This window comes from Actinomadura sp. NPDC023710, from assembly GCF_040639875.1.
In the GTDB taxonomy this organism is placed as follows: Bacteria; Actinomycetota; Actinomycetes; order Streptosporangiales; family Streptosporangiaceae; genus Spirillospora; species Spirillospora citrea.
In genome coordinates, this window is the sequence record NZ_JBFAGB010000011.1 from 111605 (window position 1) to 167392 (window position 55788).

52 protein-coding genes and 4 tRNA genes (2 of these 56 only partly in view) are annotated in these 55788 nt (G+C 73.2%); 31 read left to right on the forward strand and 25 right to left on the reverse strand.

Annotated elements, in window-relative coordinates; genetic code table 11:
• A protein-coding gene (locus AB0H37_RS15015) for a polynucleotide kinase-phosphatase (protein WP_360613093.1) crosses the window boundary here: on the forward strand, positions 1–2108 show its 3' portion. The gene continues 448 nt to the left of window position 1, outside the view; 2108 of the gene's 2556 nt are visible here — the last part of the coding sequence; its start codon lies off the left edge, out of view; it ends in the stop codon at positions 2106–2108.
• 54 nt (positions 2109–2162) lie between these two features.
• On the opposite strand, the gene AB0H37_RS15020 is transcribed toward AB0H37_RS15015, so the two are convergent.
• The 4 genes from AB0H37_RS15020 to AB0H37_RS15035 all read right to left on the reverse strand — a co-directional run bounded on the left by AB0H37_RS15020 (position 2163) and on the right by AB0H37_RS15035 (position 5699).
• A complete protein-coding gene (locus AB0H37_RS15020) occupies positions 2163–2429 on the reverse strand; it encodes a zf-TFIIB domain-containing protein (RefSeq protein ID WP_179836353.1) in 267 nt (88 codons plus the stop codon).
• 67 nt (positions 2430–2496) lie between these two features.
• Positions 2497–3396 (reverse strand): aminoglycoside phosphotransferase family protein, encoded by a 900-nt coding sequence (locus AB0H37_RS15025; RefSeq protein ID WP_360613095.1) that lies wholly within the window; start codon positions 3394–3396, stop codon positions 2497–2499.
• A gap of 8 nt (positions 3397–3404) precedes the next feature.
• Positions 3405–5138, reverse strand: coding sequence for an AMP-binding protein (locus tag AB0H37_RS15030; RefSeq protein ID WP_329087941.1), 1734 nt, complete (start codon positions 5136–5138; stop codon positions 3405–3407).
• 81 nt (positions 5139–5219) lie between these two features.
• Positions 5220–5699: an Lrp/AsnC family transcriptional regulator gene (locus AB0H37_RS15035; protein ID WP_360613098.1), complete on the reverse strand. Its 480-nt coding sequence runs from the start codon at positions 5697–5699 to the stop codon at positions 5220–5222.
• Positions 5700–5804: 105 nt separating this feature from the next.
• Here AB0H37_RS15035 and AB0H37_RS15040 point away from each other — a divergent pair, with 105 nt between their 5' ends.
• The 4 genes from AB0H37_RS15040 (at position 5805) to AB0H37_RS15055 (ending at position 9770) form a co-directional block, all read left to right on the forward strand.
• Positions 5805–7001, forward strand: coding sequence for an MFS transporter (locus tag AB0H37_RS15040; RefSeq protein WP_329087943.1), 1197 nt, complete (start codon positions 5805–5807; stop codon positions 6999–7001).
• A 388-nt stretch (positions 7002–7389) separates the two neighbouring features.
• Positions 7390–8517, forward strand: coding sequence for a mannose-6-phosphate isomerase, class I (gene manA, locus AB0H37_RS15045; RefSeq protein ID WP_360613099.1), 1128 nt, complete (start codon positions 7390–7392; stop codon positions 8515–8517).
• Entirely contained in the window at positions 8514–9431 is a 918-nt protein-coding gene (locus AB0H37_RS15050; RefSeq protein ID WP_360613101.1) for an ROK family protein, read from the forward strand. The genes manA and AB0H37_RS15050 overlap by 4 nt, the downstream gene beginning before the upstream one ends.
• 75 nt (positions 9432–9506) lie before the next feature.
• Positions 9507–9770: a sigma factor-like helix-turn-helix DNA-binding protein gene (locus AB0H37_RS15055; protein ID WP_229810124.1), complete on the forward strand. Its 264-nt coding sequence runs from the start codon at positions 9507–9509 to the stop codon at positions 9768–9770.
• Here AB0H37_RS15055 and AB0H37_RS15060 read toward each other — a convergent pair.
• The gene (locus AB0H37_RS15060) at positions 9713–10642 is read right to left on the reverse strand and encodes a LysR family transcriptional regulator (protein WP_360613103.1); all 930 of its coding nucleotides are present in this window, start codon (positions 10640–10642) and stop codon (positions 9713–9715) included. The two genes, AB0H37_RS15055 and AB0H37_RS15060, sit on opposite strands and share 58 nt — an antisense overlap.
• An 82-nt stretch (positions 10643–10724) precedes the next feature.
• Between AB0H37_RS15060 and AB0H37_RS15065 the strand changes: the two genes are divergently transcribed.
• The 6 genes from AB0H37_RS15065 (at position 10725) to AB0H37_RS15090 (ending at position 14040) form a co-directional block, all read left to right on the forward strand.
• Positions 10725–11573, forward strand: coding sequence for an oxidoreductase (locus AB0H37_RS15065; protein ID WP_329087950.1), 849 nt, complete (start codon positions 10725–10727; stop codon positions 11571–11573).
• Positions 11574–11782: 209 nt separating this feature from the next.
• A tRNA-Ser gene (locus AB0H37_RS15070) sits at positions 11783–11867 on the forward strand.
• Between the two features lies 1 nt (position 11868).
• A tRNA-Met gene (locus AB0H37_RS15075) sits at positions 11869–11941 on the forward strand.
• 11 nt (positions 11942–11952) lie between these two features.
• Positions 11953–12025, forward strand: a tRNA-Arg gene (locus tag AB0H37_RS15080).
• A gap of 2 nt (positions 12026–12027) precedes the next feature.
• Positions 12028–12099: transfer RNA gene (locus tag AB0H37_RS15085), tRNA-His, on the forward strand.
• Positions 12100–12192: 93 nt separating this feature from the next.
• On the forward strand, positions 12193–14040 hold the full coding sequence (locus AB0H37_RS15090) for a glycoside hydrolase family 3 protein (protein ID WP_360613105.1): 1848 nt from the start codon (positions 12193–12195) through the stop codon (positions 14038–14040).
• A gap of 19 nt (positions 14041–14059) precedes the next feature.
• Here the strand turns inward: AB0H37_RS15090 and AB0H37_RS15095 are convergent, their stop codons facing one another.
• The gene (locus AB0H37_RS15095; RefSeq protein WP_360613107.1) at positions 14060–15340 is read right to left on the reverse strand and encodes an ABC transporter substrate-binding protein; all 1281 of its coding nucleotides are present in this window, start codon (positions 15338–15340) and stop codon (positions 14060–14062) included.
• The gene (locus tag AB0H37_RS15100) at positions 15337–16632 is read right to left on the reverse strand and encodes a Gfo/Idh/MocA family oxidoreductase (RefSeq protein ID WP_360613110.1); all 1296 of its coding nucleotides are present in this window, start codon (positions 16630–16632) and stop codon (positions 15337–15339) included. Before AB0H37_RS15100 ends, AB0H37_RS15095 begins: the two co-directional genes overlap by 4 nt.
• A gap of 124 nt (positions 16633–16756) precedes the next feature.
• Here AB0H37_RS15100 and AB0H37_RS15105 point away from each other — a divergent pair, with 124 nt between their 5' ends.
• The 3 genes from AB0H37_RS15105 to AB0H37_RS15115 all read left to right on the forward strand — a co-directional run bounded on the left by AB0H37_RS15105 (position 16757) and on the right by AB0H37_RS15115 (position 18778).
• Complete coding sequence (locus AB0H37_RS15105) at positions 16757–17956, forward strand: ROK family transcriptional regulator (protein WP_360613112.1); 1200 nt, start codon at positions 16757–16759, stop codon at positions 17954–17956.
• A 232-nt stretch (positions 17957–18188) separates the two neighbouring features.
• Positions 18189–18494, forward strand: coding sequence for a hypothetical protein (locus AB0H37_RS15110; protein WP_179836340.1), 306 nt, complete (start codon positions 18189–18191; stop codon positions 18492–18494).
• Positions 18491–18778: a hypothetical protein gene (locus AB0H37_RS15115; protein ID WP_360613113.1), complete on the forward strand. Its 288-nt coding sequence runs from the start codon at positions 18491–18493 to the stop codon at positions 18776–18778. Before AB0H37_RS15110 ends, AB0H37_RS15115 begins: the two co-directional genes overlap by 4 nt.
• 15 nt (positions 18779–18793) lie before the next feature.
• Here AB0H37_RS15115 and AB0H37_RS15120 read toward each other — a convergent pair whose 3' ends face one another.
• The 7 genes from AB0H37_RS15120 to AB0H37_RS15150 all read right to left on the reverse strand — a co-directional run bounded on the left by AB0H37_RS15120 (position 18794) and on the right by AB0H37_RS15150 (position 26215).
• Complete coding sequence (locus tag AB0H37_RS15120) at positions 18794–19903, reverse strand: AAA family ATPase (RefSeq protein ID WP_360613115.1); 1110 nt, start codon at positions 19901–19903, stop codon at positions 18794–18796.
• Complete coding sequence (gene pnuC, locus AB0H37_RS15125; protein ID WP_329087966.1) at positions 19900–20547, reverse strand: nicotinamide riboside transporter PnuC; 648 nt, start codon at positions 20545–20547, stop codon at positions 19900–19902. The genes AB0H37_RS15120 and pnuC overlap by 4 nt, the downstream gene beginning before the upstream one ends.
• Positions 20548–20588: 41 nt before the next feature.
• Positions 20589–21320 carry an anti-sigma factor gene (locus tag AB0H37_RS15130; protein ID WP_329087967.1) on the reverse strand — a complete coding sequence of 244 codons (732 nt, stop codon included), beginning with the start codon at positions 21318–21320 and terminating at the stop codon, positions 20589–20591.
• Entirely contained in the window at positions 21317–21904 is a 588-nt protein-coding gene (gene sigK, locus AB0H37_RS15135) for an ECF RNA polymerase sigma factor SigK (RefSeq protein WP_179836335.1), read from the reverse strand. The genes AB0H37_RS15130 and sigK overlap by 4 nt, the downstream gene beginning before the upstream one ends.
• Positions 21905–21969: 65 nt before the next feature.
• On the reverse strand, positions 21970–23346 hold the full coding sequence (locus AB0H37_RS15140; RefSeq protein WP_360613118.1) for a High-affinity nickel-transporter: 1377 nt from the start codon (positions 23344–23346) through the stop codon (positions 21970–21972).
• Positions 23343–24653 carry a hypothetical protein gene (locus AB0H37_RS15145; protein WP_360613119.1) on the reverse strand — a complete coding sequence of 437 codons (1311 nt, stop codon included), beginning with the start codon at positions 24651–24653 and terminating at the stop codon, positions 23343–23345. Before AB0H37_RS15145 ends, AB0H37_RS15140 begins: the two co-directional genes overlap by 4 nt.
• Positions 24653–26215: a DUF4331 domain-containing protein gene (locus AB0H37_RS15150; RefSeq protein ID WP_360613121.1), complete on the reverse strand. Its 1563-nt coding sequence runs from the start codon at positions 26213–26215 to the stop codon at positions 24653–24655. Before AB0H37_RS15150 ends, AB0H37_RS15145 begins: the two co-directional genes overlap by 1 nt.
• A gap of 249 nt (positions 26216–26464) precedes the next feature.
• Here AB0H37_RS15150 and AB0H37_RS15155 point away from each other — a divergent pair, with 249 nt between their 5' ends.
• On the forward strand, positions 26465–27250 hold the full coding sequence (locus AB0H37_RS15155; protein WP_360613123.1) for an SDR family NAD(P)-dependent oxidoreductase: 786 nt from the start codon (positions 26465–26467) through the stop codon (positions 27248–27250).
• A gap of 80 nt (positions 27251–27330) precedes the next feature.
• On the opposite strand, the gene AB0H37_RS15160 is transcribed toward AB0H37_RS15155, so the two are convergent.
• Genes AB0H37_RS15160 through pdhA form a run of 3 tightly spaced genes read right to left on the reverse strand, consistent with a single transcriptional unit; the run spans position 27331 to position 30830 of the window.
• A complete protein-coding gene (locus AB0H37_RS15160) occupies positions 27331–28659 on the reverse strand; it encodes a dihydrolipoamide acetyltransferase family protein (RefSeq protein ID WP_360613125.1) in 1329 nt (442 codons plus the stop codon).
• Entirely contained in the window at positions 28656–29705 is a 1050-nt protein-coding gene (locus tag AB0H37_RS15165) for an alpha-ketoacid dehydrogenase subunit beta (protein ID WP_329087980.1), read from the reverse strand. Before AB0H37_RS15165 ends, AB0H37_RS15160 begins: the two co-directional genes overlap by 4 nt.
• Before the next feature lie 9 nt (positions 29706–29714).
• On the reverse strand, positions 29715–30830 hold the full coding sequence (gene pdhA / locus AB0H37_RS15170; protein ID WP_179836329.1) for a pyruvate dehydrogenase (acetyl-transferring) E1 component subunit alpha: 1116 nt from the start codon (positions 30828–30830) through the stop codon (positions 29715–29717).
• Between the two features lie 149 nt (positions 30831–30979).
• Between pdhA and AB0H37_RS15175 the strand changes: the two genes are divergently transcribed.
• Positions 30980–31606: a GntR family transcriptional regulator gene (locus AB0H37_RS15175; protein ID WP_229810123.1), complete on the forward strand. Its 627-nt coding sequence runs from the start codon at positions 30980–30982 to the stop codon at positions 31604–31606.
• Between the two features lie 10 nt (positions 31607–31616).
• On the opposite strand, the gene AB0H37_RS15180 is transcribed toward AB0H37_RS15175, so the two are convergent.
• Positions 31617–32321, reverse strand: coding sequence for a GntR family transcriptional regulator (locus tag AB0H37_RS15180; protein ID WP_329087984.1), 705 nt, complete (start codon positions 32319–32321; stop codon positions 31617–31619).
• 231 nt (positions 32322–32552) lie between these two features.
• On the opposite strand from AB0H37_RS15180, the gene AB0H37_RS15185 reads away from it, so the two are divergent.
• The 12 genes from AB0H37_RS15185 to AB0H37_RS15240 all read left to right on the forward strand — a co-directional run bounded on the left by AB0H37_RS15185 (position 32553) and on the right by AB0H37_RS15240 (position 48446).
• Positions 32553–33707: an NRAMP family divalent metal transporter gene (locus AB0H37_RS15185; protein WP_360613236.1), complete on the forward strand. Its 1155-nt coding sequence runs from the start codon at positions 32553–32555 to the stop codon at positions 33705–33707.
• Between the two features lie 7 nt (positions 33708–33714).
• Complete coding sequence (locus tag AB0H37_RS15190) at positions 33715–34323, forward strand: allophanate hydrolase subunit 1 (protein ID WP_360613127.1); 609 nt, start codon at positions 33715–33717, stop codon at positions 34321–34323.
• A complete protein-coding gene (locus AB0H37_RS15195) occupies positions 34320–35210 on the forward strand; it encodes a biotin-dependent carboxyltransferase family protein (RefSeq protein ID WP_360613129.1) in 891 nt (296 codons plus the stop codon). The genes AB0H37_RS15190 and AB0H37_RS15195 overlap by 4 nt, the downstream gene beginning before the upstream one ends.
• The gene (locus AB0H37_RS15200) at positions 35207–35998 is read left to right on the forward strand and encodes a putative hydro-lyase (RefSeq protein WP_360613131.1); all 792 of its coding nucleotides are present in this window, start codon (positions 35207–35209) and stop codon (positions 35996–35998) included. The genes AB0H37_RS15195 and AB0H37_RS15200 overlap by 4 nt, the downstream gene beginning before the upstream one ends.
• 20 nt (positions 35999–36018) lie before the next feature.
• Positions 36019–37380, forward strand: a complete 1362-nt coding sequence (locus AB0H37_RS15205; protein WP_360613132.1) for a cellulose binding domain-containing protein — start codon at positions 36019–36021, stop codon at positions 37378–37380.
• Between the two features lie 160 nt (positions 37381–37540).
• Complete coding sequence (locus tag AB0H37_RS15210) at positions 37541–38824, forward strand: extracellular solute-binding protein (protein ID WP_329087994.1); 1284 nt, start codon at positions 37541–37543, stop codon at positions 38822–38824.
• Positions 38821–39735: a sugar ABC transporter permease gene (locus AB0H37_RS15215; RefSeq protein ID WP_360613135.1), complete on the forward strand. Its 915-nt coding sequence runs from the start codon at positions 38821–38823 to the stop codon at positions 39733–39735. Before AB0H37_RS15210 ends, AB0H37_RS15215 begins: the two co-directional genes overlap by 4 nt.
• Positions 39732–40625 carry a carbohydrate ABC transporter permease gene (locus tag AB0H37_RS15220; RefSeq protein ID WP_360613137.1) on the forward strand — a complete coding sequence of 298 codons (894 nt, stop codon included), beginning with the start codon at positions 39732–39734 and terminating at the stop codon, positions 40623–40625. The genes AB0H37_RS15215 and AB0H37_RS15220 overlap by 4 nt, the downstream gene beginning before the upstream one ends.
• Positions 40625–42916, forward strand: coding sequence for an alpha-xylosidase (yicI, locus tag AB0H37_RS15225; protein WP_360613138.1), 2292 nt, complete (start codon positions 40625–40627; stop codon positions 42914–42916). Before AB0H37_RS15220 ends, yicI begins: the two co-directional genes overlap by 1 nt.
• Positions 42916–44280: a GH1 family beta-glucosidase gene (locus AB0H37_RS15230; protein ID WP_360613140.1), complete on the forward strand. Its 1365-nt coding sequence runs from the start codon at positions 42916–42918 to the stop codon at positions 44278–44280. Before yicI ends, AB0H37_RS15230 begins: the two co-directional genes overlap by 1 nt.
• 81 nt (positions 44281–44361) lie before the next feature.
• Positions 44362–45351, forward strand: coding sequence for a LacI family DNA-binding transcriptional regulator (locus AB0H37_RS15235; RefSeq protein ID WP_329088004.1), 990 nt, complete (start codon positions 44362–44364; stop codon positions 45349–45351).
• A gap of 107 nt (positions 45352–45458) precedes the next feature.
• Positions 45459–48446, forward strand: coding sequence for a glycoside hydrolase family 3 C-terminal domain-containing protein (locus AB0H37_RS15240; protein ID WP_360613143.1), 2988 nt, complete (start codon positions 45459–45461; stop codon positions 48444–48446).
• A 24-nt stretch (positions 48447–48470) separates the two neighbouring features.
• Here the strand turns inward: AB0H37_RS15240 and AB0H37_RS15245 are convergent, their stop codons facing one another.
• Positions 48471–49301, reverse strand: coding sequence for a helix-turn-helix transcriptional regulator (locus AB0H37_RS15245; protein ID WP_360613145.1), 831 nt, complete (start codon positions 49299–49301; stop codon positions 48471–48473).
• A gap of 104 nt (positions 49302–49405) precedes the next feature.
• On the opposite strand from AB0H37_RS15245, the gene AB0H37_RS15250 reads away from it, so the two are divergent.
• Positions 49406–50131, forward strand: coding sequence for an SDR family NAD(P)-dependent oxidoreductase (locus AB0H37_RS15250; RefSeq protein ID WP_329088009.1), 726 nt, complete (start codon positions 49406–49408; stop codon positions 50129–50131).
• On the opposite strand, the gene AB0H37_RS15255 is transcribed toward AB0H37_RS15250, so the two are convergent.
• On the reverse strand, positions 50119–50598 hold the full coding sequence (locus tag AB0H37_RS15255) for a nuclear transport factor 2 family protein (protein WP_360613147.1): 480 nt from the start codon (positions 50596–50598) through the stop codon (positions 50119–50121). The genes AB0H37_RS15250 and AB0H37_RS15255 overlap by 13 nt on opposite strands.
• A gap of 280 nt (positions 50599–50878) precedes the next feature.
• Between AB0H37_RS15255 and AB0H37_RS15260 the strand changes: the two genes are divergently transcribed.
• Positions 50879–51271, forward strand: coding sequence for an SSI family serine proteinase inhibitor (locus AB0H37_RS15260; protein WP_360613149.1), 393 nt, complete (start codon positions 50879–50881; stop codon positions 51269–51271).
• A 70-nt stretch (positions 51272–51341) separates the two neighbouring features.
• The gene (locus AB0H37_RS15265) at positions 51342–51665 is read left to right on the forward strand and encodes a protealysin inhibitor emfourin (RefSeq protein WP_179836312.1); all 324 of its coding nucleotides are present in this window, start codon (positions 51342–51344) and stop codon (positions 51663–51665) included.
• Between the two features lie 18 nt (positions 51666–51683).
• Here AB0H37_RS15265 and AB0H37_RS15270 read toward each other — a convergent pair whose 3' ends face one another.
• The 5 genes in view from AB0H37_RS15270 to AB0H37_RS15290 are tightly spaced (at most 53 nt apart) and all read right to left on the reverse strand, a layout consistent with a single transcriptional unit that may run on beyond the window.
• On the reverse strand, positions 51684–52166 hold the full coding sequence (locus tag AB0H37_RS15270; protein WP_360613151.1) for a nucleoside deaminase: 483 nt from the start codon (positions 52164–52166) through the stop codon (positions 51684–51686).
• A gap of 53 nt (positions 52167–52219) precedes the next feature.
• Entirely contained in the window at positions 52220–53230 is a 1011-nt protein-coding gene (locus AB0H37_RS15275) for a LacI family DNA-binding transcriptional regulator (RefSeq protein ID WP_329088018.1), read from the reverse strand.
• 34 nt (positions 53231–53264) lie between these two features.
• Complete coding sequence (locus AB0H37_RS15280; RefSeq protein WP_179836309.1) at positions 53265–54689, reverse strand: GH1 family beta-glucosidase; 1425 nt, start codon at positions 54687–54689, stop codon at positions 53265–53267.
• Positions 54686–55588: a carbohydrate ABC transporter permease gene (locus AB0H37_RS15285; protein WP_229810120.1), complete on the reverse strand. Its 903-nt coding sequence runs from the start codon at positions 55586–55588 to the stop codon at positions 54686–54688. Before AB0H37_RS15285 ends, AB0H37_RS15280 begins: the two co-directional genes overlap by 4 nt.
• Positions 55585–55788, reverse strand: partial view of a sugar ABC transporter permease gene (locus tag AB0H37_RS15290; RefSeq protein WP_229810162.1) — the 3' end only. The gene runs 693 nt beyond the window's last position; only the last 204 of its 897 coding nucleotides appear in the window; the start codon falls outside the window, past its right edge — the gene reads right to left on this strand; it ends in the stop codon at positions 55585–55587. The genes AB0H37_RS15285 and AB0H37_RS15290 overlap by 4 nt, the downstream gene beginning before the upstream one ends.

Below are 55788 nucleotides of genomic sequence, written 5' to 3' on the forward strand. Positions count from 1 at the left end.
GGCGCGTCCACGTCCTGACCGGTCCCGACGAGATCGACGCCGCGACGATCCGGTACGAGAAGGCGTGGAACGACAGGCGCGAGCTGACCGGCCCGTTCGACGTCATCGGCGACGTGCACGGCTGCCGCGCGGAGCTGGAGGACCTCCTCGCCGACCTCGGCTACGAGATCCTCCGGGACGCGCGGGGACGCGCCGTCGGCGCGAACCACCCCGGCGGGCGGTCCGCCGTCTTCGTCGGCGACCTGGTCGACCGCGGGCCCGACTCGCCGGGCGTGCTGCGCCTGGTGATGGGGATGGTGGCCGCCGGCGACGCCCTGTGCGTCTCGGGCAACCACGAGGCCAAGCTCGTCCGCGCCCTGCGCGGGGGCAAGGTGCGCCTGGCGCACGGGCTCGCCGAGTCGATGGAGCAGCTCGCCGCCGAGGACGAGGGCTTCCGCGACGGCGCGCTGCGGTTCATGGACGGCCTCATCAGCCACTACGTCCTGGACGGCGGACGCCTGGTCGTGGCCCACGCCGGACTCAAGGAGGACTACCACGGCCGCGCGTCCGGACGGGTCCGCTCGTTCGCGCTCTACGGCGACACGACCGGGGAGACCGACGAGTACGGCCTGCCGGTGCGTTACCCGTGGGCGCGCGACTACCGGGGCAAGGCGATGGTCGTGTACGGCCACACGCCCGTCCCGGAGGCGGAATGGGTGAACAACACCATCTGCCTGGACACCGGCGCGGTGTTCGGCGGGAAGCTGACGGCGCTGCGGTATCCGGAGCGCGAGCTGGTGTCGGTTCCGGCGCGGCAGGTCTGGTACGAGCCGACGCGTCCGCTGGAGGCGCCGGCCGGGGGGAGCGCGGGCGGCCGCCGGGAGAACGACGTCCTCAACATCGGGGACGTCCTCGGGAACCAGGGCGTCGAGACCCGCCTGATGGGCCGCGTCTCGGTCCGGGAGGAGAACGCGCTGGCCGCGCTGGAGGTGATGAGCCGGTTCGCCGTGGACCCGCGCTGGCTCGTCTACCTGCCGCCCACCATGGCCCCCGCCGAGACGTCGTCCCTGCCGGGGTACCTGGAGCATCCGGCCGAGGCCCTCGCCGCGTACCGGGGCAAGGGCGTCCTGCGCGCGGTGTGCGAGGAGAAGCACATGGGCTCGCGCGCCGTGGCGGTCGTGTGCCGCGACGCCTCGGTGGCCGTGGAGCGCTTCGGCGTGGACGACGGGACGACCGGCGCCGTCTACACGCGCACCGGGCGCTCCTTCTTCCGCGACCCGTCCCGCACGGCCGAGGTCCTGGACCGGCTGCGCGCCGCCATCGGCGCGGCGGGACTCTGGGACGAACTGGACACCGGATGGCTCGTCCTCGACGGCGAGCTGCTGCCGTGGTCGGCGAAGGCGATGGACCTCATCCGCACCCAGTACGCGGCGACCGGCGCGGCGGCCCGCGCCGCCCTGCCCGTGGCGGCCGACGTGCTCGCGCGGGCGGACGGGCGGGGGCTCGACCTCGGCGGCCTGCGCGAGCGCATCGACCGGCGGGCCGCGAACGCGTTCCGCTTCCGCGACGCGTACGCGCGCTACTGCTGGACGGTGGACGGGCTGACCGGCGTGCGCTTCGCGCCGTTCCAGGTCCTCGCCGGGGAAGGGCGCTCCTGGGCGACCCTGCGCGACCACGAGTGGCACATGTCCGTGGCCGAGCGGCTCGCGGAGGGCGACGCGAGCGGGCTCGTCCAGCGGACGGGGTCGATGACCGTCGACCTGGGGTCGCCGGAGTCGGAGGCCGCGGCCACCGAGTGGTGGGAGAAGCTCACCGCGGCGGGCGGCGAAGGCATGGTCGTCAAGCCGCTGGGGCCGCTTCCGGAGGACGCCAAGGTCCAGCCCGGGATCAAGTGCCGCGGACCGGAATACCTGCGCATCATCTACGGGCCCGACTACCGCGAGCCGGAGCACCTCGACCGGCTGCGCCGCAGGTCGCTCGGGCGCAAGCGGTCCCTGGCGATGCGGGAGCACGCGCTCGGCACCGAGGCCCTCGACCGGCTCGCGGGCCGGGAGCCGCTGTGGCGCGTCCACCAGGCGGTCTTCGCCGTCCTGGCGCTGGAGTCCGAGCCGGTGGACCCGCGCCTCTGATCGGCCGCGCGCGCCACGGCCCGCCTCTCTCGGGGGCGGGCCGTGACCGCTCGGTCAGGTTGAGAAGAGCATGTGGAACACGCCGCCGCCGTGGTGCGGGCGGTGGTGACCGTGGTGATGGTGGTGGACCGACGCCCCCGGTGCTCCCCAGCCGGGCGCCGCGGCGGGCGGGGGCGCCGCCCGGTACTGCGACTCCATCTGGCCCAGGGCCTCAAGCTCGCCGTAGTCGAGGAAGATGCCCCGGCAGCTGTCACATTGCTCGATGTGGACGCCGCTGCGGGTGTAGGTCCGCATCACGCCACGACACTTAGGGCAGTGCATCGCCTTGTCGTCCTTCCGGTATGGATCCCCAGATAGAGGCTAAATGTAGGACAGGTTCGGCGCCACGTCATGCCGCGTTCCCCGCCGCGGATATTCTCACGCAGGCGTCGACCATCGCCTGCTCCGCACCGTCGAGTGGCCGATCCTTCCTCCCGGCGGATATGACGCACGTGGCCGCGATCTGGATCGCAAGACTTCGGGCGGGAACGTCCAGGGCCGTCCAGGGGTCGTCCTGCGCGGGCACGGCCGGGCCGCCGGCCTCCCTGTACGCGCCCAGGAAACGCTCCCAGTCCCGCGGTGGGAGGACCCCGGCGGAGTAGAGCGCCGCAGGCCGCGCGAGGTCCCATGCGGGGTCGCCCCTGCCGAGGTCCTCGATGTCGATGAGCCGCCATCGCCCGCCCGGCGCGCGGACCATCTGCCCCAGATGCCAGTCGCCGTGGATGAGGCGGCGGCTGCGTCCCGCGGGTTCGTCCTCCTCTCCGCGAATCCAGGCCGGGAGAGTGGTGAACGCGCGCCGCACCGCGTCCTCGGCGGGGCCGTCCTCCAAGCGGGAGACCAGGCGCGCCACCCGTGCCGGACGTCCCCACGACGGTGCGTCGGCCGGGACGGGTGCCGAGTGCAGGGCGGCCAGAAGCCGGGCGCCCTCCTCCCAGGGGAGTTCCTGGGCCGGATCCACGGGCTCACCGAACGTCGCGAGCGTGACCGTACGGCCGTCCACGGTGAGCGGGGGCCCCAGGGCGCCGATGACCAGATCGGGCAGCGCGCCCGCCAGCCGTATCCGTTCGAGGAAGGGGGCTCCGTGCTCCCGGTCTGCCTGGTGCGCCTTCACGACCACGTCGCCGACGCGGACGACGAGCACGCCGTGCCGGTCGTACAGGGTCTCAGGCGGTCCGTCCTGCGTGGCCCTTTGACGCCCGATCTGCGCGAGCCGCGTGAAGAGCCCTGGCTGGACGGTCTCGGTGTGCACCCGACCAGTCAACCACTCCGTGCCGGGCCCATCCGCTCCGCGGCCGAGGCGGCGAACTCGTCACGCAGCCGCTGCCGGAGGACTTTGCCCAGCATGTTCCGGGGCAGCTCCGTCCGGGGCAGGAACTCGGAGGGCACCTTGTAGTGCGACAGATAGCGTTCGCAGTGCCGGCGCAGCTCTTCCGCCGAGAACGGGTAGGCGGGATGTTCCACCACGTGGGCGATGATGCGCTCGCCGCGCCGGGCGTCGGGCACGCCGACCACGGCGCAGTCGTGCACGGCGGAATGGCGGCGCAGCACCTTCTCCACCTCGGACGGGGACACGGTGAAGCCGCTCACTTTGATCATGTCTCGCTGGCGGTCCACGATGGTGATGAAACCCTTCTCGTCCATCACCCCTATGTCCCCGGTGCGAAGCCATCCCTTCGACAGGGTCTGCGCGGTGGCGAGCGGCGCGTTCCAGTAGCCCGCGAACACCTGCGGCCCGCGCACGACGACCTCCCCCGTCCCGCCCGGCGGCAGGACCTTCGTCGGCTCGTCCTGGTCGACGATGACGGCGTCGGTCATGGGCAGCGGCAGCCCGACCGTCAGGTTCCGCGCCCCGCCGCCCAGCGGGTTCGCGGTGACGGCCGGGGACGCCTCGGTCAGCCCGTAGCAGTTGATCAGCCCCCTGGCCCCGACCTTGGCGAGCCGGTCGATCGTGCTCTGCGACAACCCCATCGCCCCGGAGATGAAGATGCGCAGCGAGCGCAGGTCGTCCGGCCGGAAGCGCGGGCTGTCGAGCACCTGCTCGTACAGTGTCGACACCCCGGGGAAGATGGTCGGCCGGTACTTGCGGATCGCGCGGACCACGCGGTCGCCGTCGTAGCGGGGGAGCAGGACCACCGCCCCGGCCGTCAGCACGGGCGCGACCAGGCAGCTCATCAGGCCGAACGAGTGGAACAGCGGCAGGACCGCCAGCGTCACCTCTTCGCCGGGGCGCCCGTCGAGGTCCCACGCCTGCTGCTGGTAGGCGTTCGCGACGAGATTGCGGTGCGTCAGCATCGCGCCCTTGGGACGTCCCTCCGTCCCGCCGGTGTACACGATGGCCGCCAGATGCCTCGACGGGTCCAGGGGCAGTTGGCTCACGCGCTGCCTGGGCGCCTTCTGCAACTCCTTGAACGGGACGACGCCGGGGTCGTGCGGCACGTCCGCGGTGATGGCGGCGCGCCGCCGCTGCATCTGCACGAGCGGGAGCCGCAGGGCGATCCGCCTGGTGGCCGGGAGGAAGTCGGCCAGGGACGTCACGATGACGTGCTCCAGCCCCAGCCGGGCCCGCAGGGCCTTCACCGTCTTGTAGGAACGATCCAGCACGACGGCCACGCGCGCGCCGCAGTCAGCGAGCTGCCGGTGCATCTCCTCCTCGGTGTAGAGGGGGTTGTGCTGGACCGCGATCGCGCCCCTGCGCAGCACGCCGAAGAACGCGATGACCTGCTGCGGGCAGTTCGGGAGGATCAGCGCCACCCGGTCGCCGGGCTGCACTCCCAGCCGGTGCAGGCCGTCGGCGAACCGGTCCACGGCCTCGCGCAGGTCGCGATAGCAGATCCGCCGGCCGAAGAAGATCAGCGCATGGTTGCGCGGGTACCGGTCCGCGGCGTCGTCGAGCAGGCGCGTGACGGGGACGTCCGGGATGTCGAGCTCCCGGGGAACGCCCGGCTGATACCACTGCCGCCCGGACGAGGAGCGCAGTGACGAGTGCCACATAACGCCCGATTGAATCATCTCCGGCACCTTCGCGCGGCGCGAAGAAACGCGAATCCGCACGGGCGCCCGGGTCCGGGCGGCTCAGCGCGTCCAGCCCTCCGAGCGCGTGACCGTGCGGGTCCCGGGGGCGGGCGGCTCCACCGCGCGGCCCTCGTAGGCGGTCGACAGGACGATGTGCGAGTTCATCTCGCCGTGCTCCCCGAGGCGTTCCAGGAGTCCCTCCAGATGCGGCATCGAGGCGACCCGCACCTTCAGCATCGAGCACCAGTTGCCGCTCAGCTTGTGGACCTCGGTGACCTCGGGCAGGTCCTCGGCGGTGGACGTCTTGAGCAGGCAGCGGCCGAGGGCGCACCGCATCTGCACGAAGGCCGTCAGCGGCTGGCCGACCCTGGCCGGATCGACGCGCGCCTGGTAGCCGGTGATCACACCGGACTCCTCGAGGCGCCGCACCCGCTCGGCGATCGCCGGGGGCGACAGGTTCACCAGGGCCGCGAGCCGGTTGAACGACAGGCGGCCGTCCCGCTGGAGCTCGGTGAGGATGCTCCAGTCCGTCTGATCCATCTGGAAAGTCCTTTCGCGATCCCGCTTTGCAAACTATAAGCGGAAAGGGGTGGATGCCAGGGATCATCCATTCCGATCGAGAATCGACGTTTCTAGCGTTAAGGCATGGAGAAACGATCCCGGCCGATGGCGGCCCTCTGCTCGGGCGTCGCCCTGATGAACGCGTCCATGGCGGTGGCGAGCGCGACCGCGACCCTCGTCGCCGCGGACCGGCTCGGCGCCGCGTGGGGAGGCGTGCCGAACACCGCCGGAATCGTCGGGACCGGCGCCGGCGCCCTGGCGCTGACCCGGTTCGTGCGGACGAGCCGGCGCCGCGCCTTCGCCCTCGGCTACACCGCCGCGGCGGCCGGCGCCTGTCTGGCCGCCCTGGCGGTCGCGAACGGCGACGTCGCGGGGCTGTGCCTCGGGATGCTGCTGCTCGGCCTCGGCAACGCGGGGGCCCAGCTCTCGCGGTACGCGGCGGCCGACCTGCACCCGGCGGGACGGCGCGGCTTCGCCATCGGCCTCGTGGTGTGGTGCGCGGCGGCCGGTGCGGTCGGCGGGCCGCTGCTGCTCGACCCGTCCGGCGCGGCGGCCGCGGACGCCGGCCTCCCCGCGTTCACCGGCCCGTTCCTGCTGGCCGTCCTGACCTGCGCGGTCGCCGCCGGCGCCGCGACCGGCGGGCCGGGCGGCCGGGCGGGGACGCAGGGCTCGCCGCCGCCGCTGCGCCGGCTGGCCCGGACCCAGGCCGCCCGCTCCGCGCTGGCGGTGATGGTCACGGCCCAGGTCGTGATGGTCGCCGTCATGACGGCCGCGCCGCTGGACATGCACCTGCACGGCCACGGCCTCGGGATGGTCGGCATGACGCTGTCCGCGCACACGCTCGGCATGTTCGCCCTCTCACCGCTGACGGGCCGGATGACCGACCGGTACGGCGCGCACCCGGTGATCCTCGCGGGCCTGGCCACCCTCGCCCTGTCCACGGCGCTCGCGGCGGTCGCGACCGGGTCGCCGGGGCGCGTCGCGGCGCTCTTCCTGCTCGGCTACGGCTGGAACCTGTGCTTCGTCGGCGGCAGCGCCCGCCTCGCCCGCGACCTGCCCGAGGCGGAACGCCCGCACGTCGAGGGGGCCGTCGACGCGGCCGTCTGGACGGTCGCCGCGGCCGCGAGCCTGCTGTCCACGGCCGTCCTGTCGGCGGGCGGGTACGCCGTGCTGGCCTGGGCGTCATGCGCCGGGGCCCTCGCCGTCGCGGCCGGCCAGGCCCGCCGCCGCGCGCCCGGGACGCGTCTGGAGCCCGCCGAGCGGGGGAGCGGACGGCCGTGACCGGGCTCAGATGCGGCCGGTGCCTCGGCAGACATTGCATCGCTCGTGGGTGGCGGTGCTGGTTCCGGTGCCGTTGCAACCGGGGCACGACCGCGTCGCCGGTTTGTTGTGCTTGCCCAAGTCCGCCACCCCCGGGGGTTCATCCTAAGGGCTCGGCGGTCGCATGCCGTGCCCGCTCATCAGTTCGCCGACAGGACGCTCCGGGTTCACCGGCCCGCGTCACCGCCCGCGCGGCCGGGACGCGGGCCCGACCCGCCCGCCGGCCGGAGAACGCCGCGGCGCGGTCGAGCCGAGTCGCGTTCGCCTTCTCCTCCGGCGCTTGTACGCTGTCCCTCACGCGCGCCGTCGTCCGGTCACGGTGCCCCGAGCAAGGAGATCGCGCAGGTTGGTGCCATTGCCGCTGACCACCGCGATCCGTCCCTACGACTGGGGGTCGCGGACCGCCCTGGCCGAGCTGCTCGGCGTCGAGCCGACCGGGCGCCCGCAGGCCGAGCTGTGGGCGGGCGCACACCCCGGCGCCCCCTCCCGCGTCCACGGGACGCCCCTCGGCGTCCTCATCGACCGCGACCCGATCGGGATGCTCGGCGCCCCGTGCGTGGACCGGTTCGGGCCGACGCTGCCCTACCTGCTCAAGGTGCTGGCCGTCGAGAAGCCGCTGTCGCTCCAGGTGCATCCGACCATGGCGCAGGCCGAGGCCGGGTTCGCCCGCGAGGAGGCGCAGGGCATCCCCGTCGACGACCCCGCCCGCACGTACAAGGACCCCTTCCACAAGCCCGAGATGGTCTGCGCCCTCACCGAGTTCCACGGCCTGTGCGGCTTCCGCGACCCCGCCGAGACCGCCGGCCTGCTCGAAAGCCTGAAGGTCCCCGAACTGGACCCGTGGATCGGAACGCTCCGCGGCGAGCCGCCCGCCGAGGCACTGCGGACCGTCCTCACCCAGATGCTGGACGAGGGCTCCCGGCCCCTCCAGGCCGCGGTCGAACCGGCCCTGACCGGCGTCTACGCCGACATCGCCCGCGCCCACCCCGGCGACCCCGGGGTCCTCGCCGCGCTCCTGCTCGACCATGTCGAGCTCAAGCCCGGCCAGGCCCTCTTCCTGGACGCCGGAGTGCCCCACTCCTACCTGGGCGGCCTCGCGATCGAGGTCATGGCGAACTCCGACAACGTCGTGCGCTGCGGGCTCACCGCCAAGCACATCGACGTCCCCGAGCTGATGCGCGTCGTCGAGTTCGTCCCGTCCAGGCCCCACCGCGTGGAGCCCACGGCGGACTGCCGGTACCGCACGGCCGCCGAGGAGTTCACCCTCGTCCGCCACGACCTCGCGGAGGTCCCCGAGGACCTGCCCGCCGGCCTTCCGCAGACGCTCCTCTGCCTGGAGGGCGAGGCCCGCCTCACCGCGGAGCCGCCCCTGACGCTCGCCCGAGGCGAAGCCGCCTTCGTCCCCGCCGGCTCCCCGGCCACCCGCCTCACCGGACACGGCACGCTCTACCGCGTGCTCCCGGGGATCGGGTCATGACCGTCCTCGCCCTCGACATCGGCGGCACCAAGTTCGCCGTCGCCCGCGTCGGCGCCGCCGGTGAGCTGCTCGACCGCGCCGAGCACCCCGTCGGCCAGGCGCCCACCGCCACCCTGCGCGGCCTCGTCGCCGACTTCGCCGGGCCCGGCCTGACCGGCGTCGGCATCGGCTCGGCCGGCCCGATCGACGCGGCCGCCGGCACCGTCAGCCCGATCAACATCCCCCGCTGGCGCGGCTACCGCCTCGTCGCCGCCGTCCAGCGCCTCGTCCCCGGGCTTCCCGTCACCCTCGCGGGCGACGCCCAGTGCATGGCGCTCGGCGAGTGGTGGCGCGGCGGCCACGGCTGCGGGTCCCTGCTCGGCGTCGTGGTGTCGACCGGCGTCGGAGGCGGCCTCGTCATCGACGGCCGCCCCTGGACGGGACGCACCGGCAACGCGGGCCACATCGGCCACGTCATCGTCGACCTCGACGGCGAGGCCTGCGTCTGCGGCGCCCGCGGCTGCCTGGAGACGATCGCCGGCGGCCCCAGCATGGTCCGCTGGGCGCTCGCCCAGGGCTGGACGCTCGCCCCCGCGACGGGCCGCCCCGACGCCCGTGCCCTGGCCGCCGCCGCCCGCGCCGGCGCCCCCATCCCGCTCGCGGCCTTCCAGCGCGCCGCCGGCGCCCTCGCCACCGCGATCGTCAACACCGCCTCCGTCCTCGACGTCCGCGACGTCGTCATCGGCGGCGGTGTGGCGGCCGCGGGCGATCTGCTCCTCGACCCCCTGCGCGCCGCGATCGCCGCCCGCGCCGGCATGCCGCACCTGCGCGACCTGCGCGTGTCCTCCACGACCCTGGAACGCGACGCCGGCCTCTACGGCGCCGCCGCCCTCGCCCTCCTCGCCTCCGGCGCACCTCTGCGCCCCGTCCCCTGAAGCAGAGCCTCAACGCTTCCTTAAAGACGCCATAAGGAGGGCGGCGGGGCGGGAGAAGGGTGCCAAATTCGTCGTGTGGCACTGCGAATGGGCAAAGACACCGGTTCGTTCGCCCCCGGTTCGCCGGGGGAGCGGATGCGCCCCGCGGTGGTCGCCCGGGCCTTCCAGGGGCTGCCGCCCGCGCACCGCGAGATCCTCACCGAGACGGTCTTCCGGGACCGATCGGTCAACGAGGCCGCCGCCTCGCTGGGGGTGCCGGTCGACGTGGTCAAGGTCCGCGTCTACCAGGCGCTCCGGGCGCTCAGCGCGGCCGTGGAGGCGCCGCGGACGTACGCCTGACGCCCGCGAGCGCGCGGACGACCGCGGCGAAAGGCCTCGACGAGCGGGCCTCCGTCCGCCCAGGCGAGCGCGACGCGCAGCGGCTCCACGTCCGTGAGCGGCACCCAGGACAGTCCGGGGCGCGCGTAGTACAGCGCCATGCTGGACGGCGCGAAGCAGATGGCCGTGCCCTCGGCGACCTGTTCGAGCATCTCCTCGACGTTGTCGTTGGTGGGGCCCCAGCGCGGGGCGGACCCGTCCGGCCTGGGGTTGACCGCCCACCAGTCCACCCACTCGCGGGGTGCGCGCTCGGTCCACATGAGGGGCTCGTCCTTGACGTCCATGATGGACACGCCCTCGGCGGAGGCGAGCGGATGGCCCGCCGGGAGGCCCACGACGCGCGGCTCGGTGTGGACGATCTCAGAGTGGAGGCCGCCGAGGTCGGCCGGCAGCCACACGAACGCCACGTCCACCTGCCCGGTGCGGAGCGCGGCGGTCTCGCCGCCCCAGTCGAAGCGCTTGGGCTCGACGCGGACGCCGGGGTGGGCGCCGGCGAACTCGGCGCGGGCCCGGGTCGTCAGCTCGCCCGCGCCGCTGGCCTCGAACCCGACGCGCAGGACGCCGGTCTGCCCGCGCCGGTGCCGCTCGGCCGCGGCGGCGACGCGGTCGGCCTGCCGGACGGTGCGGCGCGCCTCGGCGATCACGTCGCGGCCGGCCGGGGTGGGGGTCACGCCGCCCGGGTGCCGGTCGAACAGCCGGACGCCGAGCTCGGCTTCGAGCCTGCGCAGCGCGTAGGAGAGCGCGGGCTGGCTGACGTAGAGGGCCTCGGCGGCCCGGCCGAGATTGCCCGCGTCCGCGATCGCGGCAAGGTAGCGCAGCTGGCGCAGCTCCATACGGGGATCATAAACGCTCTTTATCGACCGGAAGGATCTCTGTCTTGGACGGCGCGGCCGGTGGTCTGCGATAACTACGGGCATGACGAACACCACTGAGCACGGACGGGTCTGGCTGATCACCGGGGCGAACTCGGGTTTCGGGAGGGCGATCGCGGAGGCGGCGCTGGCCGCCGGGGACACGGTCGTCGCGGCGGCGCGCCGCCCGGAGGCGCTGGACGATCTGGTGGCGCGCCACCCGGGCCGGGTCAGCGCGGTCGAGCTGGACGTCACCGACCAGTCGAGGGTCGCGGACGTGGTCGCGGACGCGGTCCTGTGGCACGGACGGATCGACGTGCTGGTCAACAACGCCGGGCGCGGCGTCGTCGGCGCCGTGGAGGAGACCACCGACCGCGAGTTGCGCGAGCTGATGGATCTGCACTTCTTCGGCCCGGTGGCGCTGACCCGGGCGGTGCTGCCGCACATGCGCCGCCAGGGGAGCGGCGCCGTCGTGCAGATGTCGAGCATGGGCGGCCGGTTCTCCTTCCCCGGCGTGGGCGCCTACTCGGCGACCAAGTTCGCCCTGGAGGGCCTGTCGGAGGCGCTGGCGCAGGAGGTCGCACCGTTCGGGATCAAGGTCCTGGTGGTCGAGCCGGGCGCGTTCCGGACGTCGTTCGCCGGCGGCGGACTGCACCAGGCGGCCGCGATGCCGGAGTACGCCGGCAGCGTCGGGCCGGTCCGGGCGAACCTGCCGGGCAGCGACGGCAAGCAGCCGGGCGATCCGGCCAGGGCCGCCGCGGCGATCCTGAAGGCACTGGACGCCGACGACACGCCGCTCCGGCTGCCGCTGGGCAACGACGCCGCGGACGCCGTCGACGCCGCCCTCGCCGGAGCGCGGAAGGAGTTCGCGGCCTGGGAGCCGACCTCCCGGAGCACTGATTTCGAGGAATGAGGCGATAAATGGGTTGCCGGGGCGGAACCGCCCCGGCACCATGGACGTCGTAGGTGAGAACGCCGGAAAGACGGGATCGGAAAGGGGAGCCGCCATGCGACGTCATCGAATGCGCAGCAGCCATTCCGGTCTCGGGAGCCGCCGACGGACGTGACTCGCACGTCCTGAAGCCGACCGCCCGAAGACCACGGGCGGTCTTTTTCGTTTCCGGAGGGTTGGCCGAGCGGAAAGGCAGCGGCTTGCTAAGCCGTCGTCAGGGTCACCCCTGCGCGAGTTCGAGTCTCGCACCCTCCGCGCTGAGCAGGGACGCTGGTGCGTCCGGCGGTCTCATAAACCGCAGCAGGCAGGTTCGATTCCTGCGCTCAGCACGCAAGAACACGTCTCCGTGGCGCAGTGGAGAGCGCGCCGGGTTGCGGACCCGGAGGTCGCAGGTTCGATTCCTGCCGGAGATACGGCTTTCGTGGTGTAGTGGTCTGCACACCAGGTTGTGGTCCTGGTGGTGTCGGTTCGATCCCGACCGAGAGCCCTGTGAACTTTGTCCGGCCGTGACCGGCAGATATTGCTCAGGTGCTGGTATCCGGTTGCGTTGCGTTTGATCGAACCTGGAAAAACCTTCCGCATGTGCTGTTCCTCCCCGCGGGCGTTGCGGTTCCGCGCTGTCGGCCTGAGCCTGTTCGCCGCATTGGTGCTGACCGTCCACGGCGGTCCCGCCCGGGCCGCCTCGGGCCCCGCGCCCTACCTCGACCCGCGGTTGTCGGTGGAGGACCGCGTCGACGACCTGCTCGACCGGATGAGCCTCGCCGACAAGCTCGGCCAGATGACGCAGCCGGAGCGGCGGTACGTGACGCCGGAGGACGTCACCCGGTACCGGATCGGATCGGTGCTGTCGAGCGGAGGGTCGGCGCCCAGCCCGAACACGCCGGAGAGCTGGGCGGACATGTACGACGGTCTCCAGCGGGCCGCGCTCGCCGCGCCGCTGCGCGTCCCGATGATGTACGGGGTGGACGCGGTGCACGGTCACGGCAACGTGGTCGGTGCGACGATCTTCCCGCACGACATCGGGCTCGGCGCGGCCCGCGACCCGGCCCTCGTCCGCGGGATCGGCGCGGTGACCGCGGCGGAGATGACGGGGACGGGAGTGGACTGGAACTTCGCGCCCTGCCTGTGCGTGGCCCGCGACGACCGCTGGGGCCGGACGTACGAGTCGTTCGGCGAGGTGCCCGAGCTGCCCGCGACCATGACGACGCTCATCGACGGCCTGCAGGGGGACGAGCTGGGCGGCCCCACGTCCGTCCTGGCCACGGCGAAGCACTACCTCGGGGACGGCGGCACGGAGCGCGGCGACGACCGCGGCGACACCAAGGTCTCGGAGAAGGAGCTGCGCGCGGTCCACCTGCCGCCGTTCCGGGAGGCCGTGAGGCGCGGCGTCGGCGCGGTGATGGTCTCCTACAGCTCGTGGAACGGGCTGAAGATGCATCAGAACACCTACCTGATCAGCGACGTCCTCAAGCGTGAGCTGGGCTTCACCGGCTTCGTCGTGTCCGACTACAACGGCATCGACCAGATCGACGGCGAGCGGGGGTTCACCAAGGACGAGGTCGCTGCCGCGGTCAACGCCGGGATCGACATGGTCATGGTGCCGACCGAGTGGCGCCGGTTCATCGACCACCTGCGCGACGCGGTGAAGGACGGCGCCGTCCCGATGTCCCGCGTCGACGACGCGAACCGCCGCATCCTGACCAGGAAGTTCCAGCTGGGCCTGTTCGAGCGGCCGATGGCCGACCGCACGTACCTGAGGACGGTCGGGAGCGCCGAGCACCGCGCGCTCGCCCGGCGCGCGGCCGCCGAGTCGCAGGTGCTGCTGAAGAACGCGGACGGCGTCCTGCCGCTGGACGGCGACGACAAGGTCTTCGTCGCGGGCCGCAGCGCCGACGACATCGGCATGCAGTCCGGCGGGTGGACGATCAGCTGGCAGGGCGCGCCGGGGCCGACCACGAAGGGCACCACGATCCTGCAGGGCATCCGCAAGGCCGCGGAGCCGTCCGCGACCGTCACCTACGACAGGGACGGGACGGGCATCGACAGGTCCTACGACGCGGCGATCGCGGTCGTCGGCGAGAAGCCGTACGCCGAGTACCACGGCGACCTCACCGGTGACATGGGCCTCGACGAGGCCGACCTGAAGACCATCGAGCGGCTGCGGGCGTCCCGGGTCCCGGTGGTGGTGGTGCTGGTGTCGGGACGGCCGCTGGACATCGCCTCGGAGCTGCCCAGGTGGAGCGCGCTCGTTGAGGCGTGGCTGCCGGGCAGCGAGGGGGCGGGCGTCGCCGACGTCCTGTACGGGGCCGCCGCCCCCACCGGCAGGCTCCCGGTGACGTGGATGCGCTCGGCCTCCCAGCAGCCCATCAACAGGGGTGACGGCAAGAAGCCGCTGTTCCCCTTCGGATACGGCCTCACCTACGAGTGAGCGGCCTCCCGGAGAGCCTTCAGTCGGCCAGCGCCGCCAGCGCCTTCTGGAGGTCCTCGGCCGCGCGGTCCACCGGCTTCCTCCCGGTGAGCGCCGCGGTGACGTGCTCCTGCACGGCGGCGCTGACCTCGTTGTACCGCACGACAACGGGGCGCGGCCGCGCCTTGTCCATGCCCTGCCTCAGCACCGGCAGGTAGGGGTACCGCTTGATCATTTCAGGGTCGCCGTAGAGGGCGGCGAGGGACAGCGGGAACGACTGTGCGCGGCCGTAATCGTTCTGGACGGCCGGGCTGACGATGTGGGCGATGAAGTCGCGGGCGGTGGCCTGGTGCTTGGAGAACGCCGACACGGCCAGGTTGTTACCGCCGAGGGTGCCGGAGCCCGGCCCCCCCTCGCCCGGGATCGGCGCGACGCCGAACTTCCCGGCCACCTTCGAGCCGTCCTTCTCGGCGGCGAGCGCGTAGACATAGGCCCAGTTGCGGTGGAAGACGAGGTGCCCCTCCTGGAAGGCGCGGCGGCCCTCCTCCTCCTTGAACGTGATGGCCTTCTGCGGGATGGTGCCGTTCTCGAACGCGTCCACGAGGAACCTGAGCCCGGCCTTGGCCTGCGGGGTGTTCACCCGCGGCCTGCCCGAGGAGTCGAAGACCTCGCCGCCCGCGGACTGGACGGCCTCGGAGTAGTTGACCGTGAGCCCCTCGTACTTGCCGTACTGGCCCGCGTAGCAGTCGACGCCCTCGCCGTCCGGCGTCCGGCGGACCTTCGCGCAGGCGTCGCGCAGCTCGGCCCACGTCCTCGGCGGCCTCTTCACCCCGGCCTTGGCGAGGAGGTCCTCGCGGTAGTAGAGGACGCCGGTCCCGGTCAGCCACGGCGCCGCGTACAGCCTGCCGCGGTACTTGCCGGTCTCCAGGGCCGCCGGGACGAACGAGGAGGCGTCCACCAGCCCGTCCGGCAGCGGCAGGATCCAGCGGCGCGCGGCGAACTCCGCCGTCCACACCGCGTCCAGCCGGACGACGTCGTAGGCGTCCGACTTGATCTGCATGTTCTGGACGAGCTGCTGCCGCGCCTGGTCGCCGTCCTCGGGCAGCTCGACGAGCCGGACCCTCTCCTCCGGATGGCCGTCGTTCCACGCGGCGACGAGCCGCTGCACGGTCTGGGTGAGGTCCTTGCCGGTGGCGACGGTGACGGGCCCCCGGCCGTCGTTGCCGGCGGGCGACGCCGGCCCGCCGGACGAGTCGCCGCAGGCGGCCGACGCGAGGAGCAGGGACAGCGCGGCGGCGGCCGGCAGGAGTCTGATGGTCACGGGCGCACCGTGCCTCTCGCCAGAAGTGACTGCGGGTCCAGGTCGATGACGGTGCCGTCCAGCCGGGCCTGTTCGGCGGCCCACACGACGCGGTGCGAGGCCAGGCTCTCCCTGGGGCCGGAGCTGAGCGGGGCGGGGTCGCCCGCGGCCAGCGCGGCGACGAAGGCGTCGGCCAGCGCGTCGTCGTCGTGGTCGTGGCGACCGTCGGACGCGCCCCCGGGAGGGACGGCGCCGGGCTCGACGATCTCGGTCTCGCCGGTGACGAAGTCGCGGACCGTGATGCGGACGCCGTCGCCCTCCAGGCAGCCCGACGTCCCGAAGACGCGCGTCTGGCGCGGGGCGGCCGCCGCGAACGCGGTCATGGTGAACACGCCGGTCGCGCCGGACGGGAACTCCATGTTCACGACCTGGTGGTCGACCACGTCGTTGTCGCACGCGTAGACGCAGCGGCCGTACGGACCCTCGCGCAGCGCCCGCAGGACGCCCGCCTCGGTGCGGTCGTCGGTGACCGCGCCGAGCGGCCACCTCTCGCGGCCGGGATCGCCGAGGCACGACAGGTACAGCCGGGTCGCGGAGTAGGGGCAGCGGGCCTCCACGGCGCAGTCGACGCAGCGGTCGGCGGCGCCGGGCGGCCGCTCCTGCGGACGGAAGTGCGACAGCCGCCCGAACGAGGACACCCGCGCGGGGGCCTCGCCCATCACGTGGATCAGCCAGTCGACGTCGTGGCACGACTTCGTCATCAGCATCGGGCCGGACTCGTCCGCCCGCCGCCAGTTGCCGCGCACGTAGGAATGGGCGTGGTGCCACCAGCCGACCGGTTCGAGGTGCTGGACGCTGACCGGCGCGCCGATCCGGCCGTCCTCGATCAGCCTCCGGAAAGCGCGGGTGTACTCGGTGTAGCGCATCACATGGCAGACGGCGAGCATCACTCCGGCGCGCTCGACGGCGTCCACGATGCGCAGCGCGTCCGCCTCGGACGTCGCCATCGGCTTCTCCAGCAGGATGTGGCAGCCGAGGCCGGCGAACCGGACCGCGGGCTCGGCGTGCTCGGCGTCCTGCGTCGCGATGATCACCCCGTCGGCGGGGCGGCCCCGCGCGGCCATCTCGCGCCAGCCGGAGAACGTCCGCTCCGGCGGAAGGCCGTGCTCGGCCGCGAACCGGGCGCGCCGCGCCGGGTCGGGCTCGGCGACCGCGACGATCCGGCCGGCCCCGGCCTCCCGGATCCGCGCGGCGTAGCCCCGACCGCGCAGCCCCGCCCCGGCCACGGCGATCGTTGGCCCCGTCCGCTGCATCGCGCACCCTTCCGACCTGGCCGTCCGCACCGGTCCGGAACCGGCGGCCGACTTATGCAAGGTGTTTTCATAAGTAGTCTGGCAATAATGTCGTCCGTCCGCCGAACGCTGTCAAGGGGTACCCGTGCCGCACCACTCTCTCCACGGAGGCGACCCCTCGGTGCTCCGCCGGCTCAACTCCGCCGCGACGCTGCGCGCACTGCGCGACGGCGACGAGGCCACGCTGTCGGAGCTGGCCCGGCGCGTCGGGCTGTCCCGGCCCACCACCGAGGGCGTGCTGGGCGAGCTGATCGACCGCGGCCTCGCCGCCGAGGACGCGCCGCGCCCGGGCGGCGGGCTCGGCAGGCCCGCACGCCGCTACCGGTTCCGCGCGGAGGCCGGCCACGCCCTCGGCATCGACGTCGACGCGCACCGGGTGCGGCTGCTCGTCGCCGACCTCGCCGGCGAGGTCGTCGGCGGGCACCGCGCCGCCCTCGCCGGCGGCGCCGCCCCCGGCGAGCGGATCACGGCGGTGCGCGCCGCGGTCAGGGCGTGCCTGGCCGGGGCGGGCGTCGACCGGCGGTCGCTGCGGGCCGTCGCGGCCGGCACCCCCGGCGTCGTCGCCCCGGACGGGACGGTCACGTCCTGCACGGTCGTGCCCGGGTGGGAGGGCGTCCATCTGGCGCGCGAGCTGGGCCGCTCGTTCTCCTGCCCCGTCCTCGTCGAGAACGACGCCAACCTCGCCGCCATGGCCGAGCGGTGGCGCGGCGCCGCCCGCGACGCCGACGACGTCGTCTGCGTCCACGCCGCCCTGCACACCGGCATGGGCGCGATCATCGGCGGCCGCCTGCACCGGGGCCGCTGGGGGGCCGCGGGCGAGATCGGCATGCTGGACGAGCTGGGCCTGCGGGACACGACCGCCTCCCTGGTGCCGGAGGCCGGTTCCGGCCCCCTCTTCGAGGAGGCGGAACGCGTCCTGGACGCGGCCGGGCGCGGGTCCGCCGAGGCGCGGGACCGGGTGGAGCGGCTCGCCGCCCGGATGGCGCGCGGCGTCGCGGCGATGGCCCTCGCCCTCGACCCGGAGATGATCGTGGTCGGCGGCCCCCTGGTCGGGAGCGGCGCGCCGCTCGTCGCCGCGCTGCGCGAACACGTCGCGCCGCTGTCCCTGAGCCCCGTCCGGATCGAGGGATCCGAACTCGGAGAGGAGTCGGTGGCCCTCGGCGCCGTGCGGCTCGCTCTCGACCGGATCGACGAGGACCTGTTCCGCCTCGACCAGCCGGCCGGGCGCCCGCTCCGCACCGGGCCGGCCGAGCAGCATCGAGGACGCCCGCCCGCATCGGCTTGAAGCCTCACATTCTCAGCTCGCCGGCGCGAGTGAAACGGGGACACGCCCGACCCTGTCCGAAGGCCAATACGTCCGGAACGCACTTGTGTCTTCACAAAGGCCTTTGTGGCCCCTGCTCCGGAGGAGATCAATACGCTGCGTGCCACCAAATGGCCCTCTGCGCTGTCAGTGGGGCCCGGTATGGTCTCGTTGCACGGACGAGAGGGGACCGAGCCAGACGGACGGGAGCGACATGAGCGCACAACCGCTAGAACCACTCCTCCCCGGGCAGGTCCACCGGGTCCCAAGGACGATCAAGGGCATCGCCGACTGGCTGACGGAGGAGAAGCGCACCAGGTTCCTCGAAGAGGTCATGGCGGCCAAGGAAGAGGACGACTACAGGCGGGTCATGGACGACTGGTGGGCCGAGGCCCATCTGGCCCAGATCCCCGACCGCGCGGAGCGCCGTGCCAGGGCGCGCAGGGCGGACCGGAGCGAGCTGGTCTCGCTCGAAGAGCTCAAACGGCGGTTCCTGTCGGAGGAAGACGCGGAGAAGTGACCGCCGGCCGGAGCGGCTGGACGGTCTTCTGCGAGAAAGAGGCCTCCGACGTGATCGAGGCCATGCCCCCGGCGCTGAAGAACTCGGTGATCCGCTTCTTCTGCGACTTCGCGGTGGCGGGCGGCCTGGCCGTCGACACCGGAGCCGGTCCCCCCGGAAGGCCTTTGGACGACGCCGATCTCGAATTTCGTCTTGTGGTCGACGGCACCTCGATGTTCTTCGACTACCTCGTCCTTGCCGACATCAAGGAGTTCCGCGTGACGAACATGATCTGGCTGGGCTGACCCGGGCGGCCGGGGCTAGGGGGTCAGCGGGGTGCTGAAGTGCCAGCCCTCGGCCAGCAGGGCGTCGGTCGCCTCGACGGCGGCGGCCAGGCGCCGCTCGTGGGGGCCCGTCACGGTGATGTGCGGAAGACCCTGCTTCTCCAGTTCCTCCCGGAAGCGTCCCGACATCCACGACCTGATCAGCTCGCCGTCGCGCCAGCCATCCTGCTCGAAGGGGACGCCCTCGGGATCGGTCAGGATCCAGAGATGGTGCGGGGTCCGCCCGTGGACGGCCTCGACCTCGGGGGCCGGTGCGCCGAGGTAGCGCTCGTGCCAGATCGCCGTGGCGAACGCGTCGGTGTCGCAGACCAGCAGCGGCGAGCCGGAGCGGGCCGCCGCGTCCTCCAGCGCCGCGTGGCGCTCGGCGATCTCGGTGAACTCGGCCGACTCCCACACCAGGTCGTCCAGCCACAGGGACGGGTCGCCCGCCCGCCGCCGCGCGGCGGCCAGCTTCTCCTCGGTGAACGTCCGCCCGTACTCCGGCACCCACCGGGTCGCCTCCCACACCCCGGCCCGCCGGGCGTAGTGGGCGGCGAGCGCACGGGCCAGCGTGGTCGTGCCGGTCGACTCGGCGCCGACGACCACGACTCGTCGCGCCAGGTACGCCCGAACGGGCGGCGAGAGGTGCTCCCAGTTCCCCACGGGGTCCTCGCGCACGGCGGTGCCGCTCACCGGGAAGCGCTCGCGCGGCGGGTCGACCGGGACGTGCACGGCCGAGAAGCGCTCCGCCAGCTCCGGCCCGTACGCCTCCGAGCTGAACACCGCGTCCACCGGCGGGACGGACGCGCCGAGCCCCGACCGCATCGCCAGGCCCGCCCGGAACGCCGCGACGTGCGCCGACCAGATCTCGTCGGACTCGTAGTCGATCTCCACGTCGTCCACCACCGGGACGATCTCCACGTGCGGCTGCCGGTGCGCCTCGCGCAGCCACGCCGTCCGCAGCGCGAGCGGGATGCTCTCCGCGGTGGACGCAGCGACGACGACGCTCACCCGGGCGCAGGACGCGGCGGCCGTGTCGATCAGATGGCGGTGCCCGGCGTGCGGCGGATAGAACTTGCCGATGACCAGGCCGTGCTCGTGCGTCATACGGCCGCCGCCGGGGCGAGGGGCCGCGCGCGCAGGTCGCGGCGCCAGGCCAGCAGCCCGGACACGCACAGCGCCAGGAAGACGAGGTAGAGGGCGCTGGTGAGCTTGAGGTCCTTGGCGAAGTACAGCGGGATGTAGACGAGGTCGGCGGTGATCCACAGCCACCACGACTCCAGCAGCTTGCGCGACTGCCCGTAGGTCGCCATGAGGGACAGCGCGGTGGTGAGGGCGTCCCAGAACGGCACGGTCGAGTCCGTCCACGCCGACAGCGCCCAGGTCAGCAGGGCGGTGCCGGCGGCGCCCGCGGCGATCAGGGCCGCCCACTCGGCGCCCCGCGTGCGCCGCACCGGGAGGCGGTCGCGGCCGTCCCCGCCGTACAGCCACACCCACCAGCCGTAGAGCTGGAGCGCGACGTAGACGACCTGGAGTCCGGCGTCGGCGTAGAGGCCGCCGTCCAGGAACACCAGGCCGAGCAGGATCACGTTCGCGATGCCGATCGGCCAGTTGGCGATGTTCTGCCGGACGACGAGCCACACGTTGACCGCGCCGGTCGCGAAGCCGAGCAGCTCCGCCCACGTGGTGGGGACCGACCCGAGATGGAAGGCGGGGTCGAGCAGCGGGCCGAGCGGGACGTTCACCGACATGCCCGCAATGATCACATATCGTCAGTCAGACGACAAGTGGATCAGGTGACGTCCAGCAGGACGAGCGGCGACGTCGTCGGACGCGCGGACCCGCCGGCGGGCTCCACGGTCACGCCGACCTTGTCCCGCGGCCGCCACGTCCCGGCGACGACCGGGCGATCCGGGTCGCCGGGCAGCAGGCCCGCCGAGCGGGGGCCGTCCGCGCCGATCAGCCACAGCTGGTAGGCCTTCGAGGACGGCAGCGCCCGCAGCCCGGACGAGGCCACGACCACCCCGCCGCGCGACGCGGACACGACGATCGTGACCGTCCCGCCGCCCGCGGCGCGCCCCGTCGCCGAGCGCGCGTCCGGCGCCGACAGTACCGACGCCACGTCCCGGTAGGCGGTCTCCGTGCGCTCCACGCGCTGCCGTTCGTGGACGGCCACTCCGACGGAGGCGGCCGTCACGAGGCACGCGGCCGCGGCGAGCCCCGCCGCGGCGGCGCGCCGCCACCGCTTAGGCCGGATCGGCCGCACGTCCGCGTCCCGGCCCGGGGGCGCGGGCGGCAGCTGCCGGACGTTCCGGACGTCGGCCAGCACCCGGGCGCGCAGCCGCGGCGGCGGGGCCTCGGCGACCGCCATGCCCAGCCGGGCCGTCGTCGCCCGGAACTCGCGCAGCTCGGTCGCGCACGTCTCGCACCCCGCCAGGTGCTCCTCGAACGACCGCCGCTCCCCGGCGTCGTCGATCGCGTCCAGCGCGTACGCGCCGGCGAGGGCGTGCAGATCGTTCGTCACCGTTCCACCCCCAGGCAGTCGCGCAGCCGGATGATGCCGTCGCGCATCCGGGTCCGCACCGTGTTCGGCGGCGCGCCCACCAGCGCGGCCACCTCACGATAGGAGTGCCCGCCGTAGTAGGCGAGCGTCACCGACTCGTGCTGCAGGTGCGTGAGCGTCCCGAGGCAGCGCCGCACCCGCTCGTGCTCCAGCCGGGCCTCGACCCGCTCGCCCACCGGGTCGTGCGCGCCGCCCGCCCCGGGGTGGACGGTTCTCGCCTCGCGCTCGCCCGCGGCCTGCTCGCGCCGGACGCGGTCCACGGCCCGGCGGTGCGCGATCGTCAGGATCCACGCCATCGCGCCGCCGCGGCCCGGGTCGTAGCGGGCGGCGGACCGCCACACCTCGATCATCACCTCCTGGGTCACCTCCTCCGCCATCGCCGGATCGCGGACGACCCGTCGCACCAGCCCGTGCACGGGCGCCGCGGTCACGTCGTACAGCAGCTCGAACGCGCGCTCGTCGCCGCGCGCCGTCCGGCCGAGCAGCGCGTCCGCGTCATGCCCGGACACCGTGCCGCCGTGCGGCGGTCCCGTCTCTGCCGGCATGCCGCGCTCCCCTCCGTGGGCCGTCCATACGGCACTACGCATCCGGGAGCGCCCAGGGTCGGAACTCACAGGACCAGGCTCCGCAACGTGAGCCCCAGCCCGAGGGCGACCACCGTCGCGGACGTCCCTATCGGCATCATTCCGCCGGGAAGCCGGATCCGCATGGCCGGAATGCGCCGCGCCAGGGCGCGCGCGGAGCCGGCGACGAGGAGGCCGGCCGCCATGAGCGCGGCGGCGAGGCCGAGCCCGTAGGCCAGGACGAGCACGACCCCGAACCAGGCCCGGCCGATCGCCGCGCCCCCGACCAGCACCACGACCGCCGACGGGCTCGGCACCATGCCGCCCGCCAGCCCCATCAGCACGACCCCGCCGCGTCGCGAACGCACGGGCCCATGTCCGTGCCCGTGGCCGTGCCCGTGGCCGTGCCCGTGCGCGTGGGTGTGGTGCCGGTTGCGCAGGGCGCGCCGCAGCAGCAGCGCCCCCGCCGCCGTCACGAGGACGCCGCCCGCCGCGCCGAGCCAGGGGAACAGCGCCTCGGGCGCCAGCAGGGCCCCGGACGTCACGAGCAGGCCGAGGGCCAGGACGCCGGCCGTGTGGGTGAGGGTGACCGTCAGGCCGAGCGCGAGGACGTCCCGCGTCCGGCGGCGCGCGTCCCCCATCGCGTGCGCCGCCATGATCGTCTTGCCGTGGCCGGGGGCGAGCGCGTGCAGGGCGCCGAGCAGCAGCGCGATCAGGAACGCCAGGGCCGCGAAGCCGGGAGTGAGGTCGTGCCGCGCGACCAGCGACGTGAACTTCTGCGTCAGCCCGTCGGCGCCGCGCGGCAGCAGGGCTCCGGGCCCGCCGACGGGCGCGGGGGCCGCGAGCGGCGGCCCGCCCGCCCGCACGTCGAGGGACGCCGACCGCTGGTCGAGCGGGGAGGCGAGCATGTCCGCCGGGTAGGCGGTGAGGCGGCGGCTGCGCGACGACCCGGGCACGTCGGACGCGGCGAGCGTCATCCGGTCGCCCCGCGCGCTGACCTCCCGCCAGCCGATCCGGCCGTCGGCGTCGCCGGCCCGGAAGGAGACGGTCCCCGGCCCGGCGGGTGCGGTGATCCGGCATTCGAGCCGCAGCGTCGGCAGCCCCGCCTGCCCGCGCGGAGCCGACGCCGCGGCGGAGGCGACCGTCGCGGTGGCGGGGCGCCCGCCCACCGTGATGCGCAAGGACGAGGCCGCCCGCGCACAGGCCCCGCCCGCCCAGGTCGCGAGCTCGTCGCTCGACGGACGCCCGTCGTGGTCGGCGTCGAGCCCCGGCATCGCCTGCGCGGCGGGGATCTCGGCGAGGTCCTCGACGTGGTCGATCCGCAGCTCGTGCGGCGCCGCGACCAGCCCGTCGTAGTGGTTGACGGTGAAGTTGCCCAGGGGATGCGCGGCGAGCATCCCGGCGGCGAGCGTGAGAACGATCACGACGCACCTTCCAGGTCGTCCAGGGCCGCCTTGGCGCGCGGCGCCCACAGCGGTGAGAAGCCCGGGTTGCGGCGCAGCGACCCGGTCAGGTCGCGCCGCGCGGCGGCCCGCTCGCCGAGGGCCTTCTCGATGACGCCGAGATGGAACCGGAAGGACGCGCGGCGGTATCCGGTGGCCGTCGCCTGCCGGGCGTAGCGGAGGGCCTCGCCGTCCCGCCCGTTGACGTGCAGCGCCCAGGCCAGGGCGTCGGCCGCGTGCACGCCGCACTGCCGCACGCCCGCGCCCGGACAGCGCCGCCGGTACTCGGCCCGCGCCGCCCGCAGCGCGTCCCCGGCGTCGCCGTGGTCGCTCTCGGACAGCGCGGTCTCCAGGTCGGCGTCGACGCCGTTGGCCCTGGCGATCCGCGCCCACGCCGCTGCGACCGCGTACTGCCGTCCCGCCTCGTCCCGGCGTCCGGCCGACTCCAGCAGCTCCCCGTACTCGGTGAGGTACTGCGGCAGCGGGAGCCGCCGGACGATCTCGGCCCGCTCGGCGAGCGCCCCGGCCGTGTCGCCCCGCGCGGCCCTGACGCGGGCCTCGCCGTCCATGGCGGGCAGGTGGCCGGGGGACAGGCGCAGCGCCTCGGCGTACTCGCGCCGCGCCCGGCCGAGGTCGCCGTCGTTCCAGGCCAGCTCGCCGAGCTGCACCGCGATGTAGGCCAGGTCGCCGCGGTCGGTGGCCGAGGCCCGCGCGAGCCCCAGCACCCGGCGCGCCTCCGCGACCTCCCCGCGCAGCTCCCGCACGTACGCGAGCCGGGTGAAGACCGGGATCCCCGGGCGGACGGCGTCCGCCCGGCGGGCGGCGGCCAGGGCGCCGTCGTAGCGGCCGAGCTCCACCAGCGCGTCCACCCGGACGGCCGCGGCGCGCTGCCCGTAGGGGTTCGCCTTGAGCGCCCCGTCCGCGTACCGCAGCGCCCCATGGAAGTCGTGGCGCGCCGCCGCGAGCGCGCCGAGCCCCGCCAGCGCGCCGTCGTTCCCGGGCGCCTCCCGGAGGGACCGGTGGAGCACCTCGTCCGCCTTCGGGTAGTACGTCGGGTCCGCGGTCACCCGGGCCTGCTCCACGTACGCGATTCCGAGGGACGCCCAGCCGGCGGCGTCGCGGGGCTGCTCGCGCAGCCTCTTCTGCAGGCCGGCGATGCCCGGGGCCGGGGCCCCGGCCGGGGCCGCCGCGGCGCGCTCCCCGGACGGGCGGCCGAACGCGACCGCCGATCCGAGGGTGAGCGCCGCGACGAGCCCCGCCGCCGAGGCCCCGGTGATGAGGGGACGCATCAGTTCTCGTGCCGTCCCGTCTCGGGACGCCGGCGCCGCAGCCACAGCAGCCCGCCGACCAGCACGAACGCTCCCGCGCCCGCCACCGCCGCGACCGGCGCCAGCGGGATCGTCCCGCCCTCGCCGTCCGATGTGCTCTCCGTGGCGCCCGCGTTCAGGAAGTTCACGGGCCCGCCGTCGCCCTTGCCCGCCGCGCCCGCGGCCTTCGTCCCCGGCTTCGTCGCGCCGCGCACGTCCGACCCCGAGTGGGGCTGCGCGACGTACGGGAAGCTCTTGCCGAACCCGGCGTCGTTGACGTTGACCGCGTCGCCGAGGTCGTTCTTCTGGCCGAGCAGCTCGCCCTCGACGGCCTGCAGCTCGATGTCGACGACGTCGTCGGTGAGCCGCCGCCCGTTCGGGAAGCCCGCCTTGTCGCCGCCGAGCACGCCCAGCCGGTCCGGGGTCGCGGTCGGCTTGACCGAGGTGTTCAGCCGCAGCAGCTCCGCCGGCCGCACGTGCGCCGGCTGGTTCAACCCCGGCACCCCGGTGAGGAACGCCTGGACGAGGTCCTTGCGCGGCCCGGGTGGCGCCGGGATCTTGTAGATCTTCTCGATGAGCTTCGGCAGCTCGGGGTCGGTGACGAACCCGGCGAACTGCGCGTCCTGCCACGGGGTGGACGCGTTGAAGGCGTCCTTCCTGCCGCGCGGAATGACCACCTCGTTCACCAGCGGGCTCCCGAGCCGCGACACCTGCGCGTACGCGCCGGACGCGGAGAGCCGCGCCACGGTCGAGTTCACCCCGATCACCGGGTCGTGCCCCGTGACGAGGTGGCGCGTCGGGACCTGCAGCGCGACCGTGTTGACGTTGTAGCCGCTCAGCGTGTCGTTCCCGACCTCCTTCAGGTTCGCGCCGTACAGCAGGTCGAACACCCGCAGGTCGAGGAAGAACGGGTCGTCGGCCTGCCCGGCGAACGACGTCGTCCCGTCGCCGAGCCGCCTGACCGCCTGGGTGCGCAGCTTCGCGTAGTCCGGCATGGACGCCTTGCCCACGTTGGACGGCGCGACGGGCGCGTTCTCGGCGAGCGTGCGCACGCTCCGGACCTGGCCGTCGACCCGCCGGACCAGCGTCAGGTCGTAGGTCTGCGTGAAGTTGAGGTCGGGGTCGTCCAGGCCCGTCACCGGCCCGGTGTTGTAGAGGAAGGTGTTCGCGTTCTTCAGCCGGTCGTGGAAGCGGAACCGGTAGGTGAGGTCGGGCAGCGAGTCGCCGTCGCTGTCGACGTTGAGGTCGTACCTGGCGTCCCGTGCGAACTTGTAGAAGTTCGGCCCGCCCGCCGGGTCCTGGAACGGAATGAAGTTCGCGATCAGTGTGGTGGTGTCCGGCCTGTCCGGACTCACGAACGCGTACACGTCGGTGTTGTCGTACTGCGGCTGCCCCGAGATGAGCGGCGCCTCGCGGTGGCTGGACGCGGTGCCCTGCCGCGGCGCGAGTCCGGCGAACCCGCCCGCGAGCAGCAGGCCCCCGGCGGCGACCATCGCGACGACCCGCGCCCTGGACGTTCCCCCGGCTGGATGGAGTGTCGGCATCGTGGAACCCTCGCCGGTCTCCGGGTGCTCGCCGCGGCGGCGCCGTTCCGTGGCGCTGGGCTACGTTGCCGCGACGCCGGATCGACCGGTCTCTTCGCCATGCCCGCGGATACTTCGCGGCCCCCGCCGGATCTGATTGGTCGAACCCGGCCGGTGGCCGGATACGGCCACCGCCGCGCCGCTCCCGCTTGACAATGAGTGAGCGCTCACTCAGAATCGGAAAGACAGGCACCTGACCAGGAGGCATCGATGTATTCCGAGCTCAACGGCATGGTCGCGGTCATCACCGGCGGCTCGCGCGGCATCGGCGCCGCCACGGCACGCGCGTTCGCCGCCGAGGGCGCCAGGGTCGCCGTCATCGGACGCGACCGGGCGGCGCTCGACCAGGTGGCCGGGGAGACCGGCGGGATCGGCGTCGCGGCCGACGTCACCGACCTGGCCGCCGTCGAGTCCGCGCGCCTGCGGATCGAGGACGAGCTCGGCCCGGCCGGCGTCCTGTGCGCCTTCGCCGGCGGCGGGATCGCGCGTCCCGGCCCGACCGCGGCCATGACCGAGCAGGAGTGGCGGTCGGTCCTCGACGGCAACCTCACCGCGACCTTCCTCACCCTGAAGGCGTTCCTGCCCGGCATGCAGGAGCGGAAGGCCGGGTCGATCATCACGATGTCGTCGTCGGCCGGGCGCCTGCCGACGAACCTGCCGGGGGGCGGCGGCCGGGAACTGGGCAACCCGTGGGGCGCCCCCGTCGCCTACGAGGCCGCCAAGGCGGGCGTCCAGGCCCTCACCCGCCACGCCGCCGCCGAGGCCGGACAGGACGGGGTCCGCGTCAACTGCGTCGCCCCCGGCACGATCCGCACCGAGCGCACCGCCCGGTTCATGCCGCCGGAGACCCAGGACGCCGTGGCCGCCTCCCACCCGCTCGCCCGTCTCGGCGAACCAGGCGACGTGGCGGCCGCCGCTCTCTTCCTGGCCTCGTCCCAGTCCACCTGGCTGACGGGCCTCACCCTCGACGTCACCGGCGGCCGCGTCATGCTCTGAACCCCTGGCAGGACGCGGAAGGGCCCTCGCCGCCGGCGGCGAGGGCCCTTCCGCGTTCCGTGCGGGGGTTCCGTGCGGGGCTACGCGACGATGAGCAGCGGGTTCTGCAGCAGCTCGGCGAGGCGGGCCAGGAACTTCGCGGCCGTCGCGCCGTCGGTGGCGCGGTGGTCGACCGAGAGGGTGACCGTCATGCGCTTGCCGGGGACGACCTGGCCGTCGCGGACGACGGGTTCGTCGCGGACGGCGCCCACGGCGAGGATGGCGGCCTCCGGCGGGTTGATCACCGCGGAGAACGAGTCCACGCCGAACATGCCGAGGTTGCTGACGCTGAACGTGCCGCCGCTCATCTCCCGGGCGGACAGCTTGCCGTCGCGGGCCTTGGCGGCGAGCTCGCGGGTCTCCCGGCCGATCTGCGAGACGCTCATGCGGTCGGCGTCGCGGACGACCGGGACGACGAGGCCGTCCTCGACCGCCACCGCCACGCCGACGTGCACCCGCTTGTGGAAGAGCAGGTTCTCCTCGGTGTAGGAGACGTTCACCGCCGGGTGCTCGCGCAGCGCCGTCGCCACCGCCTTCACGACCAGGTCGTTCACGCTGACCTTCGCCGGGGCGAGGGCCTCGTTGAGCGTCGCGCGGAACGCCAGCAGGGCGCCCGCGTCCACCTCGCGGTTCAGGTAGAAGTGCGGTGCCTCGCGCTTGCTCTCGGTCAGCCGCCTGGCCGCGACCTTGCGGAAGCGGTTGAGCGGGACGGCCTCCACGTCCGGGTCGTCGGCCCGGGCCTGGACGGCGGGCGCCGACGGTGCGGAGGCCCCGTTGACGGCGGCGCGGGCGGTGGCGGCCTCGGCGGCGGCCGGGGCGGGCGTCGCCGGGCCGGCGGCGCGCACGGCGGCCTCGATGTCGGCGCGGACGATGCGCCCGCCCGGGCCGGAGCCGGTGAGGGCGGCCAGGTCGATGCCGTGGTCGCGGGCCAGCCGGCGCGCCAGCGGCGACGACGGCGGGCGGGAGGCGGCCGGGTGTCCCGCGGCCCGCGGGGCGGCCGTGGCGACCGGCGCCGCCTCGGGCGCCGCCTCGGGCGCGGCCTCGGGCTCGGGCGAGGCCTCGGCGGCGGGCGCCTGCTCCGGCTCGGCCGCGGGCCGCGCCTCGGCGGCGGGCGCGGGCTCGGGACGGGCGCCGCCGGCGGGGGCGATCACCGCGATCGGGGCGCCGATCGCGGCGGTCTCGCCCTCGGCGACGAGGATCTTCTCCAGCACGCCGGCCTCGTAGGCCTCGTACTCCATGACCGCCTTGTCGGTCTCGATGTCGACGATGACGTCGCCGACCGCGACCTCGTCTCCCGGCTGCTTCTGCCAGGAGCTGATGACGCCCTCCTCCATCGTGTCGGAGAGGCGGGGCATGAGGATCTCGGTCATCGCACGGGCTCCAGAGCGGGTCGCGGGGACGTGGTGTCCGTCCCCGGCGTGATGCGGCCGGTCGCGCGGAGCGTGGCGCGCACGGCGGTCAGCAGGGACTCGGCGGACGGCAGCGCCGCCGTCTCCAGGGACTTGGCGTAGGGGAGCGGCACCTCGGCCATCGCGACGCGCCGGACGGGGGCGTCCAGCCAGTCGAACGCGCCCTCCTGGATCGTCGCGGCGATCTCGGCGCCGATGCCGTAGGTCAGCCAGTCGTCCTCGGCCACGACGGCGCAGCCGGTCCGGCGGACGGAGTCGACGACGGTCTGCCGGTCCAGCGGGCGCAGGCTGCGCAGGTCCACGACCTCGGCGGAGACGCCCTCCGCGGCGAGGGTCTCGGCCACCTCCGAGGCGACGCGGGCCATCCGGGAGTAGCCGATGATCGTGATGTCGGTGCCCGGACGGGTCACGGCGGCGCGGCCGATCTCGGCGGGCTCGACGTCCTCGACCGCGGCGGGCAGTTCGCCCTTGGTGTTGTAGAGGGCGAGGTTCTCCAGGAACAGCACCGGGTCGTCGTCGCGGATCGCGGCCTTCAGCATCGCCGACGCCTCGGCGGGCGTGCTCGGCGCGAGCACCTTCAGGCCGGGGATGAACGAGTAGAACAGCTCGACGTTCTGCGAGTGGGTGGCGCCGAGCTGCTGCCCGCCGCCGCCCGGCGTCCGGATCACCATTGGCACGCTGGCCTGGCCGCCGAACATGCCGTAGATCTTCGCGGCGTGGTTGACGATCTGGTCCAGCGCCAGCAGCGAGAAGTTGATCGTCATGATCTCCACGACGGGGCGCAGGCCGAGCATCGCGGCACCGATCGCGGCGCCGACGAAGCCCTCCTCGGCGATCGGGGTGTCGCGTACGCGGCGCGGCCCGAACTCCTTCAGCAGCCCCTCGGTGATCTTGTAGGAGCCCTCGAAGAGCCCGATCTCCTCGCCCATCAGGAAGACGTTCTCGTCGCGGAGCATCTCGGCGCGGAGCGTGTCCCGGAGGGCCTGGCGGTAGGTCACGGTTGCCATGGGTGCCTCTCAGGAACCGAATACGGGGTCGGCGGGGAGCCGGCGCAGCTCGCCCGGGACCGGGGTGGCATAGGTGTAGTCGAACAGCGTGGACACGTCGGGCGCGGGGCTGTCGTCGGCGAACGCGGCGGCGGCATCGATCTCCGCCGTCACCTCGGCGTCCAGCCGGTCGCGGTCGTCGGCGGACAGGATCCCGGCGTCCTCCAGGTCCAGCGCCATCCGGGCGAGGGGGTCGGCGGCCTTCAGGGCCTCCTTCTCCTCCTTGGACCGGTAGCGGGCGGGGTCGACGACCGAGTGGCCCTTCAGCCGGGGGCTGACGGTCTCCAGCAGGTACGGCCTGCTCTCGGCGCGGGCGCGCTCGACGGCGGTGCGCGCGGCGTCGCGCACCGCGAGCACGTCGGTGCCGTCCACCCGCAGGCTCTCCGTCCGGTACGCGGCGCCGCGCCGGTACAGCTCCGGCTCGGCCGCGGAGTTCTCCACGGTGGTGCCCATGCCGAGACCGTTGTTGATCACGACGAAGACGACCGGGAGGTTCCAGAGGGCGGCGATGTTCAGCGACTCGTGGAACGCTCCGATCGCGGTCGTCCCGTCGCCCATCTGGCACATGACGACCTCGTCGCCGCCCTTGTAGGAGACGGCGAGCGCCGCGCCGGCCGCGAGGGGCACCTGCCCGCCGACGATCCCGTACCCGCCGAGCAGCCGGGCCTCGGCGTCGAACAGGTGCATCGACCCGCCCCAGCCCTTGGACACGCCCGTGGACCGCCCGTACAGCTCGGCCATGACGCGCTCCGCGCCGATGCCCTTGGCGAGGGCGTAGCCGTGCTCGCGGTAGTTGGTGAACAGGTAGTCGGTGGGGCGCAGCGCGGCCATCAGCCCGACGACCGTGGCCTCCTCGCCGAGGTTCAGGTGGCAGTAGCCGCCGATCTTGGCCTCGGTGTAGGCGCGGGCGGCCCGCTCCTCGAACCGCCTGATCAGCAGCATCTGCCGGTAGTAGCCGACGAGAGTGCCGGCGTCGGCCGCCGGGGACGCCGCCTCCGGCGCCGCCGCGTCGGTCTTCGGCCCGGGAGCCTTGGCGCCGCGCGCCCGCCGGCTCCGCGCCGGTGCGGCCTGAACGGTCTCAGCCATCGGCGACCTTCCTCTGTCCGGGGGCAGCGCCGTAGGATCGCCACGACACTCCCGATCATCGTTGATCTATGATCGATCATATTGTATCTCGCACGAACCGCTCACCCGTCAAGAGGCACTTACCGGCCGTGGCGCTACGATCCAGTTTCGTGAAGACCTCCGACCAGCTGCTCCGCACCGGGCTCGCCGACCAGATCCGCGAGTTCATCGTGGAGGGCATCAGCTCCGGGCGATGGGAGCCGGGGGAGCGCATCGTCGAGCGCCGCATCGCGACCGAGCTGGGCGTGAGCCAGGGGCCCGTCCGGGAGGCGCTGCGCCAGCTGGAGGCGCAGCGGCTGATCGAGACGCTGCCGAACCGGGGCGCCCGGGTCCGCGACTTCACCGAGCAGGACCTGGCCGAGATCTTCCCCGTCCGCGCCGGGCTGGAGCGGACGGCCGTGGAGCTGGCGCTGCCCCGGCTCGCCGACTGCCTGGACGCGCTGGAGGCGCACAACCGCCGGCTCGGCGAGGCCGCCCGGGAAGGCGACCTGCACGAGCAGATGCGGCTGAGCATCGCCTTCCACCGCGAGATCGTCGAGACGGCCGGCAACCGGCTGCTCGTCTCGGTGTGGGAGGGGCTCGGCATCGAGCTGTGGACGACGCTGTCCCTGCGCCTGCACCACACGGAGATCTACTCCAAGTCGGCCGAGCACGCCGAGCTGATCGAGGCGTTCCGCCGCGCCGACCCGGCCGCACCGCAGCTGCTGCACGACCACGTCATGAACTACGCCCCGTGACCCCGCCTCCTCAGGGGGCCTCCGCGCGATACGCGTTCGTGAGCTGCTTCTCGGCGTCGTCGAGGTAGGAGCGCAGCTCCCGCTCCGCCCCGGCGAGGTCGCCGCCCGCCATCAGGTCGTGGATCCGCCGGTTGCGGGCCAGGTAGGGCTCGTGGAACTCGCGCGGCGAGCCCATCTCGTGGAAGACCAGGCGCATCTCGGCCAGCAGGTGCTGGATCATCTCGTCCACCCGAGGGCTGCCCACCAGCGCGGCGATGGCCTGGTGGAAGCGTATGTCGGCGGTGCCGACGTCCGGCCAGCGCCCGGCGGCGGCGGCGCGCTCGCCGTCCAGGACCGCGGCCTCCACCCGGCCGAACGACCCCGCGGGGGCCTCCCGCGCGCACCGCACGCCCTCGCACTCCAGGATCCGCCGGACCCGGTAGAGGTCGGCGAGGCCGTCGGCGGTGACCCGGCGCACGAACACGCCCCGGTTGAACTCGTGGACGAGCAGCCGCTCCTGCGCGAGCAGCCGGAACGCCTCGCGCACGGTGTTGCGCGAGACCTTCAGGGCCTCGCCCAGCTCCTCCTCGCGGACGCGCTCGCCGGGGGCGAGCCGCCCGTCGGTGATCTGCTCGCGCAGCAGGTCGGCGATCCGCGCGGCGGTGCTGGTGCGGTCGAGGTCGTGCCGGGCGGCCGCGATGCCGGCCAGCCACGAGCCCTGCGCCGGCACGGGCATGAGCCACCTTCCGGGGGTAGGCGCGGGAGGACGCGCGAAGGTTCGGGGAGGCCAGCCTATCCCCGGGGACGGGAGAATGCATCAACAGGTCTCTTGATGGATTGTTGAACAATCCCTACGCTTGCGGAAAGTCGAACCCCCTGGAAGGGCCCCGCCATGACGGACCCAGCGACCCTCGACACCACCAAGGAACCGGCCGCCCGCTCGCGTCGCGCCGCGCTCACCGGCGCCATGTTCCTGATGGCGACCAGCGCCATCGGACCCGGCTTCATCACCCAGACCACCGTCTTCACCGCCGAGCTCGGCGCCGCGTTCGCGTTCGCGATCCTCGTGTCCGTGCTGGTGGACGTCGCGATCCAGTTGAACGTGTGGCGCGTCGTCGGCGTCTCGGGGATGCGCGCCCAGGAGCTCGGCAACCGCGTCCTGCCCGGCGCCGGGTACGGCCTCGCCGCGCTGGACGTGTTCGGCGGGCTGGTGTTCAACATCGGCAACGTCGCCGGTACCGCGCTCGGGCTGAACGCGCTGCTCGGCCTGGACGTCAAGATCGGCGGCGCGCTCTCCGCGCTGGCCGCCATCGCGATCTTCCTGGTCCGGCGGGCCGGCGTCGCCATGGACCGGATCGTCGTCGTGCTCGGCGCGGTGATGATCCTGCTGACCCTGTACGTGGCGTTCGTGTCCGAGCCGCCCATCGGGGACGCGCTCCGGCAGAGCGTGGCGCCGGAGACCGTCGACTTCCTGGTCATCACCACGCTCATCGGCGGGACGGTCGGCGGCTACATCACCTACGCGGGCGCGCACCGCATGATCGAGTCCGGGGTGACCGGACCGGACAACGTCAAGGAGATCAACCGCAGCGCCGTCACCGGCGTCCTCGTCACCGGCCTCATGCGCGTGCTGCTGTTCCTCGCCGTCCTCGGCGTCGTCGCCGGCGGGGTGACCCTCGCCAAGGAGAACGCCCCCGCCTCGGCCTTCGAGAACGCGGCGGGCGAGGCCGGCCTGCGCGTCTTCGGCCTGATCATGTGGTCGGCCGCGATCACCTCGGTCATCGGCGCGTCCTACACCTCGGTGTCCTTCCTCGTGTCGTTCTCCTCCTTCGTCGAGCGGCACCGCAACCGGCTGGTCGTCGCGTTCATCCTCGTCTCCGCCGCCATCTACCTCGTGATCGGCACCGCCCCGGCGAAGCTGCTCGTCCTCGCGGGCGCGCTGAACGGGCTGATCCTGCCGTTCGGGCTCGCCGTGCTGCTGTGGGCGGCCGCCCGCCGCCGGGACCTGCTCGGCGGCCACCGCTACCCGGTCTGGCTCCTCGCCATCGGCGTGGCGGCCTGGCTGCTGTCGCTCTACCTGGGCTGGAACAGCCTGTCCGGGCTCGACGACCTCTGGAAGTGAGGGCGGGGTGCGGATCCTCCCGAGCGGCGACGCGGCGCTGCTGGTCGAACTGCCGGGCCTGCCGGAGATGCTCGGCCTGTACGCGGCGCTCGCCGCGTCCCCGCCGCCCGGCGTCGCCGACCTCGTCCCGGCGGCCCGCACCCTGACCCTGCTGCTGGACCCGTCCGCCGACCCGGCCGCGGTCGCCGCGGCGGTGCGCGCCACCCGGCCGGGCACGGCGGACGGAGGCGCCGGCGAGGCCGAGATCCCCGTCGTCTACGACGGCGACGACCTCGCCGAGGTCGCCCGCCTCACCGGGCTCGCCCCGGACGAGGTCGTCGCCGCGCACACCGGGACCCCGTGGCGGGTCGCGTTCACCGGGTTCGCGCCCGGGTTCGGATACCTGGAGGGCGGTGACCCGCGTTTGGACGTCCCGCGCCGCGCGACGCCCCGCGTCCGCGTCCCCGCGGGCGCGGTCGGTCTCGCCGGGCGCTTCAGCGGCGTCTACCCGGTCGAGTCCCCCGGCGGCTGGCGCCTCATCGGACGCACGGAGGCCGTCCTGTGGGACCTCGAACGCGACCCGCCCGCCCTGCTCCGCCCGGGGACCCGGGTCCGCTTCGTCCGGAGGGAACTGTGAGGCGCCGTCTGGACGTTCTCCGCACAGGACCCCTGGCGACAGTCCAGGACCTGGGCCGCTCGGGTCACGCGGCGCTCGGCGTGGGGGTGTCGGGCGCCGCGGACCCGGGCTCGTTCCGACTCGCCAACCGGCTGCTCGGCAACCCCGAGGAGGAGGCCGCGGTCGAGGTCACCTTCGGCGGCCTGCACGTGCGCTGCCGCGGCGGCGTGTTCGCCGCGGTGACCGGTGCGCCCGCCCCGCTGCTCGTGGAGGGCCGCCCCGAGGCCCCCTACTCCGTTCTCCACGTCCCGGACGGCGCCGAACTGCGGATGGGCGCCCCGCCCTCCGGACTGCGCAGCTACCTGGCCGTGCGCGGCGGCGTCGCCGTCCCGCCCGTCCTCGGGTCCCGCTCCACCGACACCCTCTCCGGCCTCGGCCCGGCCCCGCTCGAACCCGGCGACCTGCTCCCCGTCGGTGCGCCGCCCGCCGCCGCGCCGCTCCTGGACGCCGCGCCCGTCCGCCCGCCGGGCGGCGGCGACATCGAGCTGCGCGCGATGCCCGGCCCCCGCCACGACTGGTTCGCCCCCGGCGCGCTGGACGCCCTCTTCTCCGCCGCCTACACGGTGACCAGCGAGATCGACCGCGTCGGCATGCGCCTGGACGGGCCGGGACTGGAGCACGCCGGGCGCGGCGAGCTGCCCAGCGAGGGGACGGTCACCGGGGCCTTGCAGGTCCCGCCGTCCGGGCGGCCGGTGCTGTTCCTCGCCGACCACCCGCTCACCGGCGGCTACCCCGTGATCGCGGTGGTCGCCTCCGCCGACATCGGACGCGCCGCCCAGGCCCGTCCCGGGCAGCGGCTCCGGTTCCGGCCGCACCCCGCACCGAACCTCCGGGAGGACAGACCATGACCGCACCCCTCGACCCGGGCGCGCTCTCGCCGGACCAGGCGAGGTCCCTGTTCCGGGCCGGCCTGCGCGTTCCCACGTCCGGCTGGTGCTCCGGCTGGACGCAGGCGAACCTCATCGCCGTCCCGCGCGAGTCCGCCTTCGACCTGCTGCTGTTCGCGCAGCGCAACCCCGGGCCGTGCCCCGTCCTGGACGTGACCGAGCCCGGCGAGACCGCCGCCCCGCTGTTCGCCGGGGACCTGCGCACCGACCTGCCCGGCTACGTCGTCTACGAGCACGGGGAGCCGGTCGCCGAGGTGGGCGACGTGACCGCCTACTGGCGCGAGGACCTCGTCTCGTTCCTCATCGGGTGCAGCTTCACCTTCGAGGACGCGCTCCGCGAGGCCGGCGTCCCCGTCCGGCACATCGAGCAGGGCTGCAACGTCCCGATGTACCGGACGAACCGGATGTGCCGCCGCGCGGGCGAGTTCGGCGGCCCGCTCGTCGTCTCGATGCGCCCGATCCCGGCGGCGCAGGTGGCCGACGCCGTGCGCGTGACGGCCCGGTACCCCTCCGTCCACGGCGCGCCCGTGCACGTCGGCGACCCCGTCGAGCTCGGCATCGACGACCTGTCCGCCCCGGACTTCGGCGACCCGGTCGAGATCCGGGTCGACGAGATCCCGGTGTTCTGGGCCTGCGGCGTGACCCCGCAGGCGGCGGTGATGGCCTCCCGCCCCAAGCTCGCCATCGGGCACGCCCCCGGACACATGGCGATCACCGACGCCCGCGACAGCCGGTACCTCGTTCCCTGAGTCCGGCATAGAGTTCGTCCATGCCCGAGATCATCGCCCCGGGCGAACGCCTCGGGGGGCGCTACCGCATCGAGCGGCCTCTCGGCGCCGGCGGCATGGCGACCGTCTGGCGCGCGGTCGACACCGTGCTCGACCGCGCCGTCGCGGTCAAGGTCCCCAAGGACGGCGGGCCCGAGGAGTTCGCACGGCGCCTGCGCCAGGAGGCTCAGGCCGCCGCGGCCCTCACCCACCCCGGCATCACCGGCGTCTACGACTACGGCGAGCACCGGATCGGCTCGCAGGGGTCCGCGCGGCGCGAGTCCCGCCGGATCCCGTACGTGGTCATGGAGTTGCTGGACGGCGAGAGCCTGGCCGTGCGCCTGTCGCGCGGGCCGCTGCCCTGGCGCGAGGCGGCCGGAATCTGCGCCCAGGTCGCCGACGCCCTGTCCGCGGCCCACGACGCCGGCATCGTGCACCGCGACATCAAGCCCGGGAACGTCTACCTCACCCCGGTCGAGGTGAAGGTCCTCGACTTCGGCATCGCGTTCACCGGCACGACGGGCGGACCGGTGATGGGCACGCCCGCCTACATGGCGCCCGAACTGGTGAGCGGGACGTCCCCGACGCCGGCGGCCGACGTCTACTCCCTGGGCGTCGTCCTGCACGAGTGCCTGACCGGTGCCCCGCCCACGCCCTCGTCGGCCTTCCGGAAGGACACGCCGGACGAGGTCGCCGCCCTCTGCCGCGACTGCCTGTCCCCGGACCCGGGCGCGCGCCCCACGGCCGCCGGAGCGGCCCGCCTCCTGGCCGGCGCCGCGGGCGTCCAGCTCCACGTCCCCGGCGCCGCCGCGCCCGCCGGCCTTCCGCCTCCGGACCGGCCCCGGAACCCGACCCGCGTCCTGGACGACCCCGGGCCTCACCGGCGAGGGGCCGGGCGGCGCCCGCTGCTGATCGCCGGGGTCGCGGCCGGGGCCCTGGTCGCGCTGGCCGCGCTGCTGGCCGCCCTCGCGCCCGACTCCTCCGATCAGGCCGGCGCGAAACCGCCGGCGCCGTCCCCGCCGGCCGGCAGGACGACGGCCGCGACGGCCGCGTGCTCGGTGTCGTACCGCGTCGACGGGACGTGGCCGCGGGGCTTCCAGGCGACCGTCCGGATCACCAACCTCGGAAACGGCGCGATCGACGGCTGGACGCTGGGCTTCGCGTTCCCCGACGGGCAGGCGATCACCCAGCTGTGGAACGGCGGCCGATCGCAGGACGGGGCGTCCGTCACGGTGACGGCGGCGGAGTGGAACCGGTCGATCCCGCCGCACGGGACGGCCGAGTTCGGGTTCCTCGGGAGTCAGGACGGCGCCAACGGCGCGCCCTCGCGGTTCACGCTGAACGGCACGGAGTGCAGCCGCTGAGCCTGCTCATGGGAGCGCTCCCAGGTGATCGTCGCAGGTCAGCGGGCCCGTGGCCTAATTGAGGTGGGTCGTCCTATTGTGTCGCGCCTGATCGAGGGCTTAGCATCCCGGCAATCGAAGCGCTTCGACAGGCGCTCGGTCCCACCCCGGAGGAAGACCCATGATCAAGGCAGGCAGGAGCGCGGCGGTGCTCGCCGCCCTTGCCGCGGCGGCGCTGTCGCTCACGGCGTGCGGCGGCGACGACGGCGGTTCCGGCGGCAAGGAGCTGAAGCTCTGGCACTACGAGGCCCCCGACAGCGCCATGGGCAAGGCGTGGGACGAGGCGATCAAGGAGTTCGAGGCCACCCACCCCGGCGTCAAGGTGACGTTCGAGGAGAAGGGCTTCGAGCAGATCCAGAAGACCGCGCCCATGGTGCTGAACTCCAAGGACGCCCCCGACGTCATGGAGTACAACAAGGGCAACGCGACCGCCGGCATGCTCTCCAGGCAGGGCCTGCTCACCGATCTCACCCCCGAGGTCACCAAGCGGGGCTGGGACAAGCTGATCAGCCCGAACGTCCAGGTCACCGCCAAGTACGACGCCAAGGGCACGATGGGCGGCGACACATGGTACGGCGTCCCTGACTATGCGGAGTACCTGCAGGTCTACTACAACAAGGACCTGTTCGAGAAGAACGACGTCAAGATCCCGACGACGTTCGCCGAGCTGACCGCCGCGATGGACGCGTTCGTCGCCAAGGGCGTCACGCCGCTGACCAACGCGGGCGCCGAGTACATGGCGCACCAGTTCGTCTACCAGCTCGCCCTGGACAAGGCCGACCGCGCCTGGGTGGACGCCTTCCAGCGCTACACCGGCAAGACGAACTTCAACGACGCCGCATGGACCTACGGGGCGACCACCTTCGCCGACTGGGTGAAGAAGGGCTACATCGCCAAGAAGTCCGTCAGCCTCAAGGCGGAGGACGCCGGCGTCGCGTTCATGAGCGGCAAGTTCCCCATGATGTTCTCCGGGAGCTGGTGGTTCGGCCGGGTCGCCGCGGAGGCGAAGTTCGACTGGGAGACGGCCGTCTGGCCCGGCGCCAAGATGACGCTCGGCTCGGGCGGGAACCTCTGGGTCGTCCCCAAGGGGTCGGAGAACAAGCAGCTCGCCTACGACTTCATCGACATCACGATGAAGAAGCAGGCGCAGACCACGCTCGGCAACGCGGGCGGCGTGCCGGTCGCGGCGGACCCGTCCGCGATCACCGATGCCAAGGCCAAGAAGCTCATCGCCGACTTCGACGGGCTGACCCGGTCCGACGGGCTCGCCTACTACCCCGACTGGCCGGTCGCCGGCTTCTACGACGCCTGGGTGGCGCAGACGCAGAAGCTCATGAACGGCACCGCGCCGGGTGAGGTCCTCGGCGGCATCCAGAAGACCTACGACGGCGGCCTGCCGAAGTGACGACGCCAGGCCGCGGCGGGTCGCGGGAGCAGTGGGGCTACCTGCCCTACCTGCTCCCCGGCCTGCTCCTGTTCACCGCCGTCATCGGGGTGCCGTTCCTGATGAACATCGGGACGAGCTTCACCGAGTGGACGGGCGTCGGCGCCCCCGAGTGGATCGGGCTCGGCAACTACCGCGAGCTCGTCCGGGACGGGGAGTTCTGGGCCTCGTTCCGGCACAACGTCCTGATCATCTTCGGGATGGCGATCGTCCCGACGATGATCGGGCTGGTGCTGGCCGCGGCCCTGACCGACCTGGTCGACCGGCACTTCGGCCCGCGCACCGCGAGCGTCCTGCGCGCCTGCGTCTACCTGCCGCAGGTGCTGCCGGTCGTCATCGCGGGCGTGGTGTGGAGCTGGCTGCTGGCCCCGGAGAACGGCGCTGTCAACGCGCTCCTGGACGCCGTGGGCCTCGGCTCCCTCGCGCACGACTGGCTCGGCGACCCGGCCACCGCCCTGTGGAGCGTCGTCGGCGTCATGGTCTGGATGCAGATCGGCTTCCCGTTGGTGATCTTCATGTCGGGGCTGCAGCGGGTCGACCCGTCGCTGTACGAGGCGGCGGAGATCGACGGCGCCTCGTGGGGCCGACGGTTCCGGCACGTCACCGTCCCGCAGATCCGGCCGGAGATCTTCGTCGTGCTGCTGTGGACGACGATCGCCGCGCTGAAGGCCTTCCCGCAGATCTTCGTGCTCACCAAGGGCGGCCCGGGCGGGGCGACGAACGTGCCGTCCTACTACTCCTGGGTCAACTTCTTCGAGAAGTCCGACGTCGGCTACGGCTCGGCGATCGCGACCGTGCTGACGCTGGTCATCCTCGCGCTGACCGTCGTCTTCCTGCGCCTGCAGGGACGCGACCTGGAGGAGGGGCGATGACCGCGACGCTGACGAGGAAGGCGGGCGCGCCGCCGCGCGACCGCCGGGGCGCGGCCCGCCGCGCCCGCCGCCGCGGCCCGTCCGCCTACGCGGTGCTGGTGGCGCTGGTCGCGCTCGCCGGCGTGATGCTGCTCCCGTTCGTCGTGGTGGTCTTCAACGCGCTGAAGACGCCGCAGGAGTACTCCTCGAACGGCCCGCTGTCGCCGCCGGACGGGTTCCACCTGGACGGCGTCCGGCAGTTCTGGGAGCGCGTCGACTTCGGGCACGTCCTGCTGAACAGCGCGGTCGTCAGCGGCTCCGTCGCCGTCCTCGCCGTGCTGCTGTCGGTGCTCAACGCCTACGCGCTCGGCATCGGCCGGATCAAGGGGCGGATGTGGGTGCTCGCCCTGCTCCTCCTGGCGAACACGCTGCCGCAGGAGGCGCTCGTCTACCCGCTGTACTACATGGCGAAGCAGGTCGGCCTGTACGACACCAGGATCAGCGTGATCATCGTGTTCACGGTCATCCAGAGCGCGTTCGGCACCTACCTGTTGTCGTCGGTGATGGCGGCGTTCCCGCGCCCGCTGCTGGAGGCGGCGCGGATCGACGGCGCCGGCCGGTGGCAGGTGCTGTGGCGGGTCGTCGTCCCGGTCGTCCGGCCGACGCTGTCGGTCCTGCTCGTGTTCTTCTTCGTGTGGACCTGGAACGAGTTCCTGATCCCCATGGTCTTCCTCATCTCCAACGAGAACCAGACGGTCTCGGTCGCCCTCGGCGTCCTGCAGGGCCAGCGCCTCATGGACGCCACCATGTCCAGCGCCGCGTCGCTCCTCGGCCTCCTGCCGACCGTCGCGTTCTTCCTCATCTTCCAGCGCACCCTTGCGCGCGGACTCACGGCGGGGGCAATCAAGTAATGAAGTTCAGTGACGGCTACTGGATGCTGCGCGAGGGTGTGCGGGCGTCGCATCCGGTGGAGGTCCTCGACGTGGACGCCGGGCCGGGCGCGTTCACGGTGCACGCGCCGGTGCAGCGGATCCGGCACCGGGGCGACCTGCTCAAGGGTCCGGTGGTGACGGTGACGTGCGAGTCGCCGATGCCGGACGTCATCGGCGTCACCCTCACCCATTTCGCGGGGGAGCGGCGGCGCGGTCCCGATTTCGAGCTGGCCGCCGACCCGACGGGGGAGGTGTCCGTGGACGAGGAGGCGGCGACGCTGACGTCGGGCGCCCTGTCGGTCCGGGTCGGGCGCGAGGGGGAGTGGGGCGTGGACTTCCTCGCGGGCGGGCGCCGTCTGACCGGGAGCGCGCCCAAGGCGCAGGCCGTCATCGACACCGACGACGGCCGCCACTACGTGCGGGAACAGCTCGACCTCGGCGTCGACCACTTCGTCTACGGGCTCGGTGAACGGTTCGGGCCGCTGGTGAAGAACGGCCAGGCCGTGGACGTGTGGAACGCCGACGGCGGAACGGCGAGCGAGCAGGCGTACAAGAACGTGCCGTTCTACCTGACCAACGCGGGCTACGGCGTTTTCGTCGACCATCCCGGGCGGGTCTCGTTCGAGGTGGCGTCGGAGGCCGTCGCCCGGACGCAGTTCAGCGTCGAGGGCCAGTCGATGCGGTACTTCGTCATCTACGGGCCGTCGCCGAAGGAGATCCTCCGCAAGTACACGGCGCTCACCGGACGGCCCGCGCGGCTGCCCGACTGGTCGTTCGGGCTGTGGCTGTCCACCTCGTTCACGACGTCCTATGACGAGGAGACCGTCACCTCGTTCATCGAGGGGATGGCGTCGCGCGACCTGCCGCTCAGCGTCTTCCATTTCGACTGCTTCTGGATGCGCGAGTTCCAGTGGTGCGATTTCGAGTGGGACCCGCGGGTGTTCCCCGACCCGGAGGGGATGCTGCGCCGGCTGCGGGACCGCGGCCTGCGGGTCTGCGTCTGGATCAACCCCTACATCGGGCAGCGCTCGCCGCTGTTCGAGGAGGGGCGTTCGCGCGGCTACCTGCTGAACCGGCCGGACGGGGACGTGTGGCAGTGGGACAAGTGGCAGCCCGGCCTGGCCGTCGTCGACTTCACCAATCCCGAGGCGCGGGAATGGTATGCGGCGAAGCTGGAAGCGCTGCTCGACATGGGCGTGGACTGCTTCAAGACCGACTTCGGCGAACGCATCCCCACCGACGTCGTCCACCACGACGGTTCGGACCCGGAACGGGCGCACAACTACTACACCTTCCTCTACAACCAGACCGTCTTCGACCTGCTCCGCAAGAAGCGCGGTGAGGGCGAGGCGGTGGTCTTCGCCCGGTCCGCCACGACCGGCGGGCAGCGCTTTCCCGTGCACTGGGGCGGCGACGCCGAATCGAGCTTCGAGGCGATGGGGGAGAGCCTTCGCGGCGGCCTCTCCCTGGGCATGTCAGGGTTCGGCTACTGGAGCCACGACATCGGCGGTTTCGAGGGCACGCCCGATCCGGCGCTGTTCAAGCGGTGGATCGCGTTCGGGTTGCTGTCCTCGCACAGCCGCCTGCACGGCAGCCATTCCTACCGGGTGCCGTGGCTGTTCGACGAAGAGTCGGTGGACGTCCTGCGGCACTTCACCCGCCTGAAGATGCGCCTGATGCCCTACCTGGCCGGCGCGGCCCGCCAGGCGTACGGGGAAGGGCTGCCGATGATGCGCGCGATGGTCGTCGACTTCCCGGACGACCCCGCCTGCACGCATCTGGAACGCCAGTACATGCTGGGCGACGACCTGCTCGTCGCGCCGGTGTTCTCGTCCGGCGGGGAGGTCGCCTACTACGTGCCGGAGGGCGTGTGGACGCACTACCTCACCGGCGAGCGGGTCGAGGGCGGCCGTTGGGTTCGTGAACGGCACGGGTTCGACAGCGTGCCGCTGCTCGTCCGCCCAGGTGCGGTCCTTCCGGAGGGCGCGGTGGACGACCGTCCCGACTACGACCATGCCGACGGCGTCACGTTGCGCGTGTACGAGCCCGCCGACGGCACCACCGTCGTCACCCAGGTCGGTGACAGCACATTCACGACGGTGAGACATGCTGAAAACCTGCGCGTGACGGGCGAGGGAAACTGGAACGTCCTCTTCGTCAACGCGCGCGTGGCCGCGGTCGAGGGCGGAGAGCCGTCAGACCATCCGTACGGTGTCCTCGTCAAGGCGACCAGTGGCGAAGTGGTCGTCACCATGGAAGAGGAGAGCTGATGGGGTTCCCGGAAGGGTTCCTGTGGGGAGCGGCCACCGCCGCCTACCAGATCGAGGGCGCGGCCCAGGAGGACGGTCGCGCACCGTCCATCTGGGACACCTTCAGCCACACCCCCGGCAAGGTCCTGAACGGCGACACCGGCGACGTCGCCACGGACCACTACCACCGCTGGGAGGAGGACGTCGCGACGATGGCCGAGCTCGGTCTCGGCGCCTACCGGTTCTCCATCTCATGGTCGCGGGTCATGCCGGACGGGGCGCCCAGCCCCAAGGGCATGGACTTCTACTCCCGCCTGGTCGACGGGCTGCTCGACCACGGCATCGCCCCGGTCGCGACGCTCTACCACTGGGACCTGCCGCAGGCGCTGGAGGACGCCGGCGGCTGGCCGGACCGCGACACGCCCCGCCGGTTCGCCGACTACGCCGAGCGCGTCGGGCGCGTCCTCGGCGACCGCGTCCACACCTGGACGACGCTGAACGAGCCGTGGTGCTCGGCGTTCCTCGGCCACGCGTCCGGCGTGCACGCCCCCGGCCGCGCCGACCCGGTCGCCGCGCTCACCGCCGCGCACCACCTGAACCTCGCGCACGGCCTGGCGGTCCGCGCGCTGCGCGGCGTGGTGTCGCCGTCCGCAAGGCACTCGGTCACGCTCAACCTGCACCACCTGCGCGGCGACGCGGAGGCGGTCCGGCGGGTGGACGCCGTCGCCAACCGCGTGTTCCTCGACCCGATGGTCGGCAACGGCTACCCCGCCGACCTCCTGGAGGACACGGCGCACCTCACCGACTGGGGCTTCCTGCGCGACGGGGACGCGGACATCATCGCCGCGCCACTGGACGTACTGGGCGTCAACTACTACTCGCCCACCCTCGTCCGGGACTGGGACGGCACCACCCCGCGCGCCCACGCGGACGGCCACCGCAGGGGCGCGGCCAGTCCGTTCGTCGGCTGCGACGCCGTCGAGTTCGCCGGGCAGCCCGGCCCCCGCACCGAGATGGGCTGGCCGATCGACGCCACCGGCATGGAGGAGCTCCTCCTGCGGCTGCACCGCGAGTACCCGGACACGCCGCTCATGGTCACCGAGAACGGCGCCGCGTTCGCCGACGCGGTGGACGGCGACGGCCGCGTCCGGGACGAGCCGCGCATCGCCTACCTGCGCGACCACATTGCCGCCGTCGAGCGGGCGTGCGAGGCGGGGGCCGACGTCCGCGGCTACTTCGCCTGGTCGCTGCTCGACAACTTCGAATGGGCCTACGGCTACTCCAAGCGGTTCGGCCTCGTCCGCGTCGACTACGCCACCGGCGACCGCACCTGGAAGGACAGCGCCCACTGGTACCGCGACGCCATCGCCGGCGGCCCGTCGTGACGCCCGCGCGCGGCGTTACGATCATTCGCACTCTCCACCGCTTCGAGGACGACGGGACGGTCCGTGGTCAAGATCACTGATGTGGCACGGCACGCGGGAGTGTCGCCGAGCACGGTCTCCTACGTGCTGAGCGGGAAGCGCTCGATCTCCGAGGAGACCCGGCGGCGCGTCCGGGCGAGCATCCGCGAGCTCGGCTACCGGCCGCACGCGGGCGCCCGCGCGCTCGCCAGCAGCCGCTCCAACGTGCTGGCGCTGATGATCCCGCTCCGCTCCGGCATCGCCGTGCCCGTGGTCATGCAGTTCGCCGTCTCCGTCGTCACCGCCGCGCGCCGCCACGACCACGACGTCCTGCTGCTCACCCAGGAGGAGGGGGAGGACGGCCTGCGGCGCGTGGCCGACAGCGCCCTGGTCGACGCGCTGATCGTCATGGACGTCCAGATGAGGGATCCGCGGCTGCCGCTGCTGCGCTCCCTGGACCGGCCGAGCGTGCTCATCGGCTTCCCCGCCGACGCGGGCGACCTCACCTGCATCGACCTCGACTTCCACGCCGCCGGCGCGGTCTGCGTCCAGCACCTCGCCGGGCTCGGCCACCGGGAGATCGCGCTGATCGGCTCGCCGCCCGAGGTGTACGCGCGGCAGACCGGCTATGCCCAGCGGGTCGCCGACGGGTTCGCCGCCGCGGTCGCCGCGCACGGCCTGGCCGGGGAGGTCCACCCGTGCGAGGCGACCGCGGACGCGGCCCGCGCTCTCGTCGCCCGGCTGCTCGCCGAGCGTCCCGGCCTCACCGGCGTCCTCGTCCACAACGAGCCGGTCGTCGGCCCCGTGGTGCGGGCTCTGCGCGCCGCCGGCCGGCGCGTCCCCGAGGACGTGTCCGTCGTCGCGCTGTGCCCGGACGAGATGGCCGAGCACGCCGAGCCGCCCCTGACGTCGGTGGCGATCCCCGCCGAGGAGGTCGGCGGGCGCGCCGTGGAACTGCTGATGTCCAAGCTCGACGGCGTGCCCGTGCCCGCCGCGACCCTGCTCCCGCCCACCCTGACCCGGCGCGCCAGCAGCGCGCCCGCGCCCAGCTGAGAGGCCGGTTCCCCCACACCGACGAAGGAGGAGAGGGGCCCTTCCCGCCCCGTTATCGAAGCGCTTCGACACACGATTGCTCGGGGGACGTTCCAGAAGGAGAACCGTTGCACAGAACCCGTCGCGACCCCCGTTCCCCCGGCCGGCGCAGCCGGTCGCTGACCCTCGTCCTCGCCGCCGCTCTGGCGGCCCCCCTCGCGTGGACGGCGCCCGCCGCCGCCCGCGAGGCCCACCCGTTCCGCGACCCGCGGCTGCCCGTCCAGGCCCGGGTGGACGACCTCGTCGGACGCCTCACGCTCGACGAGAAGATCTCGCTGCTGCACCAGTACCAGCCCGCGATCCCGCGGCTCGGCATCGGCCGGTTCAAGACCGGCACCGAAGCGCTGCACGGGGTCGCCTGGTCCACCGACGTCCACAACGGCGGCGCCGTCGTGACCGCGAAGGGGACGGTGTTCCCGCAGTCGGTCGGGCTCGGAGCGACCTGGGACCCGGCCCTGATGAAGAGGATCGGCTCGGCCGTCGGCGACGAGGCCCGCGGTTACAACAGCGAGAACCCCGACGTCTGGGGCCTGCAGTTGTGGGCTCCGGTCGTGAACCTGCTCCGCGACCCGCGCTGGGGGCGCAACGAGGAGGGCTACTCCGAGGACCCGCTGCTCACCGGCCTGCTCGCCACCGCCTACGGCCGCGGCATGCAGGGCGACGACCCCGAGCGGCTCAAGGCGGCGCCGGTCCTCAAGCACTACATGGCCAACAACAACGAGATCCGCCGCGACCAGACGTCCTCCAGCCTGCGGCCCCGGGTGCGCGAGGAGTACGACGAGGTCCCGTTCCGGATGCCGCTCGCCCGCGACGCCGCGACCGGGATCATGACGTCCTACAACCTCGTCAACGGCCGTCCCGCCACGGTCACCCCCGACGCCGGCGGGCTCGTCCGCTCCTGGTCGGACCGGACGCTGTTCAACGTCACCGACGCGGGCGCCCCCAACAACCTCGTCGGCTCCCAGAAGTACCACCCCGACCTCCCCACCGGCGACGCGGCGATCCTCAAGGCGGGCGTGGACAGCTTCACCACCGACGACACGAACTCCTCCATCACCGTGAACGCGGTCAAGGAGGCGCTGTCGCGCGGGCTGCTCGCCGAGCCCGACATCGACCGGGCGGTAGGGCACATCATGAGCGTGCGGGTGCGGCTCGGCGAGTTCGACCCGGGCGGCGGCCCCTTCGGCAAGATCACCAAGGACGCGGTGGACAGCCCCGCACACCGCGCCCTGGCCCGCACGGCCGCGGCGGAGCAGATGGTGCTGCTGAAGAACCGGCGCGGAACGCTGCCGCTCTCGCAGCAGAAGGTCGCGGTCGTGGGACCGCTGTCCGACACCCTCTACACCGACTGGTACTCCGGCTCGCTGCCCTACGAGGTCACGCCGCTGGACGGCATCAGGAAGCGCGCCGGCGCGGTGGCCTCCAGCGAGGGCGTCGACCGCATCGCGCTCAAGGACGTGAAGACCGGCAGGTACATCGCCGGCGGAACGGGCCCCGGCGCGGTTCTGAAGACCGGACCCGCCTCGCCCTCCGACGCCACGACGCAGTTCGACGTGTTCGACTGGGGCCAGGGCATCGTGACCTTGCGCAGCGCCGCCAACGGAAAGACGGTCGGCCGCTTCAACTGGGGCGACACCTTCGCCAATGACCAGGACCAGCCGAACGGCTGGTTCGTCCAGCAGATGTTCGGGCTGGAGAAGCAGGACGGCGGCGACTACCTGCTCCGCTACGCCGGTTACGAGAAGGCCTACGACTGGGCCGACCCGGCGAAGATCTATGTGAAGGCGCAGGACGACGGAACGCTCGCCCTCACCACGAAGGCCGAGGCGTCGCGTTTCACCAAGGACGTCGTCAGCAGCGGCGTGGATTCCGCGGTCAAGGCCGTGACCGGCGCCGGCGCCGCCGTCGTCGTGGTCGGCAGCATGCCGTTCATCAACGGCCGCGAGGACCACGACCGCACCACGATGGCGCTCGCCGAAGGGCAGTCGGAACTCGTCGAGGCCGTCCGCAAGGCGAACCCGAACACGGTCGTCGTGGTGGAGAACAGCTACCCCACCACGCTCGGCCGGGAGCAGGAGAACGTCCCGGCGATCCTGTGGACGAGCCACGCCGGAGCCGAGACGGGCAACGCCCTGGCGTCCCTGCTGTTCGGCGACGAGAGCCCCTCGGGCAAGCTGCCGCAGACCTGGTACCGCTCCGACGCCGACCTGCCCGACATCCTCGACTACGACATCATCAAGTCGGACCGGACGTACCAGTACTTCAAGGGCAAGCCGCTCTACCCGTTCGGGCACGGCCTCTCCTACACCACGTTCCGGTACGGCAAGCCGCGGCTCAGCGCCCGTTCCATCGGACGCGACGGGACGGTCACCGTGTCGGTCCCGGTGACCAACACCGGTGAGAAGGCCGGGGACGAGGTCGTCCAGCTCTACACCCACCAGCAGAAGTCGAGGGTGAAGCAGCCGGCGAAGAGGCTGCGCGCCTTCGCCAAGGTTCACGTGGCCCCCGGGCGGACGGTGACGGCGAACCTCCGGCTGAACGCGTCGGACCTCGCCTTCTGGGACGTCACGCGCAACCGGTGGGCGGTCGAGAATTCGAAGCACGACCTGCTCATCGGCTCCTCGTCCACCGACATCCGGCAGCGCGCGGCCCTCGACGTTCGCGGCGAGACGATCCCCGCCCGCGACCTCGCGAAGCCGACCCGCGCCGCCGACTTCGACGACCAGAACGGCATCCGGCTGGTCGACGAGACGAAGACGTCCGGTGACGCGGTGACCGGTGCGGCCGGCTCCTGGCTGAAGTTCGCCGACGCCGCCCTCGGCTCGTCCACCGGCAGGATCACCGCTCGCGTCGCGGGCACGTCCGCGACCACCGTCGAAGTCCGCCTGGATCGTCCGGACGGCCCCCGCGCCGGAACCCTCACCGTCCCGCCCACCGCCGGCGACTACACCTACAAGGAGATCACCGCGCCACTGGCCGGAACCCACGGCGACCACGACGTCTACCTGGTCTTCAAGGGCGAAACCCGCCTGAGCACCTTCTCCCTGTCCCGCTGACCTTCCGGGCCGAGGGGCGCGACCTCACAGGTTCGCGCCCCTCAGCGCCTGGAGCGCGTCGGAGGTGGGGGACCCGGGGGCCGCGGTGTAGAAGACGGTCCACTGGTCGCGGGCCGGGTCGTGCAGGGCCTCGCACTGGAGGTCGAGCAGGCCCGCGACCGGGTGCCGGATGAGCTTGCGCGTCGAGCGCCGGAGGCGGACGTCGCCGTCGGCCCACAGCGTCCGGAACTCGGGGCTCGCGGCCAGCAGCCGCTCGACGAGGGAGCGGACGCCGGGGTCGCGCGGGTACCGGGCGGTCACCGCGCGCAGGTCGGCCACGGCCTCGCGGGCGAACCGGCGGGCGTCGCCGGGATCGAGGCGGTCACGGGCCTGCGGCCGGGCGAAGAAGCGCCAGACGACGTTGCGCTCGTCCTCGGGAACGGTGGAGAAGTCCCCGAACAGGGCGGCGGCCATGGGGTTCCAGGCGAGGACGTCGTACTTGGCGTCGCAGACGAGCGCGGGAGTGTCGACGAGCCTCTCCAGCAGGTGCAGGAGGCCCGGCCGCACCTCGCGCACCGGCGCCGCCGGCGGCGCGGGCACCTCCCCGGCGAGGTAGTGGAGATGGGACCGCTCGTCGTCGGTCAACCGCAGCGCCCGCCCGAGCGCGGCGAGCGTCTGCCGCGACGGCCGCGGCCCCCGGCCCTGTTCGAGCCGGACGTAGTAGTCCACCGACATCCCCGCGAGGGTCGCGACCTCCTGGCGGCGAAGGCCGGGCGTGCGGCGTCGTCCCCGCTCCAGCCCGACCTCGGACGGCTGCACCCGCGCCCGCCATCGCCGCAGGAAGGCGGCCAGTTCCGCCCGGTCCCCGTGCTGCATGGCTCCAGTGTGACCGCCCGGCCGCGCGGCCACCATGGGACCGCCGGTACCAGCCTCGGCAGTGCTCTCCCGCCCGCGCGGCCGAGCGGGCAGGGTTCCGTCCCATGACAACGAAGCTGATCGTTCTCATCACGGGCGCCAACAAGGGCATCGGCCTGGCGACGGCCCGCGCCATGGCGCGGGCCGGACACACGGTGCTGCTCGGTGCGAGGGACCCGGGCCGCGGGACGGCCGCCGCCGCGAGCCTGGCCGGGCAGGGGCTGGACGTCCGGTTCGTCAGGCTGGACGTGACGGATCCGGCGACGATCGCGGCCGCCGCCGAGCTGGTCGACGCCGACTACGGCCGCCTCGACGTCCTGGTGAACAACGCGGTCACCACCCGGGACGGGTCGCGGCCGCCGGGCGAGATGCCCGTCGACGACCTGCGCGCGGTCTACGAGACCAACGTGTTCGGCGTCGTCGCCGTCACCAACGCCATGTTGCCGCTGTTGCGCAGGTCGCCGTCCGGCTACGTCGGGAACGTCTCCAGCGGGCTCGGGACCTTCGCCTTCCTGAGCGATCCGGACGCGGAATTCGCCCGGTTCGCGACCCTGCTGGGCTACAACTCGTCCAAGGCGGCGCTCAACGCCGTCACGCTCATCTACGCCAACGCCCTCCGGGACTCCGGTATCCGGGTCAACGCGCTGTCGCCCGGCTTCTGCGCCACCGACCTCAACGGTCACACCGGCGTCCTGAGCGCTGATGAGGGCGGAGCCCACATAGCCAGGCAGCTCGCCGAGGACGCGACCGGGGTCTTCCTCAACGAGAACGGCGGCACCTACCCCTGGTGAGGTGACGACGCGTGGGGCGGGAGGTTCTCGGGGCTGCGGAGGTGGTGGGTCAGGTCGCCGGCCAGGTCGAGGGTGATGCGGCGTGCGGTGAAGTGCCAGCGGCCGTCGGTGCGGGTGAAGGTGTCGTCGTAGGTGCCGCAGGCGATGGGCTGGAGGGTGAGCCCTGGGACGGCTTGGAGGACGGTGTAGTAGGCCCTGGACGTCGCCGTGCTCGCCTCCTCGTCCACCTCGACGGCGAGGTTCGTGGTGACGTGCTTGGTGCGGAGGGTGCCGTCGGCGTGGACGATCACGGTCCGCTCGAACATCGCCGCGATCGCCTCGCCGCCGCGCAGGGTGCCGCCGCTGCCGGTGAACGAGGCGTCGGCGAACAGGTCGCGGATGCCCGCGAAGTCCGCGCCGTCGACGCAGGAGGCGTAGCGGTGGACGAGGTTCGCGATGGCCTGGTGGCTCGGCTGGTCGGCGGGCATGGTCCGATCCTGGTCCACGGGCGGGGCGGCGCGACGGGCAGGTCCCGTTGGACGGGACGAAGCGAATAGCACAGTCGGCGGGCAATTCGCCACATATTGGCATTGCACATTCGGGTAGACGTGATTTAAGAATGAACGGGTGGCCGACTTGGGACGAATAATGGCCTTGTTTGGGGCAGTTTGTGGCACCTAATGTCTGGATGCGGCGGGACATTTGCCACCATCGGGTGCCCCGCCGGCCATTGCCGCAGATCGCGGCGGGCGATCCAGGGAGGAAGACATGCACATGTCGCGTGCCCGTTTCCGGTGGGCGGCCGTTCTCGCCGGAATGGCGATGCTCGCCCCGGCGGTGCCGGCCCGGGCGGACGGCCCGGTCGGCGCCTACCTGCTCACGGTGATACCGCAGAACGGTCCCGCCACCACGCGGACCCTGTGGTGCGACCCGGACGGAGGGGCGCACGGTGCCGCGTCCCGGGCCTGTGACCAGCTCGAAGCCGCCGGCGGCGAGGTCGGGCGCGTCCCCGCGCGGCCGGAGCCGTGCACGCTGGAGCACGCGCCCGTCACGGTGATCGCCAACGGCGTCTGGCGCGGAACCGCCCGGCATTTCGCGCGGACGTATCCGAACCGGTGCATCGCCGTGCGCGCCACCGGCGGAATCATTTTCGGCGAGTAACCCACGATCTGCGGGCCGCCGGAAGGGGGAGCGGGGTGCTGTCCGGCGGCCCGCGCACAAAGGAGATGCCATGCTCGCTTACACCGGACCGGATGTGCTGGTCACCTACGAGCGTTCCGGGGGATTCGCCGGAATTCACCAGAAGGTGGCCGTGGATGTGTCGGGAACGGCGCTCGTCAATGACGAGAAGGTCGCGCTCGGCGCGCAGGAGATGCGCGGCCTGAAGGACGCGCTGAGCCGCGTCGTCACCACCGGGTCCTCGTCCGAGGGCTGCCAGGTGGCCGACCACTTCACCTACACGCTCACCTACCGCGGGCACCGGGCGACCCGGTGCTGGCTGCCGTCCGACTGGCGCGACGCCGTCGAGCGGCTGGAGGCGCTGACCGGGAGGTGAGCCCCGGACCCGCCGCCCTCAGGCGCCGGCGCGCGTGTGCAGCTCGCGCATCGTCGCTTCGAGGGCGGCGACCGGCCCGTCCACCGGGACGCCCGGCGCCACCTCCTGGATCGGAATGGCGCGCACCGGCCCGGCAGGGGAGCCCAGTTCGGTGCGCAGGGCCACGAGCTGCCGGGAGGACATGATGTACACGATCCGGCCGAGGCCGACCCAGCCGTGCGCGGCCGAGCACATGGGGCAGTGCTCGCCGGAGGTGAACACGGTGGCCGCCGCGCGCTCGTCCGGCGTCATGTTGACCGCCGCCCACCGCGCGATCTCGAACTCGGGGTGGCGGGTCTGGTCGCCGTCCGCCGTGCGGTTGCGGTCCTCGAACAGGACCTTGCCGGACGCCGACACCAGCACGGACCCGAACGGCTCGTCGGCCGCCTCCAGCGCCTCCCTCGCGAGCTCGACGCAGCGGTCGAGGAAGACGCGCTCGGCGGCGGTCGGTTCGTAGGCCATGGCTCGGCTCCTTGCCGCGGGACGACTCGAATGATCATATGCGCGGTCCGTCCTCACGCGGAGTCGCGCAGCACCAGGTGGGGGCGCAGGATGACGACCGGGTCCGCGACGGTCTCGCCGCGGATCCGCGAGACCAGCAGCCGGGCCATCTCCCGGCCCATCTCCTCCGGCGACTGGTGGACGGTGCTGAGCGGCGGGTCGGCCAGCGGCGCGGCGGCCGAGTCGTCGAAGCCGATCACCGCGACGTCGTCGGGGACGCAGCGCCCGCTGCGGTGCAGGACCCGCAGCGCGCCGAGCGCCATCGGGTCGTCGGCGGCGAACACCGCGTCCAGGGACGGCTCGGCGGCCAGCAGCCGCTCCGCGGCGGAGATGCCGCTGGCCTCGCCGAAGTCGCCGTACTCGACGTACTCGGGCAGCCCCGCCTCGGCGAGCGCCTCCCGGTAGCCGGCCAGCCGGTCGATGCCGACCCCCATGTCCTGCGGGCCGGCGATGGTCGCGATGCGCCGCCGGCCGCCCGCGATCAGGTGGCCGACGGCCTCGCGGGCGCCGCTGCGGTTGTCGACGTCGACGTAGCTGACCGGGTGCAGGCCGGGCGGACGGCCGCCGAGGACGGTCGGCACCCCGTTGGCCTCCAGCTTCGCGGGCAGCGGGTCCTCGGCGTGCAGGGAGGTGAGGAGCACCCCGTCCACGTGCTGGGTGGTGAGGTAGTCCTCCAGCCGGCCGTACTCGGCGGGGGAGCGGGCGAGGGCGAGCAGGAGCTGCAGGCCGGTGTCGCCGAGGCCGTTGCTGATCCCGCGGATGATCCCGGCGAAGTACGGCTCGCCGAACAGCCGCTGGTCGGACTCGGCGACGACCAGGGCCACGGTGTCGGTGCGGCGGGTGACGAGGGTGCGGGCCGCGCGGTTCGGCACGTACCCGAGCTCCTCGATCGCCTTGCGCACCGCCTCGCGGGCCTGCGGGCTGACCCGCGGCGAGCCGTTGACCACCCGGGACACCGTGCCGCGGCCCACGCCGGCCCGCGCCGCGACCTCCTCCAGGGTCGGGCGCGTGCTCCTGCCCGTCATCTGGCCCCCCTTCGTCCGTGCCGTCGCCCCCGGGTCAGCCCCGCTCGGGCAGCCCGCCCCGCCGGATCACTCCGGCGTACCACCGTGCGCTGGCCTTGGGCACCCGGCGCTGCGTGGCGTAATCGACGTGGACCAGCCCGAAACGCTTGGAGTAGCCCCAAGCCCATTCGAAATTATCCAGCAGTGACCATGTGAAATAGCCGTGCAGCGGGACCCCTTCGGAAATGGCGTCGTGGCAGGCCCGCAGGTGCGCGTCGAGGTAGGCGATGCGGCCCGCGTCTTGGACCGTGCCATCCCCGTCAGGGACCTCGTCGTAGCCGGCGCCGTTCTCGGTGATGTACAGCGGGACGGACGGGTACTCGCGGTGCAGCCGGGTCAGCACCTCGTGCAGGCCGCTCTCGTCGATCTCCCAGCCCATCCCGGTGACCGGGCGCCCGGCCGGCACGAACCGGACGTGGCCGCTGCCGGGCCAGGGGGAGTTCGTCGCGAACGGCGACGACGCGGTCTGCGCCGCCTCGCCGGGCGTCCCCGCGACGGTGTGCCGCGAGTAGTAGTTGATGCCCAGCTGGTCGAGCGGCTGGTTGATGACCGCGAGGTCCGCGTCGGGCGGGGTGAACCCGTAGCGGGAGGTGTCGGCGAGGACGTCCTCGGGGTAGCGGCCGAGCAGCAGCGGGTCGAGGAACAGCCGGTTCTGCAGCCCGTCGATCCGGCGCGCCGCGTCGGCGTCGGCGGGGTCGCCGGTCGCGGGGGAGACCGCATAGAGGTTGACGGCGGCGCCGAAGCGGTTGTCCGGGCGGCGGGCGCGCATCGCCTCGACGGCCAGGCCGTGGCCGAGCATCAGGTGGTGCGCGGCCAGCAGGGACCCCGGCGGGTCGACGCGCCCGGGGGCGTGGTCGCCGGAGGCGTAGCCGAGGAACGCCGCGCACCACGGCTCGTTCACCGTCATCCAGTGCGCGACGCGGTCGCCGAGCGCGGCGTGCACGTGGTCGGCGTACTCGGCGAACCGGTGGGCGGTCTCCCGCTCGGGCCAGCCGCCCTTGTCCTCCAGCGGCTGCGGGAGGTCCCAGTGGTAGAGCGTCGGCCACGGCTCGATGCCCGCCTCCAGCAGCGCGTCCACCAGCCGCCGGTAGAAGTCGAGGCCCTCGGTGTTGAAGGCCCCGGCCCCGGCCGGCTGCACCCGCGGCCAGGAGATCGAGAACCGGTACGCGGTGAGCCCGAGGTCGGCCATGAGCGCCACATCCTCGGGGAAGCGGTGGTAGTGGTCCACCGCGACGTCGCCCGTCTCGCCGCGCAGGACCTTGCCCGGCGTGCGGCAGAAGGTGTCCCAGATGGACGGTCCGCGCCCATCCTCGCCCGCGGCGCCCTCGATCTGGTAGGCGGCGGTGGCGGCCCCCCAGCGGAACCCGGTCGGGAAGGGTGCGGCGGGAGCCGCGCTGGTGTCGTCCTTGAGGGAGGTCACGCCTTCACTGCACCTTCCATGATCCCGCCGATGATCTGGCGGCCGAAAACGATGAACACCACGAGCAGTGGCAGGATCGCCACGCTGGTCCCGGCGAACATGAGCGTGTAGTCCTTGAAGTAGGCGTTCGCCAGGTTGTTGATGGACAACTGCACCGTCGGGTTGTCCGGGCTCAGCACCGCCAGCGGCCACATGAACTCGTTCCAGGTCTGCATGAACGTGAACAGCCCCAGGACGCCCGCGGCGGGGCGCAGCGCGGGGAGCACGACCCGCCAGTAGATGCCGAACGTGGTGCACCCGTCGACGCGGGCCGCCTCGATCAGCTCGTCCGGGACGGCCTGGTCGGCGTACTGCCGCATCATGAACACCCCGAACCCGGTGACCAGGAACGGGACGATGACCGCCTGCAGGTGGTTCTGCCAGCCCAGCTTCACCATGATCATGTAGAGCGGGATGATGCCCATCTGCACCGGGATCATCATCGTGGCGATGATGGTGAGCAGCAGCCCGTTCTTGCCGCGGAAGCGCAGCTTGGCGAACGCGAACCCGGCCAGCGAGGCGAAGAACACCGTGGAGACCGTCACCGCCGCGGAGGCGAGCGCCGAGTTCAGCAGGCCCTTGGCGAAATAGGCCTCCGGGTTGTCGAACAGCCGGCCGACGTTGTCGCCGCCGTGGCCGCCCGGCAGCAGCGGCGGCGGGACGTCGGCGACCACGCTGTTCGTGCGGGTCGCCACGATGATCATCCAGTAGATCGGGAAGACCGACAGGGCCAGCGCGACGACCAGCGTGAGGTAGGTCAGCGGGCTGGCGTTCCACAGGCCGCGGTAGCGCCCGGGGTGCGCGGCGGCGCGCCTGCCGCCGGGGTTCCGGCCGCCGGGGCCGGCGAGGAGCGTGGTCACTTGGTGCCTCCCGTGCGGCGCACGGCCAGGAAGTTGATCAGGGAGAACACGATGATCATCACGAACAGCGCCCAGGCGACCGTCGCGCCGTAGCCGTAGCGGTCATGCCCGAACGCGTTGTCGTACATGTACATCGTGATCGTCTGGAACTGGTGCATCGGGCCGCCGTCCATCTTGTTCGGCGTGCCGACGCTGAACAG

Bases quoted from the DNA above. Each gene is read 5' to 3' on its own strand.
- AB0H37_RS15230 (WP_360613140.1), top strand. From the start codon at position 42,916: ATGGGGTTCCCGGAAGGGTTCCTGTGGGGAGCGGCCACCGCCGCCTAC.
- AB0H37_RS15155 (WP_360613123.1), top strand. From the start codon at position 26,465: ATGTATTCCGAGCTCAACGGCATGGTCGCGGTCATCACCGGCGGCTCG.
- AB0H37_RS15090 (WP_360613105.1), top strand. From the start codon at position 12,193: ATGTGCTGTTCCTCCCCGCGGGCGTTGCGGTTCCGCGCTGTCGGCCTG.
- AB0H37_RS15030 (WP_329087941.1), bottom strand. From the start codon at position 5,138: ATGTGGCACTCGTCACTGCGCTCCTCGTCCGGGCGGCAGTGGTATCAG.
- AB0H37_RS15165 (WP_329087980.1), bottom strand. From the start codon at position 29,705: ATGGCAACCGTGACCTACCGCCAGGCCCTCCGGGACACGCTCCGCGCC.
- AB0H37_RS15040 (WP_329087943.1), top strand. From the start codon at position 5,805: ATGGAGAAACGATCCCGGCCGATGGCGGCCCTCTGCTCGGGCGTCGCC.
- AB0H37_RS15260 (WP_360613149.1), top strand. From the start codon at position 50,879: ATGCACATGTCGCGTGCCCGTTTCCGGTGGGCGGCCGTTCTCGCCGGA.
- AB0H37_RS15065 (WP_329087950.1), top strand. From the start codon at position 10,725: ATGACGAACACCACTGAGCACGGACGGGTCTGGCTGATCACCGGGGCG.
- AB0H37_RS15035 (WP_360613098.1), bottom strand. From the start codon at position 5,699: ATGGATCAGACGGACTGGAGCATCCTCACCGAGCTCCAGCGGGACGGC.
- AB0H37_RS15250 (WP_329088009.1), top strand. From the start codon at position 49,406: ATGACAACGAAGCTGATCGTTCTCATCACGGGCGCCAACAAGGGCATC.
- AB0H37_RS15120 (WP_360613115.1), bottom strand. From the start codon at position 19,903: ATGACGCACGAGCACGGCCTGGTCATCGGCAAGTTCTATCCGCCGCAC.
- AB0H37_RS15145 (WP_360613119.1), bottom strand. From the start codon at position 24,653: ATGCGTCCCCTCATCACCGGGGCCTCGGCGGCGGGGCTCGTCGCGGCG.
- pdhA (WP_179836329.1), bottom strand. From the start codon at position 30,830: ATGGCTGAGACCGTTCAGGCCGCACCGGCGCGGAGCCGGCGGGCGCGC.
- AB0H37_RS15275 (WP_329088018.1), bottom strand. From the start codon at position 53,230: ATGACGGGCAGGAGCACGCGCCCGACCCTGGAGGAGGTCGCGGCGCGG.
- AB0H37_RS15110 (WP_179836340.1), top strand. From the start codon at position 18,189: ATGAGCGCACAACCGCTAGAACCACTCCTCCCCGGGCAGGTCCACCGG.
- AB0H37_RS15050 (WP_360613101.1), top strand. From the start codon at position 8,514: ATGACCGTCCTCGCCCTCGACATCGGCGGCACCAAGTTCGCCGTCGCC.
- AB0H37_RS15060 (WP_360613103.1), bottom strand. From the start codon at position 10,642: ATGGAGCTGCGCCAGCTGCGCTACCTTGCCGCGATCGCGGACGCGGGC.
- sigK (WP_179836335.1), bottom strand. From the start codon at position 21,904: ATGCCGGCAGAGACGGGACCGCCGCACGGCGGCACGGTGTCCGGGCAT.
- AB0H37_RS15270 (WP_360613151.1), bottom strand. From the start codon at position 52,166: ATGGCCTACGAACCGACCGCCGCCGAGCGCGTCTTCCTCGACCGCTGC.
- AB0H37_RS15220 (WP_360613137.1), top strand. From the start codon at position 39,732: ATGACCGCGACGCTGACGAGGAAGGCGGGCGCGCCGCCGCGCGACCGC.
- AB0H37_RS15180 (WP_329087984.1), bottom strand. From the start codon at position 32,321: ATGCCCGTGCCGGCGCAGGGCTCGTGGCTGGCCGGCATCGCGGCCGCC.
- AB0H37_RS15160 (WP_360613125.1), bottom strand. From the start codon at position 28,659: ATGACCGAGATCCTCATGCCCCGCCTCTCCGACACGATGGAGGAGGGC.
- AB0H37_RS15200 (WP_360613131.1), top strand. From the start codon at position 35,207: ATGACCGCACCCCTCGACCCGGGCGCGCTCTCGCCGGACCAGGCGAGG.
- AB0H37_RS15205 (WP_360613132.1), top strand. From the start codon at position 36,019: ATGCCCGAGATCATCGCCCCGGGCGAACGCCTCGGGGGGCGCTACCGC.
- AB0H37_RS15020 (WP_179836353.1), bottom strand. From the start codon at position 2,429: ATGCACTGCCCTAAGTGTCGTGGCGTGATGCGGACCTACACCCGCAGC.
- AB0H37_RS15150 (WP_360613121.1), bottom strand. From the start codon at position 26,215: ATGCCGACACTCCATCCAGCCGGGGGAACGTCCAGGGCGCGGGTCGTC.
- AB0H37_RS15245 (WP_360613145.1), bottom strand. From the start codon at position 49,301: ATGCAGCACGGGGACCGGGCGGAACTGGCCGCCTTCCTGCGGCGATGG.
- AB0H37_RS15255 (WP_360613147.1), bottom strand. From the start codon at position 50,598: ATGCCCGCCGACCAGCCGAGCCACCAGGCCATCGCGAACCTCGTCCAC.
- AB0H37_RS15100 (WP_360613110.1), bottom strand. From the start codon at position 16,632: ATGCAGCGGACGGGGCCAACGATCGCCGTGGCCGGGGCGGGGCTGCGC.
- yicI (WP_360613138.1), top strand. From the start codon at position 40,625: ATGAAGTTCAGTGACGGCTACTGGATGCTGCGCGAGGGTGTGCGGGCG.
- AB0H37_RS15265 (WP_179836312.1), top strand. From the start codon at position 51,342: ATGCTCGCTTACACCGGACCGGATGTGCTGGTCACCTACGAGCGTTCC.
- pnuC (WP_329087966.1), bottom strand. From the start codon at position 20,547: ATGTCGGTGAACGTCCCGCTCGGCCCGCTGCTCGACCCCGCCTTCCAT.
- AB0H37_RS15210 (WP_329087994.1), top strand. From the start codon at position 37,541: ATGATCAAGGCAGGCAGGAGCGCGGCGGTGCTCGCCGCCCTTGCCGCG.
- AB0H37_RS15185 (WP_360613236.1), top strand. From the start codon at position 32,553: ATGTTCCTGATGGCGACCAGCGCCATCGGACCCGGCTTCATCACCCAG.